The organism is Rathayibacter sp. AY1A5, from assembly GCF_002930875.1.
Classification (GTDB): Bacteria; Actinomycetota; Actinomycetes; order Actinomycetales; family Microbacteriaceae; genus Rathayibacter.
In genome coordinates, this window is sequence record NZ_PSTM01000006.1 from 56,198 (window position 1) to 110,775 (window position 54,578).

Genomic DNA, 54,578 nt, shown 5'->3' on the forward strand with positions numbered 1-54,578 from the left:
CGGTTCATGCTATCAGCCGCGGTGCGGTTCCTCCATGGACCGCGCCGACCCGGCGGGCCCTCCGCCCGTCAGCCCCGCGTCTCGTGCATCAGCAGCTCGACGCGCAGCCCGCCCCTCACCGTCACGATGCGGGCCGGCACGCGGGGCGACCTCCCCGCCTCCGAGAGCCTGGCGAGGGCGGCCTCGACCACGTTCTCGAGACCGCGCGGCACCTGGCCGACGAGCCCCGAGGGGCGCTGGGCCGCGAACAGGCGGACCGGCATCGGAGCGTCCACGCGCTCCTCCTCCGCGGTGCGGCGCGGGATCACGGCCGTGACCTCGTCCTCGCCGAGGGCGAGCACCCGCGCGATCTCGTCCTGGTGCGGCCGGGAGTCGGCGAGGCGGAGGAGGGTGTCACCGCGCCGCGACTTCGGGCGCAGCTCGTAGTCGTAGTCGTCGAGCTTGCCCGAGCCGCGGTCGTCGGAGGGGAGGGGGTTCGCGTCGCCGCGTCCGAACGGGAAGAGCTTCATGCCTCCATTGTCCAGCTCGCGGCCCCTCCCCCGCTCGCGTCAGGCGGTGCGCCGCATCCGGGCGATCGCCGCGAGCACCAGGACGAGCACGACGGCGACGAAGCCGAGCAGGACCGGGACGGCCGGCAGGAGCGCGAGCGCGGCACCGATCGCCAGGACCGGCACCGCGAGGCCGAGGTAGGCGGCGAGGAACACGGCCGCGAGCACCTCGCCGCGGGTCTCGTCGGTGGCGAGCGAGCCGGCGACTCCGAGCGCCAGGCGGAAGAGCAGGCCCACGCCCGCTCCCGCGAGCACCCCGCCGACGATGAAGGCGGACACCGAGACGATCACGGCGCCGGTCGCGACCAGCAGCAGCCCGGCCGTCAGCGCCACGGCCGCGAGGCGGAGCGCCGTCCGCGAGGACAGCCGGATCGAGACCAGCTGCGCGACGGCTCCGGCGGTGAAGACCCCGAAGGAGACCGCGCCCGCCTCGAGGTGGGAGGTCTCGCCGAAGCGCCCGGCGAGGAAGGTCGGCGCCAGCGAGGTGAAGAGGCCGAACACGGCGAACCCGGCGAACGCGCCGACCGCGGCCGAGAGGAAGACGCCGCGGGAGTCGGCCGGCACGGCCAGGCGCTGCGGACGGTAGGCCGGGAGGACCTCGCGCCGCTCGACCGTCTCGGGGACGAGCGCGACGCCGATCCCGAGGACGACCAGGAGGACGAGGAACACGGCGTACGGGACGACCAGGGGCTCGCGCACCGTCACGGCGAACACCCCGCCGACGAGCGGGCCCAGCGCCAGCCCGCCCATGTTGACGAGGGCGGAGACGGCGCGGGAGGTGCCGGGGCCCTCCTCCGGGCGGGCGACGGCGCGCAGCTCCGAGAGATGGGCGGTAGCCGTCGCGGTGAGCGCGCCGACGCCGAGCCCGGTCAGCAGGCGGGCGAGGATCAGCCCGGGCACGTCCGGCCAGAGCAGGAACACGGCGGCCGCCAGGACCTCGACGAGGACCGACGCGAGCAGGATCCGGCGGCGGCCGAGCCAGTCGCTGACGTGCCCGGCGAGGAAGAGGCTCGCCACGACTCCGACCGCGTACGCGGCGAAGACCACGGTGACGACGAAGGCCGGGAACCCGTCGCGCTGCTGGTAGATCGCGTAGAGCGGTGTCGGCACGGTCGAGAACGCCATCACCGTGAGGAAGGCGACGGCGATCACCCAGAAGCCGTGGCGGTGCGGGAGCTCGCGGCGGTGGACGGACGGGAGGGAGCGCTCGGTGGTGGTCACGGTGTCCACAGTGCTCCGCCCCATCATCCGTGTCCAACGGAGGATCTCGGTTGGATTGATCGTCCCTGCTGGATAATGGGCGGATGGACGACCGCCAGCTCGCCGCCTTCGTCGCCGTCGCCGAGGAGCTCAGCTTCACCCGGGCGGCCGCGCGCCTGTTCGTCGTGCAGTCGACCCTCTCGGCGAGCATCCGCTCGCTCGAGCAGGAGCTCGGCTCGCCGCTGTTCGCCCGCTCGACCCGGCGGGTGGCGCTCACTGCGGTCGGCGAGGCGCTCCTGCCCTCGGCCCGATCGGCGACCGACAGCCTCGACCGGATGCGCTCGCTCGCGGCCGACGACGCGGCGGGGCTCCGCGGGCGGGTGCGGGTGGGCACCTTCTCCGCCCTCGACCTCGTCGACCTGCCCGGCGCGCTCGGCGTCTTCCGCACTCGGCACCCGCTGGTGGACCTGCTCCTGCGCACCTCGACCACCGGCTCCACCGGTCTCGCCGAGGACCTGCGCCGCGGCCTGCTCGACGCCGCTCTGCTGGCACTGCCGGCGACGCAGCTGCGGGGCCTGGCGGTGACGCGGCTGGTGCGCAGCGACTACGTCCTGCTGGTGGAGAGCGCGCATCCGCTCGCCGCGGCGGGACCGCCCTCCCCGCAGGACCTCGACGGGCTCACCTTCGTGGACACGCCCGCCGGCTTCGGCAACAGGGTCGCCGTCGACCTCGCCTTCCGCAAGGCCGGGGCGTCGCGCCGGGTGGCCACCGAGGTCGCCGATCTGCCGGGGATCCCCCGCTTCGTGCAGGCGGGGCTGGGTCCGGCGATCGTGCCGCGCGCGGGCGTCGAGCCGCTGGAGGGCGTCACGGCCCTCGCGCTCGACTGGCCGGGGCTGGTCTGGGAGCTCTCGGTCTGCACGGCGCCGCGCCCCTCCGCCGCGGTGCAGGCGCTCACGGCCGTGCTGGCGGAGCGGTCGGCCTAGGCCTCAGCCCTCGCGCAGGGGGCCGCGGACGATCGAGTCGCCGGAGTGCTCCGGGTCGTCGTCGAACGGCTCCTGGGAGACGTCCACGAGCGGGTACTCGGCGAGGTCGACGTCGTCGGGGACGGCGAAGACGCCGTCGGTCCCGTCGAGCACGCCGAGGCCGACCAGCCCGGAGGCGTCGGCGGCGAGGAGCCAGACCTCCCGGTACGAGTCGTCCGCGCTCTGCGCATCGAGGTGCACGTGCAGGCGGCGGGTGCCGTCGGCGTCCTCCAGCTCGGCGGTTCCGCTCGCTCCCTGCCAGTCGGGGAGAGCGGCGAGATCAGCGCGCGCCACGACGGCGGCGGTGTCGTCGCTCCGCGAGGCCTGCCACCAGGCTCCGCCCGCGACCCCGATGACGAGCGCGCCGAGAGCGGCCAGCACGGCGCTCAGAGCGCGGGGCCGGCGGCGGCGGGCGGGACGGTGCCGTCCCGGGGGAAGGGCGAGCGGAGGCGGCACGGCAGCGGCCGACGACGGCAGGGCGCCGGGCCCGAGGTCGCCGAGGGCGAGCTCCTCGCGGATGCGGTCCCAGACGATCGCGGGCGGCGCCTCCAGCTCGACAGCACGGCTCGCACGGCCCAGGCCCGCGGCGTGGCCGAGCTCGACCAGCTGCCGGGCGCAGTCGGGGCAGTCGCGCAGGTGGGCCTGCTCGGCGTCGCTCGAGTGCTCGCCGAGGGCGAGCAGGGCGAGCTCGTCGGGATCGAGGTGGGTCATGTGCTGCTCACCTCCAGGCGGGAGCGGAGCCGGTCGAGGCTGCGGCGGATGTGGCTCTTGACGGTACCGAGCGGCAGGCCGGTGCGCTCGGCGATCTCGGTGTGGGTGAGGTCCTCGTAGAAGGCGAGGCCGATCACCCGCCGGGGGACGGGATCCAGGCGGGCCAGCTCGTCGGCGATCAGGATCCGCGCCTCGAGGTCGACGGGGGCCTCCCCCTCCTCGACCGGCGTGACGGCGACGAGGGCCTCGGTGAGCCTCCGCTCGCGCGCCCGCGCCTCGTGCGCGTCCGCGATCCTCCTCCGGGAGATCCCGACCAGCCAGGCTCCGAGAGCCGCCCGTCCGGGGTCGAAGCCCGAGCGCGAGGTCCAGGCCGAGACGAACACGCGCTGCACCACGTCCTCCGCGTCGCCGCGGTCGCCGAGCGAGCGCAGCGCCAGCGTGAAGACCAGCGGCGACCAGCGCGAGTACGCCTCGGCGAGCGCCGCCTCCTCACCTGCGGCGAAGCGGCGGCCGAGCCGGGCCACGAGAGCGCTGTCGGCCTCGGCGCCGTCGGCGGGCTCGATGGTCTCGATCAGGGGGTCCCTCCAGGGCTGCGGGGAGCGCTGCCGCCCGGGGGCGTGCGGCGCTGCGAGGCTCATCGTACGTCGCTGAGGCTCGGGCGGGCGGATCAGCCGGCCGGGACGGCCGTGACCACCACGTTGCTGAGGTAGTGGCGGGTGTCGTAGTCGAAGTCGCCGCCGCAGGTGATCAGGACCAGCCGCGGCGGTCCGTCGGCGGCGAACACGGCCGAGAGGTCGACCGTGGTCTTCTCCGTGGTCTCCACCGTCGAGACGGTGTACGCGCGCTCCGCGCCGTCCGCGCCGGTGAGGGTCACGGTCTGGCCCGGGACCGCCTCCTTCAGCTCGACGAACGGCCCGAGGCCGTAGGCGACGGAGTCGACGTGCGCGGCGATCACGACCGTGCCCTCCGGCTCGTCGAGGCCGGCGCCGAAGCGGTACCAGCCGGCGACCTGCGTGTCGGGCACGAGCTCCATCGTGCCGTCGTCCGCGACTCCGACCGGCTCGACGGCCATGTCGACGGGGAGCCCGTCGACGACGAGCCGCTCGGGAGCGAGCGCGGTGGGGGCGGGGGTCGCGCCGAGCCGGGCGTCCGCCACCGGGACGGACGGCACCGCTCCCGGCGGGGCCGCCGCGGGCGAGGAGGGGACCGTGGCCGGCACCGGCTGCTGGGGCGCCGAGGAGACGGCGGCGGGAGCGGGCTCCACCCGGGACTCCTGCGCCGCGCATCCGGCGAGACCGGCACCGGCCACGATCAGCCCGACCACGGCGAGGACGCGCAGAGGGAAGGGGCTCCGGCTCATGGCGTCCTCCTGGGTCGTGGTCGGGGGTGCCGGGACGGCCGCGCTCCAGCACGGCCGACCCGGCGGTCGGATCCTCGGGTCAGCGACGCGAGGCGGCGGTGCGGCGGCCGATCAGCACAGCGCCGGCAGCGGCGAGGGCGGCGAGCAGTGCTCCGCCCCACCAGCCCGCGGCGGCGTCGGGGCGGTTGTCCGCCGCGAGGCCGGCCTCACCGGCGGGGACGCCCGACGGCGAGGAGTGCAGTCCATCGATGGTCTGCGTCGCGAGAGCGAGGTTGCCCTTCTCCAGGCTGCCCCAGGCGTAGACGATCGTGTTCACGCCCTCCTGGACCTGCACGTCGGCCGGGCCGATGACCGGCGCGGTGGTCCCGGTCGCGGCGACCACGGTCGAGATCGTGGCCGGGGCGAGGTTCAGCACGCCCTCGTTCGGGTTCGTCACGTTCGTCAGGACGGGCGACCCTCCGGCGAGGATGTCCACGGCCGGAGCGGCGGCGATGTGGCGGACCGTGAGCCGGCCCTCGCCCGCGGCGGTCTTCGAGATGTCATTGGTGAAGAGGGTCGCGGTGGGGGTGTTGTCCGGCTTGAGGTGCGCCGCGACGGTGTAGCTCTTCCCCGCCTCGAGGCTGATGTCGATCGGGCCGATCACGGGGGCGCTGGCGTCCGCGGCGGTGGAGGCCGTGATGGCGACCTTGTAGGTGCCGGTGGGGAGGTCGAGCGGGCCGGCGAGCGAGCCGGGGGTGAAGTCGTCGAGCGTCAGCTTGCCGTCGACGTAGACGTCGACCGGGGTGTCGGGGACGGCGTGCAGGACCGAGAGGTCGGCCGAGTCGGCGTCGGCGGCGGCGGCGGGCGTGGCGGCGATGCCGACGACGGCCAGGGTTCCGATGCAGGCACCGGCGAGCAGGCTGCGGGAGAAGCGGGAGGTGGTCACGGTGTTCCTCTTTCACGATGGGACCCGCGTGGGGTCAGGGGTGGTCGAGAAGGGCCTTCACCACTACTTCCGGCCGAGGCGCCTCCTCGGATGCACCCGGTCTGAGATTCCTCGAAAGAATTCCTGCCGGACACTTCGCGAGCCCCTCGCAGCGCTGGCCCGAGCGCCCGCGCCGGGCTAGCCTCCGACCAGGAGGTGCGGAGGATGGGCAGGCGCGGCGTGGTCCTCCTCCTCGCCGCCGCGGCGCTCACCACGGCGGCGGTCGCGGGCGTGCAGGGCTCCCTCGCCCCCCGGGCGCCGGTCGCCGACCAGGCCGCCGCCGCCTCCGACGCCCCCGCCCAGTGCGACGACGCCCGGGAGCTGCTGGCCGCCTCGTCCGCCTTCGAGGGCGGAGCGGGCGTGCCGGCCGGCCACCTCGTGGCCTGCCTCGACGAGGACCACCGGCGCCTCACGATCCACAACCGCACCCCCGTCGTCTGGAGTCTCGGCGACTCCTCGGTGCGGGGCGTGACGAGCGGGACGGACGGAGTGACGGGGCTGCTGAGCCTGCACGCGTCGCAGTCCTCCTCCGGGCTGCTCCTCGCACCCGGATCGGCGGCCTCGGTCTCGGCCGGCGACGGAAGGATCCGACCGCGGCCCGACGAGCCCTCGACCCGGCTGCAGCTCGCGCTCACCGCGGTGGTCGCGGCTCAGGATCAGGCGATCGGCCCCTCCGCCGGTCCCGACAGCATCATCCGCGGCGCCGCGCTCACCTGCGCGGTCGTGGTCGCGGAGTCGGACACCGGCTGGCGGGTGACCTCGCCGCGGGCTCTCGCCGCGGCGGCCGAGGACCCGGTGTGCGCGCGCGACTGGGCCCGCGCCCAGCGCAGCGCGGCGGCCTGGCGGATCGCCCTGCCCGGGCTCGTCGACGCCGTGGAGGCTCCCGGCCGCCCCGAGGAGGACACGGCGCTCCAGCGGGCCGCGGCCGACTGGTTCTCGGCCTCGAGCGGCTACTCGTGGGGCGGAGTCGACCGCCCCGCTCCCCTGCCCTGACCGGCGCCGCGCGCCTCGTCCGCCCGGGAACGCGAACGGGCCGCCCTCCGCGAGGAGGACGGCCCGTTCGGCAAGAAGTTCGCGGTGTCATCGAGACCGCGCCCTGCTCCGGGAGGAGCTAGCGGCGCAGACCGAGACGCTCGATCAGCGAGCGGTAGCGGTTGATGTCCACATCCGACAGGTAGCCGAGGAGTCGACGACGCTGACCCACGAGCAGCAGCAGACCACGACGCGAGTGGTGGTCGTGCTTGTGCTCCTTGAGGTGCTCGGTGAGGTCCTTGATCCGCTTGGTCAGGACGGCCACCTGCACCTCGGGGGATCCGGTGTCACCGGGGTGGGTCGCGTACTCTTCGATGATCGCCTTCTTGACATCTGCTTCGAGTGCCATATATGGGATCCCCTCTCTCTCGTTGCGCGGTGCCCGGCGCCTGATGCGTGGGCTCTCTTGATCCGCGGCCGTCGAACGGCAACCGGACGACTCTACCAGAGGGAGGGCGGTATCAGGAGCCGGTGGCCCGGTTCCAGAGCACGACGAGCCACGGCGAGACCAGCAGCTGCCAGTAGACGAGCACGAGGACGTTGAGGACCACGCCGATCCAGCCGGCGATCGGCGGACGCTTCTCGCGACGCCGGGCGCGGAGGGTGGAGACGGCGAGCAGGATCCCGGCGAGCAGGACCGCGTGCACGAGCGCGGTGTAGAGCACGCCGACCAGCAGGTCGCTGACGGCCTGGTCGCCCGGGTAGGCGCCGAGCGAGATCAGGGCGTACCAGACGAAGAACGACAGCGGGACGGCGAGGACGGCCAGGAGGACCGAGACGATCCCGGCTCCGCAGCGGCGGAGGAACCCGCGGGCTCCCGAGGCCGTGGCACCGGTCCGAGCGGCTTCGGCGCGGACGCCGCCCGTGGAGCTGCGCCGACCGCCCGTGGCGGCCGCCGCGCGACGCGCGCCCGCCTCGGCGGCGGTGCGGATCGAGCGTCGCGAGGGGGCGGCTCCGGCTGCTCGCGGGGCAGGAGGACCCTGACGCCCGGGCGCGCCGTCGGATGACGTGCTCATGCCTCTCACCCTAGGGGATGACCCCTGAGCCCCCGGATCGGCGCGACGCGGCCCGCTGGGGCGGCGGAGTCAGCAGAATGGAGCGAGTGAGCCAGACCCCCCGCGCCCCCCGGCGCAGCCACGTCCTCGACGTCTCCCCCCTCCGCGAGTCCCCGGCCTTCGCCCGGCTCTGGGCCGGCAACGTGATCTCGGGCATCGGCGGCCAGATGACGATCGTCGCGGTCGGCCTGCACATCTACGAGCTCACCGGATCGACCCTCGCGGTCGCGCTGGTCGGCGTGGTGGCGCTGGTCCCGACCGTGATCGCCGGCCTCTACGGCGGGATGCTCGCCGACGCGTTCGACCGCCGCCTGGTGCTCCTGCTCGCCGCGGTCGTGGCCTGGGGCTCGACCGCGGGGATCGCGGCCCTCGCCTGGCTCGGCGCCGAGACCCCGCTCTCCCTCTACGCGCTCACCGCCGTGAACGCGGTGGCGACGACGGTGATCGTGACCACCCGGATGACGCTGGCTCCGCGGCTGCTCCGCACCGAGCTGGTCCCCGCCGCCGCCGCGCTGGGCGGCATCGCGAGCGGAGTCGAGGTGACCGTGGGGCCCGCCCTCGCCGGCGTGCTGGTCGCCTCCTCCGGCTTCGCGATCACGTACACGATCGACGTCGTGCTGTTCCTCGCCGCGTTCCTCGGCATCGCGGGGCTGCCGGCGCTCGTGCCCGAGGGCGAGCGGCAGCGGCCGGGGCTGGAGTCCCTCCACTACGGCCTGGGCTTCCTGAAGGGCGCCCCGAACATCCGGATGTCCTTCCTGGTCGACATCGTGGCCATGACCTTCGGACAGCCGCGCGTGGTCTTCCCGGCGGCCGCCGCCGTGCTGCTCGGCGGAGGCGCGGTGACGGTGGGCGCCCTCACGGCCGCGTTCGCGATCGGAGCGCTGATCAGCGGCGTCTTCTCGGGCCGGCTCACCGGGGTCCGCCGGCAGGGCCTCGCGATCGGCCGCTCGATCCAGGTGTACGGAGCGTTCGTGGTCGCGTTCGGCGCGGTCCTGCTCGGTGCCGCACTCGTGCAGCACGACGCGTCGGCGCCGAACGCGGTGCTCATCGCGCTGGCGGCGGTCGCCCTGGCCGGCGCGGGCGCCTCCGACAACGTCAGCTCGATCTTCCGGCAGACGATGCTGCAGACCGCGGTCCCCGACAACATGCGGGGTCGGCTCCAGGGCGTGTTCATCGTCGTGGTGACGGGCGGCCCGCGGGTCGGCGACCTCTACACGGGACTGCTCGCCTCGCTCGCGCTGCTCTGGCTGCCGCCGCTCGCGGGCGGGCTCGCGATCATCGCGATCCTCGCCGCGGTGCTGCGACTCCGACCGGGGTTCCGTGGGTACGACGCCCTGCACCCGACGGCCTGAGCGGAGGGGCGTCTCCCTCGAGCCGGACGGGACAGCGCGCCCGCCCGCTCGGCTCAGGCCGGCGGACGGGCGCGCCGGGGATCAGTCGCCGGAGGCCGCGTCGGCGCCGCCGCCGTCGGTCAGCCGGTCGTCCGAGACCAGTCCGCTGTCGTCGTCGCGGCCCTCGACCCGCACCGGGCGGTAGACGTGGAAGCCGTCGTCGTCGGGCTCCAGCTCCCAGACCACCTCGACCTCCTCGCCGTCGATGTCGGCCAGGCGGGTGAAGGAGCGCTGCGGGGAGCCGTCGATCATCTCGAGGCGGATGCTCTCCTGCTCCGCTCCGCTGTCGAGGATGGCGGTGTACGTCGATTCGGTGTCCATGCCTCGACGCTAGACACGCGCGGTGAGGCGTCGCCACCCCTTGCGGCGGCGCACGGTCCGCGTAGCGTCGGCACCATGACCGACACCGACATCACTCCCGCCGACTCCGACGACCGCGAGCAGATCACCGAGATGGTGAAGAGCGCCGGGATCGGGCTCCTCACCACCGTCAACGCCACCGGGCAGCTCGTCAGCCGTCCGCTCAAGGCCCAGGACATCGACTTCGACGGCGAGCTGTGGTTCTTCACGCAGGACCCGTCGCCCAAGGTCGACGACATCCGCGCGAACCCGAGCGTCAACGTCGCCTTCGAGTCGAAGAAGGGCTACCTGTCGGTGGCCGGCTCGGCGACTGTCGTGCACGACCCGGCGAAGGTGGACGAGCTGTGGTCCCCGGCCGTCGCCGGCTGGTTCCCCGACGGCAAGGACGACCCGACCGTCGCGCTGATCCGCGTCGAGGCCGAGACCGTCGAGCTGTGGGCGACCGACGAGCCGCGTCCGGTGGTGCTGTTCAAGGTCCTCAAGGCCGCCGTCACCGGCGGACAGCCCGACATCGGCGAGAACCGCACCGTCTCCTTCGAGTGATCCCTCCCCCCGAGGCGCCGCCGGGGCGCGGCGCCTCGCGGGGACAGGCGTCAGGCGCCGCCGAAGCGCTCGGTGCGGACGCGCTCGGGCGCGTGGCCCTGCTCGACCAGGGCGGTGGCGACGGCCTCGACGAACGAGGTCGGGCCGCACACGTAGACGGTCGGCTCGAGCGGGGCCGGCAGAGCCGCCTCGGCGAGCAGCTCCGGAGTGACGCGGCCGGCCGGACGCGCCGCTCCCGCCGGCGCCACCCGGGTGAAGACGTGGTCCACCGCGACTCCGCCCGTCGCGGCCGGCCGCTCGGCGAGCGCCGCCAGCTCCTCGCGGTAGTAGGCGAAGACGGGCGAGCGGACCGAGTAGAGCAGCTGCATCCGCGCCGCGCTCCCGGACCGGGCGTGCTCGCGCGCCATCGCCATCAGCGGCACCACGCCGCTCCCGCCCGCGATCAGCTGCACCGGCTCCGCCTGCTCGGGGCGCCAGACGAACCAGCCGCCGATCGGACCACGGATCTCGAGCCGGTCGCCCGCTTCGAGTCCGTCGACCAGGTACGGGGAGACCTCCCCGTCGTCCAGCCTCTCGACCGCGAGCTCGACCCGCTCCCCGTCGGCCGGGGCGCCGATCGAGTAGGAGCGGCTCGCCTGGTAGCCGTCGGGCGCGGTGAGGCGCACGTCGAGGTGCTGCCCCGCCAGGTGGCCCGGCCACCCGGGCACGCGGAGCACCAGGAGGCGCGACGTGGGCGTGAGCGGCGCGACCGACTCGGCCACCGCCTCCGTCCACATCACCAGTAGCGCTCCTCTTTCCAGGGGTCCCCGTGCATGTGGTAGCCGTTCTGCTCCCAGAAGCCTGGCTCGTCGCCGGGCATCAGGCGGAGGGTCCGCACCCACTTCGCGCTCTTCCAGAAGTAGAGGTGCGGCACCAGGAGCCGGGCGGGGCCGCCGTGCTCGGCCGCGAGGGGCTTCCCCTCGAACTCGGTGACGACCCAGGCCCTCCCGCCGCGGATCTCGGCGAGCGGGAGGTTCGTCGTGTAGCCGCCGAAGCTCTGCGCCATGACGAAGCCGGCATCCTTCTCCAGGCCCTCCAGCAGCGTGTCGACCGAGACGCCGCGCCAGCTGGTGCCGAGCTTCGACCACCGGGTCACGCAGTGGATGTCGGTGTGCACGTCCTCGTGCGGGAGCGCGTCGAACTCCTCCCGGTTCCAGCGGCGCACGCCCGCGGGGCCGCCGTCGATGGAGAAGGCCCACTCGTGGATGTTCGGGGTGGGCCCGATCGAGAGGACGGGGAAGCCGTTCTCGAGGTGCTGGCCCGGCGGGAGGTCCGGGTCCGCCTCCCTCTTGCCGAAGAAGCCCCGCGTGATGATGCCCATGTCCGCCCTCGTCGTCCTCGGGGCCTGGCCCCGGATCGCTGGAAACCGCTCGTCGCGCTCACGCTACCGCTCGGCGCTACCGCATGCGGGCCCGCCGGGCGAGCCCGGGACCGTGTCGGACGTCGGTGCCAGGATCGGGGCATGAGACGAACCGTCGTGCCGCCGTACCTCCTCGTCCGCATCGCCCGCCTCGACGATCCGGCCTTCGCCCGGGCCGCGCGGGCCGCGAGCCGCTCGCTCGAGCAGGACGTGCCGTTCCGGCGCGTCCGGCCCGGAGAGCCCGCGCCCGACCGCGGGGCGCCGACCGCCGCCGCGACGTCCTCGCCGCGCACCCGCGTGCAGTCGCTCCAGCGCACCATCGCGGACGCGCGGACCGAGGAGACCCTGCCCGGCACGGTCGTCCGCCGCGAGGGCGAGGCGGCCACGGGGGACGCGGCCGTCGACGAGGCGTACGACGGCCTCGGCGCGATGTCGGCCTTCCTGCAGGGTGCGTACGGCCGCGACTCGATCGACGACGCCTGGCTGCCGCTCGACGCGACCGTGCACTTCGGCGACGACTACGACAACGCCTTCTGGGACGGCTCGCGGATGGTCTTCGGCGACGGGGACGGCCAGGTGTTCCGCCGCTTCACCGTCTCGCAGAGCGTGATCGGCCACGAGCTCGCCCACGGCATCACCGAGTACACGGCGAACCTCGTCTACCGCGGCCAGTCCGGAGCGCTCAACGAGTCGGTCTCGGACGTGTTCGGAGCCCTGCTGGAGCAATACGGCGCAGGCGAGAGCGCCGACGAGGCGAGCTGGCTGATCGGCGAGGGGCTCTTCACCGACGAGGTGCAGGGCACGGCCCTGCGGTCGATGATCGCCCCCGGCACCGCCTACGACGACGACGTCCTCGGCTCCGACCCGCAGCCGGGCTCGATGGCCGACTACGTCGAGACCGACGACGACAACGGCGGAGTGCACATCAACTCGGGGATCCCCAACCGCGCGTTCGCCGTGGCGGCGACGACCCTCGGCGGGAAGGCGTGGGAGCGCGCAGGGCAGGTCTGGTACGACGTGCTGACCGGGGGCGTCCTCACCGCGACGGCCGACTTCGAGGCGTTCGCCGCTCTCACCGTGCAGGCCGCCGCCGAGCGCTACGGATCCGGCTCCGAGGTCGAGGCCGCCGTGCGCACCGGCTGGACGACGGTCGGCGTGACCCTGTCCGCCTGAGCCGGTCCGATCGAGGGCGGAGGCGGAGGCGGGTAGCATCGCGCGCATGGACGTCATCGTGTCGCGCAGCGGCGGATTCGCCGGCCTCCGCCGGGTGTGGCGGGTCGACGTCGAGCAGCAGCCCGACGAGGGCGCGTGGCGCGACCTGCTCGGCTCGCTCCCCTGGGACGCCGCCGACGGCGAGTCCCCCGGCCGGGCCGACCGCTTCGTCTACGAGATCCGCGTGCAGACGCACCACGTCCGCCTCGGCGAGACCGAGCTCGACGGAGCCTGGCGCGAGCTGGTCGACCGCGTGAAGAAGGCGCAGCCCCGTTAGGAGCTGCGCCTTCGTCGTGTGCTCGGAGCTACTTGGTGCCGAGCAGGTCGATCACGAAGATCAGGGTCTTGCCGGAGAGCGGGTGCCCTCCGCCGGCCGGGCCGTACGCCAGCGCGGGCGGGCAGATCAGCTTGCGGCGGCCGCCGACCTTCATCCCCGGGATGCCCTGCTGCCAGGCGCGGATGAGGTTGTTGAGGGGGAAGTTGATCGACTGGCCGCGGCTCCAGGAGGAGTCGAACTCCTCGCCGGTGTCGTACTCGACGCCGAGGTAGTGGACCTCGACGGTCGAGCCGGGCTGCGCCTCGGCGCCGTCGCCGACGACGATGTCCTCGACGACGAGGGTGTCGGGGGCCGGGCCCTCAGGGGCGTCGACCTCGGGCTTGGTCAGGTTCTCGCTGCTCATGCCTCGATCCTACGGCGCTCGGGAGCGGAGTCTGGGAGCGGGCTGCGAGCACTCACTCCACGAGCGTGAGGCGCTGCGTCGGCCGGGTCATCGCGACGTAGAGCGATGCGGCGCCGCGCTCGCCGGTCTGCGCGATGAGGCGAGGGCGGGCGATGATCACGGAGTCGAACTCGAGCCCCTTGGCGTCGTTCGTCGACAGCACGGCGATCGCGCGGTCGAGCCCGGTCGCTCCGCGGCCCACCTCCCGGCCGAACCGCTCCTCGAGGCGCTCGGCGATCGCGGCGAGGTCGTCGTCGGGCGCGATGACCGCGAGCGTCCCCTCCGCCTCGATCGCCCGGTCCTCGACGACGGCCACCAGCACGCGCTCCGAGAGGCTCGCGTCGCCGCGATCGCGGATCGTCCGCACCGGCCACTCGGTGGAGCGCACGGCCTCCCCCGGCGTGATCTCCAGCCCGTTCTCGCGCGCCGTCCGCTCGGCGAAGGCGACGATCTGCGCGGGCGTGCGGTAGTTGACCGTCAGCTCCTCCAGACGCCACGGCGCCGCCTCCACTCCCCGGCCCTGGCGGCCGAAGGTGTCGCGGAGCGCGGCGTCCCAGCTCGAGGCGGCGGAGGCGCCGGACGCCTGCGCGACGTCGCCCACGATCGTGAACGAGCGCATCGGGCAGCGGCGCAGCAGCACCCGCCACTGCATCGGCGAGAGCTCCTGCGCCTCGTCGACCACGACGTGCCCGTAGGTCCAGGTGCGGTCGGCCGCGGCCCGCTCGGCGGTGGTGCCGAGCACCGAGCGCTCGGCGAAGCCGGCCGCGAGGTCCTTGGCGTTGACGAGGCCGTCGACGCCCATGTTGCGGATGGCGGCCTCCGCGTTCTCGACGTCGCGCTTGCGCTGCTCCTTCTCGGCCTTCTTCGAGGCGTCGGCGTGGTCGTCGTAGGCGCCGAGCAGCTCCGCGGCCTCGTCGAGCAGCGGTACGTCGGAGACCGTGAACGGAGCGTCGCGGTCTCGGCGGAGGAGGGAGCGCTGCGCGGCGGTCCAGCGCGGCGTGAGGGTCGCGAACCAGTTCGGACGGGCGTAGAGGTCCTGCAGCAGCTTCTCGGGGGTCAGCGGGATCCACGCGGTGTTGAGAGCGACGCGGACGTCGTGGGCGGTCCGCACATCCTCGCGCAGCACCGCCTCGTCGGCCTCGTCGACCGTGCTGCCGTGGCTCCGCAGCTGATCGGCGAGCTGGCGGGTGAGCTGCGAGAGCAGCGTCTTGACGAAGGAGACGCGCGCCTCGTTGTGCGGCTTGCGGGTGTCGCGCGCCCGGGTGATCGCGCGCTCCACGTCCTGCGGCTCCAGACGGAGCTTCTCGCCGTTGACGTCGAGCACCTGGGTCTCGGCCGGGACGGTCTGGCGGGAGCGGACCGCGCGCTTGAGCAGCTCCGCCATCCGCGCCGAGCCCTTCACGCGGGCGACCGCGGGCACGTCCTCCTCGACGAGGTCGAGGCCCGGGTAGAGCTGGCCGAGCGTCGAGAGGACGACACCCGTCTCGCCGAGCGAGGGCAGCACCGCCTCGATGTAGCGGAGGAAGGAGCGTGAGGGGCCGACCACGAGCACGCCGGAGGAGGCGATGCGGTCGCGGTAGGAGTAGAGGAGGTAGGCGGCCCGGTGCAGGGCGACCGCGGTCTTGCCGGTGCCCGGCCCGCCCTGCACGACGAGCACGCCGCGCAGCTCGGACCGGATGATGCGGTCCTGCTCGCTCTGGATGGTCGCGACGATGTCGTGCATCCGGCCGGTGCGCTGCGCACCGAGGGCCGCCATGAGCGCGCCCTCGCCCTGCAGCACGGTGCCCTCGCGCAGCAGCTCCTCGTCGAAGACCTCGTCCTCGAAGCGGAGGACCTCGCGGCCCCGAGTGGTGAGGTGGCGCCGGGCGCGCGTCCCCATCGGCCGGGCGGCGGTGGCCTGGTAGAACGCGGCCGACTGCGGGGCGCGCCAGTCGAGCAACAGCGTGTCCTGCTCCTCGTCGCGCAGGCCGATCCGGCCGATGTAGCGGTGCTCGGCGTCGGCGTCCGCGAGCGTCAGCCGGCCGAAGGCGAGCCGGTCGTCGGCGCCGGTGAGCGAGCGGATGCGGTCCTCGTAGAGCCGCGCGTAGGCGTCGCGCTCGGAGCGGCTCTGGTGGTTGCCGCCGACGCTCTCGATGCGGACCGTGTCCAGAGCCTCGCGGGCCTGAGCGATCAGCTCGTCGAGGCGGGCGTAGAGCGCCGCCACGTAGTCGCGCTCCCGAGAGAGCTCGGTGGCCTGCACAGTGCTGCCGTCCGTCATCGTCCGCCTTCCGAGGGTCCGCCGCCGCGGGCCGGGAGGCGCGGGATGCGCTCCGGGGGCCGCGGGAAAACAGGCGGTCCAGTCTACCGAGCGATCCGAAGCGGGCCGTGCCGACAGCGGGATCCGGATGCCTCTTGCGCTCGGCGCCGCGGAGGAGCATCCTCTCTCTCACGAAGAGCTCGACGCCCCGTCCGAGCAGCCGGCCCTGCCGCTGCCGCAGGGCGTCGAGCTCTTTCTCGCGGGTGCCCGTCCTGCGTCCGGTCATCGACCGGGAAGAGAACCGGACGGCCCCGCGTTGCACGCCCCATGGCCACTCCGAGCAGCAGCGTCACCGCCCCCTCCCGCGCCTCGATCGACCTCACGGAGTCGGCACGCGCCGGCTGGGAGTCGTGGCTCGCCCGACGCGTCGAGCGCGTCACCGGACCCCGGGGCGATCTGGCCCTCGTCGAGACGCGCTGGCTCGAGCCCGGCGAGAGCGTCGACGACGAGCGGGCGCTGGCCGGCTACGGCCCCTCGGCGACCCTGACGCGGATGCGCCGCGAGAACCTCGACACCGGCGAGCCCGAGTACGGCTACCGCGTCTGGGACGCGGCCTCCGACGGCATCCGGTCCTTCGACGCCATCGAGACCTTCCCGTTCGACGCCGCCTGGGTGCTCGAGGCGTGGTTCGAGCCGGTCGCCGAGGACCGCACGGTCCCGTTCGAGCACCTGCGCGACAACGGCGCCACCCGCGAGCTCGTCGTGCCCGGCGACATCACCTTCTCGCTCGTGGACGACGGGCGCGCCCGCGAGTACACGGTCGCGGCGTTCGACGACGGCGGCACGCTCCTCGTCCCGTTCGGCGATCCGACCAACCGCAGCGACGACCCGGAGCTCGCGAGCTACCCCGTCGGCCGCTTCCTCGTCGTGCAGCGGATCGGCGGCGCGGCCGACGCGGGCACCCCCGGTCCGGTGCTCCTGGACTTCAACCGGGCGTACATCCCGCCGTGCGGCTTCTCGCCCCACTACAACTGCCCGCTGCCGCCCGCGCAGAACCGGCTCGGCGTGCCCGTGACGGCCGGCGAGCGCCGCGTGCGCAGCGCCTCCGCCTAGCGCGCCGGGGCTGAGCGGGGGCGGCCCCGGCTCAGCGGGTGAGCACCGCCCGGCGGGCGACGAGCTCGTCGAGCAGGACCTGCTCGTCGACCGCTCCGGTGCGTCCGCCGCGGCCGAGCAGGAGGTGCTGCCGGTGGTGCGCGAGCCGCGTCGCCGAGCGGAGGAAGTCCCGCATCGCCCGCGGCCGGTCCCCTCCCGCGCTCCGGGCCCAGCGAGCGGCGGTGCGGCGCCCCTCCGCGGTGCCGATCATCCGCACCTCGGCCGGCGAGAGCCAGCCGGCGACGGCGTAGTCGTCGAGCCGCTGGAGCGTCACGCGCCGCTCCTGCCGGCGCAGCAGCACCACCACGACCACGGCGACCGCGAACAGCGGCACCTGGACCACGCCGTAGAAGCCGAACCAGTCGGACACCAGGAACGACGAGCCGTTCCAGAGCGCGTGCAGGAACGCGGCGAGCGCCAGCCCGAGCAGGGCGATGGGCAGCCGCGCGACGGCGGGCCGGTTCGAGGCGAAGCCGAGGGCCGCGCCCGTGCAGGCGGTGAAGAGCACGTGCGCGAAGGGCGAGAGCACCCCGCGGAGGAAGAAGGTCACGGCGAGCGAGCCGAGACCGCCCTCCACCAGCGCGCTGCCGAAGTAGAGGATGTTCTCGACGAAGGCGAACCCGGAGGCGACGACGGCCGCGTAGACGATGCCGTCGACGGGCCCGTCGAAGGTCCGGCGCCAGATCAGCAGGACGAGGAGGACGCCGATCCCCTTGGCCGTCTCCTCGACCAGCGGCGCCTGGATCACGGCGCCGACGAAGTCGGATCCGCTCGGCTGCTGCCCGGACGCGTAGACGGCGATCTGCACGCCGAGGTCGACCAGGAGCGCGATCGCGACGGACCCGGCCGCGCCCCAGAGGAACGCGAACCACAGGCCCAGCGCTGGCTCCGGCTCCCACCGGTCGACCCAGCGGACGCCCAGCAGGACCACGGTCAGCGGGACGAGGGCGATGACCGCGCAGATCCCCGCGGCGCTGACGCCGAGTCCGAGAACCACGTAGGCGAGCACGAGCAGCAGCAGGATCCCGAGAAGCGCCACGCCGATCGAGCCGAGCACGGTCGGCACGACGGAGGGGCGGGCGGTGGCGGGCGGTGCGGGCGGCGGATAGGCGCTCATGGGGCCGACAGTAGGGCACGGGCGGGGTGCGCTGTCGGCGGTTGACACGCGCCGGGCGCGTGGAGGAGGGCCGGGGTGCGGACGCCCGTGTCCGATTCCCGCTCCTGCTCGACGTCGCCGCGTGCGAGGCTCGAGGCGTGCCCGACTCCGATCCGCTCTTCGAGGAGCGCTACCGCGCCGTCGCCTCCCGCGACTCCCGGTTCGACGGGCGGTTCCTGACCGGCGTGCACTCCACCGGCATCTACTGCCGTCCGAGCTGCCCCGCCATCACGCCGCGGCGCGCGAACGTGCGCTTCTACCCGACGGCCGCCGCCGCGCACGAGGCGGGGCTCCGCGCCTGCAAGCGCTGCCTGCCGGACGCCGTCCCCGGCTCCCCCGAGTGGAACCTGCGCGACGACACGGCGGCGCGCGCCATGCGGCTGATCACGGACGGAGTGGTCGACCGCGAGGGGGTCGAGGGGCTGGCCGCCCGACTCGGCTACGGCGCGCGCCACCTCGGCCGCATCCTGCGCGAGGAGCTGGGCGCGCCTCCGCTGGCGCTCGCGCGCGCCCAGCGCGCCCAGACCGCCCGGCTCCTGCTCACGAGCACCGACCTGCCCGTGTCCGACGTCGCCTTCGCCGCCGGCTTCACGAGCATCCGGCAGTTCAACGCGACCCTGGCGGAGGTGTACGAGCGGACCCCGACGGCCCTGCGCGCCTCGGCCCGCGGAACGCGCTCCGAGGCGAGCGTCCACGACGGCGCGACCACGCTGGAGCTCCGGCTGGCAGTGCGGGCTCCGTTCGATCCCGGGGTGCTCGACGTGCTCGGCGGCGCCGCGCTCCCGGGCATCGAGGTGGCGTCCCCCGGCGGCTACGCGCGCTCGCTCGTCCTGCCCGGGGGCGCGGCGCTGATCCGGCTGGCGGCGGACGGGGAGAGCGTCCGCTGCAGCGCGACGCTCGTCTCCGTCGCCGACGTCGGGCCGCTGGTCGCCCGGGTGAGGCGGCTGCTCGACCTGGACGCGGACGCCCGCGCCGTGGACGAGGCCCTCGCGGCCGATCCCGCACTCGCTCCGAGCGTCGCCGCCCGCCCCGGTGTCCGCGTGCCCGGCTCCGTCGACCCGGCCGAGACGCTGGTGCGCGCGCTGCTCGGCCGGCGGGAGGCCGCACGGCTGGTCGCGGCGCTCGGCGCGACGCTCCCGGAGTCCGTGGCGAGCGGATCGATCGCACGCGCCTTCCCCTCCCCCGCGGTGATCGCCGAGCACGCCGCCGACGTGCTCCGCGGATCCGCCGACGTGCTGGTGCGGACCTGCACGCTGCTCGCCGAGGGAGCCCTGCGGCTCGACGCCGACCGGGAGGAGCTCGCCGAGCAGCTGCTGGCGGTCCCCGGGATCGACGCGGCCACGGCGGCCGAGGTGGCACAGCGGACGACCGGAGATCCCGACGTCCTGCTCACAGGGGATCCCGTGCTCCGGCGGGGCGCGGCGGCGCGCGGCCTGCCCGCCGGCGAGCGCGGGCTGGCCGAGGCCGGGCGCCGCTGGGCGCCCTGGCGCAGCTACGCCGGGGCGCGCCTCGCGGCCGCGGTCACGCCTCCGGCGCGGGGTCGATGATCGGGAGCGCCGCGGTCATCGCCTCGATGCCCGAGAGTCGGGCCGGCGAGATGAGCCTCATGACCTCTTCGCGCGACATCAACCCCGCCTCGACCACCAGGTCGGCGATGTTGCGGCCGGTCGCGAGGGCGGCCTTCGCGAGGGCGGCGGACGCGGTGTAGCCGATGCTCGGCGTGAGCGCCGTCACGACCCCGACCGAGGAGGCGACCATGGCCTCGAGCCGGTCGACGTTCGCGGTGATGCCGTCGATGCAGTTCTCGCGAAGCGTCCTGCAGGCCTGCGTCATCCAGGTGATGCTCTGCAGCAGCGAGTGCGCGATCACCGGCTCGAAGGCGTTGAGCTGGAGCTGACCCGCCTCGGCCGCCATCGTGACCGTGACGTCGGCCCCGGCCACCGAGTAGGCGACCTGGTTGACCACCTCGGGGATGACCGGGTTCACCTTGCCGGGCATGATGCTGGATCCCGCCTGGCGCGGAGGCAGGTTGATCTCACCGAAGCCGGCCTGCGGGCCCGAGGAGAGGAGCCTCAGGTCGTTGCAGATCTTGGACAGCTTGATCGCGGAGCGCTTGAGCGCGCTCGAGAACGACATGAAGACGCCGGTGTCGCTCGTCGCCTCGACGAGGTCCTGCGCCATCTCGAGGTCGAGGTCGGTGATCTCGTTGAGGTGGCGGACCGCGGCCGCGCCGTAGCGCGGATCGGCGGTGATGCCGGTGCCGATCGCGGTGGCTCCGATGTTGACCTCGGCGAGCAGCCAGATGGTCTCGGAGAGACGGGCGTGGTCCTCGCCGAGGGTCGTCGCGAAGCCGTGGAACTCCTGGCCGAGCGTCATCGGCACCGCGTCCTGCAGCTGCGTGCGGCCGACCTTCAGGACGCTGCCGAACTCGACCGCCTTGCGGGAGAACGACTCGCGCAGCAGCGCCAGCTCGTCGAGCAGGCGGCGCAGCGACCAGGTCATCGCGATCTTGATCGCGGTCGGGTAGACGTCGTTGGTGGACTGGCTGCGGTTGACGTCGTCGAGCGGGTGCAGGTGGGCGTAGTCGCCCCGCTCGAAGCCGCCGATCTCGAGTGCGACGTTGGCGACGACCTCGTTCGCGTTCATGTTCGTCGAGGTGCCGGCGCCGCCCTGGATCACCCCGACCACGAACTGGTCGTGGAACTCGCCGTCGATGATGCGGCGGCACGCGGTCTCGATCAGCTCGGCCTTGGCGGGGGCGAGACTGCCGAGCTCGGTGTTCGCCCGGGCGGCCGCGAGCTTGACCGTGGCGAGGGACCGGACGAGATCGGGGTAGATCGAGATGGGGCGCTTCGAGATCGGGAAGTTGTCGAGGGCCCGCGCCGTGTGGATGCCCCAGTAGGCCTCGGCGGGGATCTCCATCGAGCCGAGGGAGTCGCTCTCGGTGCGCGTGGCGGGGGTCTCGGTGTCGTCCAGGGCTCTGCCTTCCGGGTCGCGGTCGGGGAGGGTGCTCGGTGCGAGGGTCACGTCCAGCTCCGTTGCTGTCGTCGTGCGGCCCCGGAGGGTGCAGGGGGCTCGCGAACTGCGCGGCCAGCCTATCGCCGGGGCGCGGGGCGGCGGCGGACGCGGGCGCGGAGCGTCCGGTCGACGGGCGCGGAACGACCGCGCCTCCCGCCGCCGGAGCGGACAGGAGGCGCGGGACGCGGGAAGCGGCGGATCAGCGGTAGTCGCTGCCCGACGCGAGGGCCGCGAGCGGAACGAGCACGACCACGACGAGCACGGCGATCGCGAACAGCAGGACGAGGCCGAGCATGACGGAGTTGAGCACGATGCCCCAGATCGAGAGCGTGCGGCCGGTCGGCTCCCTCCGCAGGCCCAGGATGCCGAAGACGAGGCCCGCGGCCGGAGCGATCACGGTCAGTCCGAAGAAGACCGAGGTGACGCCGAGGATCAGGCTGGTGAGCGAGAACGGGGTCGAGGGCGCCGGGGCGAGGGCCGCGGGCGGGACGGCGGGGGTGCCGTAGGGGGCGCGGGCCTGCTGCGAGGAGGCGGGCTCCTCGGCGGCGGGGCGCTCCCCGGCGGACGGCCGCTCCTCGGTGAGGACGGCGGTCGCGCCCAGGTCCACGGTCGGCTGCTCGTCGGCGGGGGTGGAGAGGCGGGCGGTGCGGTCGTCGGTGGTCACGGTGTGCTCCTTCTCGGGTGCCGGTCGCCCGGCGGGATGCGGTGCCGCCGGGCGGGCCGACGGTGCTGCCGGTGTGCTCCGGCGATGCCTCCACGCTACGGACGCGCCCGGACCCGCCCCATCCGGGGAACCCCCGGAACTCGGGGGCGATCCCCCGCCTCGACGCGGGGGCGGGTGCGAGACTGGTCCCGGCGCGAGGAGGCGGCGATGGATGACGACGAGCTGCGGCACCGCACCCGGGACCGCAAGGGCGCCCGTGCCGTCTGGTTCGCCGGGCTCTCGGCGCTCGCCGGCTTCGTGGTGATCTCCCCTGTGATCTCCCTCACGGCGACCGTGATGGTGTGGGGGTCGCGGCGGCGGATCGGCACCCTCAGCGACCGGAACGGCCTGGTCGCCGTCAACTGGCAGCTCACCTACCTCGCACTCCAGCTGATGCTGGTCCCGCTGCACCTCGCGCTGGTGTCGGTGCGCGACTCGCTCGGCGCCGACTGGCCGCTCGCGACGATCTCGGCGATCCTCGCGCTGGCCGTGCTCAACCTCGTGCTGTGCGTCGTCCTCGGGATCCGGTCCGGCCGGGGACGCACCGTGCGCCTCTGGATCGCCGTGCCCTTCGCCCGCTCCACCCGTCCGCCGCGCTGACCGTCGGGGCACCCCGGTCCGCACGGCTCCCCGCTCCCGGGACTCCGCCCGGCGTGTCCGCGGCCCGGTGCCCCCTCCACGTCGCGGCGGCGGGCAGGGTGGTGGAGTGATCGCCTTCCCTCCGCCCGTGTACGTCGTGGCCGACGACGGAGTGCGGCTGGCCACCTACTCCGTCGGCGAGGAGAGCGCCCCGACCGTCCTCGCCGTGCACGGCTTCGCCTCCCACGCCGTTCTCAACTGGGAGACGTCGGGCTGGCTGCGGACGCTGCACCGGGCCGGGTACCGCGTCGTGGCGCTCGACCAGCGCGGGCACGGCGCGAGCGAGAAGCCGCACCACTCCGACTCCTACAGCGTGGACGCCATGGTGGCCGACCTGGTGCGGGTGCTCGACTCCTACGACCTCGACGCGCCCCACGTCCTCGGCTACTCCCTCGGCGCCCGGATGAGCTGGGTGCTGGGGCTCGAGCACCCGGAGCGGCTCGCATCGCTGAGCCTCGGCGGGCTGACGGTGGGCGAGCCCCTCCGCTCCTTCGACGCGGAGGCGGCCCGGGCCCGCGTCGCCTCCGGCGGCGAGATCGACGACGGCTTCACCCGCGCCTTCATCGGCATGGCGGAGGGCGTGCAGGGCAACGACCTCGCGGCACTGGTGGCGGTGGCCGACGGCGTCCGCGGCGGGGCGCACCCGGAGCACGGGCGGCACCCCGGCCTGCCGACGCTGCTCGTGACCGGCGGCGCGGATCCGATCGCTCCCGGCGGAGAGCTGCTGGCGGCGGAGGCGGGGGCGCGGTTCGTGAGCGTCCCCGGCCGCGACCACACCAGCACCGTGCCCGCGCGGGGCTTCAAGGACGCGGTGCTGGCGTTCCTGGCGGAGCAGCGCTGAGCCGGCCCCTCGCCGGACGGGAGCACCACGAGCGCCGAGGCCCGCGGCGTAGCATCCCCCTCATGCAGGCGATCCGCATCGAGAACCCCGGCCCCGACTCCCGACTCGTGCTGGAGGAGGTGCAGACGCCCTCCCCCGGACCCGGCGAGGTCCTCGTCCGCGTGGCGGCCGCCGGCGTCAACCGCGCCGACCTCGGCCAGCGCGGCGGGGTCTACCCGCCGCCGCCCGGCGCCTCCGAGATCCTCGGCATGGAGGTGTCCGGCACGGTCGTCGCGCTCGGCGAGGACGCGACCGGGTTCTCGGAGGGCGACGAGGTCTGCGCGCTGCTCTCCGGCGGCGGCTACGCGGAGTACGTCGCGGTCGACGCGGGCCTGGTGCTGCCGGTGCCGGACGGCGTCGGCCTCGTCTCGGCCGCCGCCCTCCCGGAGACGACGTCCACCGTCTGGTCGAACCTCGTGATGGTGGCCGGGCTCGGATCCGGCGACACCGTCCTCCTCCACGGCGGCGGGAGCGGGATCGGGACCACGGGCATCCAGATCGCCGCCGCCCTCGGCGCCCGCGTCGCCGTCACGGCCGGCAGCCCCCGCAAGCTCGAGGCGTGCCGCGCGCTCGGGGCCGACGTCCTGATCGACTACCACGAGGAGGACTTCGTCGAGCGGATCCGCGAGGCGACCGGCGGGCGCGGCGTCGACGTGATCCTCGACCCCGTCGGCGGCGACTACCTGGCCCGAGACCTGGAGGCGCTGGCCGTGGGCGGGCGCGTGGTGTTCATCGGCAACCAGTCCGGTGCGCTGGGCTCGCTCGACCTCGGGGTGCTGTTGCGCAAGCGCGGGGCGGTGCACGCCACGACCCTCCGCGCCCGGCCCCTGGAGGAGCGGCGCGCGATCGTCGCGCAGGTGCGCGCGGAGGTCTGGCCGCTGGTCGCCGCCGGGACGGTGCGACCGGTGGTGGACGAGGTGGTCCCGCTCGCCGAGGCCGAGCGGGCGCACGACGTGATGCGCTCCTCCGGCCACATCGGCAAGCTGCTGCTCACCCCGTGACGCCCGACATCGGAGGAGGCCCCCGCCGCCCGCGGTGAGCGGGAGCGGGGGCCTCCTCCGGTGACGCCCCCCGGCGGGGCGTCAGACCGCGGAGCGCAGGAGTCCGAGCGAGCGGTTGATGCCGTCGACGTCGACCGCGGCCGGATCGAACGAGGCTCCGGCGGCGAGGCCGAGAGCCTCGAGCGCCTCCGCGTGGTCGGCCGAGGACGGGTCGGTCGCCGCCCGCACCGTGTCGGCCCAGGCCGCGGAGCCTCCCGGCACGTCGAGCGGAGCCGCGCCGCGCGCGCCCGTGCAGCGCGGCAGAGCCGACGACAGCGGCGCGATCGACTCCAGACGGATGACGTGGCGCCACTCGTCCTCGAGGTCGTAGACGTAGAAGAGCTCGTCCTGCTCCTGCTCGAGCACCTCGGCGAGCGCGACGCCCGCCTCGTCCACGAGGTCGGCGCCGAACTCCTCCGCGTCGGACGGCGAGCCGATCGGAGCCTGCTCCTCGTCGGGCACGCCGACGCTGAAGTAGTGCGGCTGCGCGTCGGTCCAGCCCAGCGAGAGCTGGAGCGCGAGGTGCAGATCGCGCAGCGACGACTCGGAGGAGAGCTCGAGGCGCCGCCAGACGACGGGCTTGGTCCCGAGCAGGGCGACGTGGAGCGCGTAGGCCGTCGCCGTGTCCTGGGTCGCCTCGTCGAGGATCTCGAGGCGGGTGGCCTCGCGCTCTCCGAGGAGGACGACCGTCGCGCGGACGACGGAGGCGAGGACGGGCGCCAGGCCCTCCGGCACCGCGTAGCCGAACTCGGGCGAGTGCAGCAGCAGCCCGAGCTCGGCGGTGTCGTCGAGCATCCGCTCGGCCGTGCCGACCATGCGCTCGCGCTCGTCGAGGGCCTCGTCGAGCGAGACTCCGGAGTCGGCTGCCAGCTCGTCGACCAGCTCGCCGACGACCAGGCCCGGGTGGATCTCGGCCTGGCAGGCGACCGCGATGCGGACCAGCACGGCGTCGGTGGTGGTGACCGCGCGCTCCTCCGGGGAGAAGGCGCCGTCCTCGGTGTCGGCGGCCGCCAGCGCGGTCTGGGCGCTGAGGATCCACTGCTCGAGGAAGCGGGCGACGTAGGCGATGCGCTCGGCGGCGGCCTCGTGCGCGTCGGAGCTGCGCCAGAGCACGGCGGCCTCGCCGAGACCTGCGGCGGATCCCTCCTGCTCGAGCACGGCCGAGCCGACCAGCGCATCCCACCAGGCCGAGACCGGGATGCGGACGGAGTCGTCGCTCGGGGTGGATCCCGCGGAGGAGATGCCCGCCTCGACCGCGATCTCGCGGGCGGCGCGCTCGGTGAGGGTCGCGCCGTCGTCGGCGGCGAGGTGCTCGACCACGACGTCGGCGGCGTGCACGAGAGCGGTGGCGCGCACGGCGGAGAGCTGCTCCTCGGCCGGGACCTCGTCGAGCTCGGCGAGGTCGTCGAGCACGGCCTCCACGAAGGAGCCGGCGAGGTCGAGGACCTCGTCGAGGACGGCCTGGCACTCGTCCAGCTCCTCGTCGGTGCCGGTCCAGAGGTCCTCGTCGGTGAGGAAGTCTAGGAAGTGCTCGACGACCTCGGCGACGGTGAAGAGGGTGTCGTCGAGGTCGGCCTCGCTCTCCTCCCCCGACAGGTCGGCCTCGATCTGGTCGAAGACGGCCTCGAGCAGCTCGGCGTCGGGCTGGGCGAAGGAGCCGCGCGGGCGCAGGTCGCGGGTCATCGCGAAGAGGTCGGTCAGCACCTCGACGGCCTCGTCGGCCTCGAGGTGCTCGTGCTGCATTCCCACCTCGGCGAGGTGCGAGCGGTACCAGCTGCGGAACCGCACCATCAGCGCGGTCTCGGCCGTGCGGCCGCCGCCCTGACCGCCGGACCCGCTCTGACCGCCTCCGGATCGTCCCTGGTTGCGCTTCTTGCCCATGATTCCTCCGCGACCGCTCCACTCACGACGAAGCGCTCCAGCCTACCCAGTGCGGGCGCGCGGCGGCACGCGCGGTCGCCCCCTGTTCACCCTGTGCGCACCGGGTCCGCTCCCTCTGATGCGGCCGATCGCCCGAGTCCCGGGATCAGCGCGCTGTGGGAGGCCTCGTCGCCCGGGCCCCTGCCACACGGGTCGCGATGATGAGAAATCTCGCAGCGATCGGGCGGCGAGGCTTGCGCTCGGACCCTCCGCTTCGGTGGAGTGTCCGGATGACCGACACGACGGACACCGCCGAGACCGCTCCCGGGAAGGCGTCGCTCAAGCGGGTGATCACCGGGCCGCTGCTGTTCGCCTTCATCGTGGGCGACACGCTCGGCGCCGGCATCTACACCCTGGTCGGCACGATGGCCGAGGACGTGGGCGGCGTGATCTGGCTGCCGCTGCTGATCGCGCTGGTCGTCGCCCTGCTCACCGCGGGCACGTACGCCGAGCTGATCACCAAGTACCCGCACGCCGGAGGGGCGGCGCGCTACGTGGACCGCGCGTTCGGGAAGCCGTACCTCTCGTTCCTGATCGGCTTCCTGATGATGGCCTCCGGCATCACGACGGCCGCCTCCCTGGCGAACGCGTTCGCGGGCGACTACCTCGGGGCTCTGCTGGACGTGCCGCCGATCCCGACCGCGATCGTCTTCATCGCGATCCTCACCCTGGTGAACCTGCGCGGTGTGAAGGAGTCGCTGACGGCGAACCTGGTCGCCTCGGTGATCGAGGTGAGCGGACTGGTCATCGTCATCGTCTGCGCCGCGGTCTTCTTCGGCTCCGGCGACGGCGACGCCTCCCGCGTGCTCGAGTTCAACCCCGACGTCGCTCCGCTGCAGGGGGCGTTCGCCGCCTCGATCGTCGCCTTCTTCTCGTTCCTCGGCTTCGAGGCCGCGGCGAACATGGCCGAGGAGGTGCGGAACCCCTCGAAGGTCTACCCGCGGGCCCTCTTCGGTGCGCTGATCACCGCCGCCGTGGTCTACCTCCTGATCGCGCTCGGCGCCGTGATCGTGCTGCCGAACGACGAGCTCGCGGCCTCCAGCGGCCCCCTGCTGGACGTGGTCGCGGCGAGCGGAGTGGCGGTGCCGCCGTGGCTGTTCGGCCTGATCGCGCTCGTCGCCATCGCGAACGGCGCTCTGCTGTTCATGGTGATGGCGTCGCGGGTCGGCTTCGGGCTCGCCACCTCCGGGCTGCTGCCGAGCGCCTTCGGGAAGGTGCTGCCGGGCCGCCGCACGCCGTGGGTGTCGATCGTGGTCGTCGGCGGAGTGACGATGCTGCTCAGCCTCATCGGCGACGTCGGCACTCTCGCCGAGACGACGGTGCTGCTGCTCCTGCTGGTGTTCATCGCGGCGAACGTCTCGGTGCTGGTGCTGAAGAAGGACCGCGTCGACCACGCCCACTACTCCGTGCCGCGCGTCGTGCCGGTGCTCGCGACCATCGCGAGCGTGGTGCTGCTGACGCAGCAGACGGGCGTGGTCTGGCTGGCGACAGCGGGCTACGTGGTCGTGGGGACGCTGCTGTTCCTCGCCACCCGCCTGGGGAAGCGGAAGCACGCGGAGCGGACCCCGGACTGAGCCGGGCCGGCGGCGATCCGTCGCGAACGGCCCGTCCGCGGATCCCGTGCGGGCCGTTCGCGACGGATCGAGCGCGGGAGGCGGGCGAGGAGTGGGATCGTGAGGGGATGACCGTCACGCTCGAGCCGATGCCCGCCGCCGCTCTCGCCACCTGGATGCGGGTGCAGCGCTCGGCGTACATCGAGGACCGGATGCGCGCCGGCGACGACGAGGCGGCCGCGACGCGCAACGCCGACGCCTCGTACGAGAAGTACTTCCCGGGCGGCTCCCCCGCCGCCGGGCACGACGTGCTCCTCGTCTCCGAGGACGGCCGCGCGGTCGGGTCGCTCTGGCTCGGCCCGCACCCGAGCGGACTCGAGGGCGTCGGGTACGTCTGGGACGTGCAGATCGACGCCGCCGAGCGCGGCCTCGGCCTCGGCCGGGCGGCGATGCTGCTCGCGGAGTCGCACGTCCGCTCCCGCGGCGGCTCCGCCCTCGCGCTGAACGTGTTCGGCTTCAACACCGCCGCGCGGGCTCTGTACGAGTCGCTCGGCTACGAGACGACCTCCCTGCAGATGCGCAAGCCGCTGGCCTGAGTGGGGGGCTGCTCGACTCCGGGCAGGGGCACGACCCGGTCGCGCAGAACGCCGCACGCCGTGCTCGAGGGCGGACGCCGACGGGCGCCCACCGACGAGCACGGCGGCGGCGGTGGTGGAACCGCCGGGGATCAGCGGGACCCTGCGGTCAGCTCGTGGAGGCCACGGCGGTCGGGTCGCCGGTGCCGGACGGACGCGGGGCGTCACCCGATCCGGTCGCCACCGACGCGCCGGTCGGAACGACGGAGCCGCCCGTGGCCATCCCGCGGCCGAAGGCCTGGCCCTGGAGGATCGCCCCGAGGTCGACGCCGGTCGCCGACTTGACGCTGTCGAACGTGGCGGCGAGGCCGGCCGCCTGCTCGCGGGCGATGTGGGTGCCGGCGGTGTCGCCGCCGATCAGCGTCACCGAGCCGACGTTCTGGTAGCCCTTGGCGAACTCGGCCATGAGCGAGGGCAGCTGCCCGATGAGCTCGCGACCCAGGATCGCCTCCTGGTTCTCGCGGAGCGCCTCCGCCTCGGCCGCGATGGCCGCCGCGCTCGCCTCGCCCTTCGCACGGATGGCCTCCGCCTCGGCGGTCGCGTTCGCGCGCAGCGCCTCGGCCTCGGCGCCCGCCTTGGCCCGCAGTGCGTGGGCCTCGGCCTCGGCGCGGGCGCTCACGGCGGCGGCCTCGGCGGCGGCGGACGCCTGGCGCGCCTCCGCCTGGCGCTGGACGGCGTACGCCTCGGCGTCGGAGACCTGCTGCGCGACCTGGCGGTCCGTCTCGGCCTTCTTCTCGCGTCCGTACGCGTCGGCGTCGGCCTCGGTCTGACGGCGGTACTTCTCGGCGTCCGCGACGCGCTTGACGTCGGCGTCGAGCTCGGCCTGCCGGTTCTCGGCGCGCTGCACGAGGACGGCCTGCTCGCGCTCGGCGCGGGCCAGGTTCTCGGCCTGCTCGGCCTCGGCGTTGGCGCGGCCGACCTCGGACTTCGCGGCGGCGGTGTTCTTGTCGTAGGCGGTCTGCTCGATCAGGTTCGCCTCGTCCGTGGCGAGCTGGCGGGCCTTGACCTCGCGGGCGGCGTTGATCCGCGCGACGTCGGCCTCGCGGCGGACGCGCTCGATCTCCTGCGCACCGAGCGCCTCGATGTAGCCGTTGCGGTCGGTGACGCCCTGGATCGCGAACGAGTCCAGGACGAGGCCCTGAGCGAGCAGGTCGCCCTTGATGCCCTCGGCGATCTCGTCGCCGAGCTTCTGGCGGTCCTGCATGACCTCCTCGACGCTGAGCTTCGCGACGACGCCGCGGAGGGCGCCCTCGAGCTGCTCGGTCGTGAAGACGTCGATCGACTGGTCCTGCGAGGCGAAGCGCTCGGCGGCGGCGCGGACCTGATCGGCCGTGGAGCCGATCTTGACCAGGGCGACGCCCGCGAGGTGGATGGTCACGCCGTTCTTCGTCTGCGCGACCGGCTCCATCTTGATCTGGCGGGAGCGCAGTGAGATGCGGTCCGACCGCTGGGTCAGCTTGTTCACGAACGCACCGCCGCCGGTGATGACGGTCATGTTCGAGGTGAGGCCGTCCTCGCCCTTCTGCTTCTTGCCGACGATCACGATCGCCTCGTCGGCCTGCGGCACCTGGTACCAGGCGCGGAAGAGGAAGAAGCCGATGAGGGCGATCAGCAGGACGGCGCCGACGGCGATCCCTGCGAGGACGATCCAGAGGAGATCCGGTTCCATGGGCGGGCGACCTTTCGTCCGACCCGCGCGACGCGGGCACCTGAGAGACGTACAGGTTCCATCGTGTCATGGCCGAACGACGGCCGCGTCGGCCTAGCGGGGGATACTGCGACGACGGCGATCGACGCCGTCAGCATCGAGGCGGGAGAACTCTTCGAGTGCTTCCAGTGGGGAGACGGAGATCGCGCATCGGCGGTGGACGAGCTGGCCGACGTGCTGACCTACTGCCTGCTGCTCGCCGACCGGCTCGGAGTCGATGCGGACGAGATCGTGCTGAGCAAGCTCGAGAAGACGCGGCAGAAGTACCCGGTGGACAAGTCCCGCGGCAGGAGCGACCGGTATGACCGGCTCTGAGCTCCACTCGCTCCCCTTCGACCTCGACAGCGTGCGGACCTGGGGCGAGGTCGATCCCCGGCATCGGAACTGGCCTGTCGTCTACGTGCTTCATGACGACAGCCGGGTCTACGTCGGCGTCGAGCAGTGCCTCCGCCACTAGGAGCGTTGACGAGCGAGACATAGCCTTTACCGTGTGGTTACCTCTAGTGTCGCAAGTGCGGTTCATTCCCCGCTGAACGGTGAGGTGCGTAGGTGATGCAAGAGATGCTCGCCGTTTCAGTCGGCCAGCTTGTGCGAATGGTCGATGATGGAGTCATTGGGCTGCCGAACTTCCAAAGGGATTTTGTTTGGCCTCCTTCTCAAGTCGCCGCATTGCTCGACAGTGTTGCGCGTCAGTGGCCAATTGGCACCTTGCTGTTGGTACCGCCGCTACCAGAACTACCGATGCGTCCGATTGCTGGCGCGCCGACCTTGCGTCCTCATGGTGTTCGGTATTTAGTTTTAGACGGACAGCAACGCCTGACTGCGCTTTATCAGGCAATATCTGGCGTCGGCGCATACGGCTTCGCACTGAACCAAGCTCGCGACACAGAAAAAGATCAACTCTTTGAATGGTCTCCGGCACCCTCAGGCAGCCAGACGAGCAGCCAGGACAAACTCAGGCGCTTACTTCACTACAACGTGCCCTGCGTGCTACTCGCTGAGCATAAAGGAGTGTCTGAGCTGGCGCAAATTTTTGAAGCAATTAATACCCCGGGGGTACCAATAGACGTCTTTGACCTTGCAAACGCTCGTGCTAGCTCCCTCGGTGAAGATTTGCGAAAAAGCTGGGAGGAACTGAGTCAGGGGCGGCCCATTCTCACTGATTTCGACGTAACGACGCTCGACATTCTTCGCCTGGTGGCGCTTGATCTTGCGAGGGAAGGCAGCAGTGTCGTACGAGGTTTGCGGGCGAGCGACCTTCTCGAAATTCGTCCCGAGGATATTGTGGACGCGTGGCCCCAAGCTATCAACAATTATGCCGACGCACTTACCCTTCTGGCCGCCACTGCAGGCGTGGTCGGCCCTGCTGATCTGCCATCAAAGCGCGCTGTACTCCTTGCCGCCTCCTCGCTTCCTCGCCTGGGTCCCGCCGCTACTCTCGACATCTACTGGAATTCGGTTCTCCGGCTCAACGGCCTTTCAGACAAGGACGTGATTGCTCTGGTTAGAAGCGGCGACACGATCAGGACGGGCGAAACGGCGCGCTTCGCGAACGCGCCATTTGAGCGTGAATCCCGCGGAGAGAATCTAGTGTTCGCACGAGCGCTTCGAGGGCTCGCGCGCATAAATGGAGTCCAAGATCCAATCGACGGGAACAAACTCGCTCAGCTCGAAATTCGAGAATTTGAATACGAGTCCGGGTACGGCATTATCGGGCCAGCCACGGTAAAAACTGAGCTTATGCGCGTCATTTATCTGAGCAGCTCAAGCGCCACTATTGTCAGAACGCGGTTACGCGCAGGTTCGGGCGTTCCAGACTTTGCGCTCGACCCGGCAGCGCTGGCCTCGCAGGGTTTCAGTCCTGGGGTGCGCTACGCGACGGAACGACGGGAGAAATTGCTCAGATGGTTAAGGGGTGTCGTCAGTGAGATCATCTAGCAGGAAGACAGAGCCACGTGGCAGGAATTCTCCGTGGGTCTGGTTCGGAATTTGTCTAGTTGGTGTTCTACTTCTTCTTGGCCTATCGCTCATAGCAGTTGTTTATCTGCACGATTGGTTGGCTATTTGGGGGCACCCTCTAGCGGAATTAGGTGTTGTCGGTGACATGTTCGGCGCCGCAAATTCGCTGTTTTCCGGAATGGCCTTTGCCGGACTTATCATTGTTCTTCTTTATGAAATGCGTGAACGAGAGCGCGACCTATCAGACCGAATGGAGACCCGCCGTCCCGTATTGACCATCAAGTTCGGAGATGGAGTGGGCGATGGGGAGGTCGCGCAAGCGACAATCAATCGGGCGGTACACGAAGCAGAACGCGGAGTTGATCTCCGGTTGGATTTTACAGTTCCCCTGCAGTCGCTTGCTGACGTGGCCCTCACCCCCGCTATCACGATCGAGATTCTCAGCAAGGGTTCGGTTATCTGGGATAAAAACCAAAACATCGGATTGCCAATCAATTCCGGCGCCATTCACAACATTTCTTTCGTGGCCCAATTTACCGGTCTAGTTGGCGCGGCGCTCCTAGCCGAGATGAACACGTCCACAGGCCCACGATTCCGGGCGAGAATGGATTACGACTCTGTATCGGGCGCACGCTGGCGCACAACCGTTGAAGCAGTCGTGCAAATAGCCCCCGAAGACGCTCAATTCGCTCGTAAAGTCCTCTCGGGGGAAGGCATTGTCGACAAATTGGCGCTCACGAAGATCGCCTCGTCGTTGAAAACGGACATTCTCGTCGATACCTCCACTTGGAAGCACAGTAGGGTCCCTGCGTAACTTTGAGGTCGCCACCAGTCCCCCGCTCCTTTGCTCGCGAGCATCTTCACGGCGTAGTGATCGTCGAGCCTGCTGGCCTGCCAAGCTAGCCTTCGGGCCCGTCAGGCCGCAGCTTCATTGGTATCACCTCCCGCCTGTTCGGCGAGGACTCGCCGCAGTACACCCAGCTCGATTGGATCCGGAAGCAGAGCCGGCACACGATCCTGTTGCTCGGCACCGGCCAGACCGTCCGCCCAGCCGACCTGCCGCTCGCGACGACCTCCGCGGTCCTCGCGGAAGCGCGCGCGGAGGGGCGCCTCTACCCGCTGCGCTCCCAGATGCTCATCTCGGCGGAGAAGGACTGCGTCGGCAACATCCGCTCCGTGCTGAGCGACTCCCCGCCTGTTTGGAGGACTTCGGAGAGTACGACCTCCGATATTTCGAAGACCTCGGCGCCCTTCGGCGCGAGTTTCGGCTGAGGGAGCAGGAGCACGGCCTCGCCCGGCTCGCCACAGGGTTCGCGTGGCCCTGGATCAGTCGGAAGTCCGACGCGGCGGACATCGTCATCGGCGAGGAGCGGCTGCGCTGGAACTCGACGACGAAGGACTGGATCAACTCCGCCGGCACAACGCACGAGGCGGGCTCGATACCCACCCTGCAGGGCTACGACCTCAACTACGCCGGCGTCATCATCGGGCCCGACCTCCGCTGGAACGAGCGGTCGCAACGCATCGCTTTCGACCGGTCGCACTACTTCGACAAGAAGGGGCGCGAGAACAACCCGAAGCTCGGGATCATCTACAGCCTGCTGGCTCACGTGTGAAACGTCTACACCGTCCTGCTCACGCGCGGGATCCGCGGGACGTACGTGTACGTCTGCGACGACGGGTTGCGGGAGCGGCTGGCACGCTTGCCCTGACCTGATCGCGGACGAGGAGCGGGTCGTTCGCAGCCGAGGCATTGCGCGGCGGACGAGAGAAACCGAACGACGGTTTCAGAGGAGCACCTCGCCGCGTTGCGGCGAGAAATCAGTGCTGGGGTACCTGGACTCGAACCAAGAACAACTGAACCAGAATCAGCCGTGTTGCCAATTACACCATACCCCAATGGTCATCCGGAGGTGATCCCGGGACCAGGCGGCGACCGGATCGAGACCCGAGCGCCGAGAGACGACAGTACCCTACGCGGGCATCCCGCTCAAATCGAGCCGCGGACGACGCTGCCCTCGGACTCCGGGGCGGCCTCGCCGAGGCGGGCGCGGACGAGGTCGCGGTTGATCGCGGAGGCGACCTGGGCGCCCGATCCGGCGGCGACGATCAGCTGCTGCGGGCCGGGAGGGGTGACCTCGCCGGCGGCGTAGAGGCCGGGGACGGACGTGCGGCCACCGGCGTCGACGCGGAGGAAGCCGTCGGCGTCGCGGTCGGGGCCGGCCGCGTCCAGGTAGTCCAGCGCGGGCGTCCAGACGGGGCGGACGAACGCGCCGGTGCGCGGCACGACGTCGCCGTCGACGAGGCGGACGCCGGTCATCTCGGCGCGCTCCCCGGCGAGGTCGGCGACCGGGCGCCGGTCGACCCGGATGCCGATGGAGGCGAGCAGCGACTCGTCGGCGTCGCTCACCGTCCCGACGCCGTTGGTGAAGACGATCAGGTCGGTCGACCACTGCGAGAGGAGCATGGCCCGCTCCGCGAGGTCGTCGGTCTCGCCGATCAGGGCGAGCGCCTCCCCCGCCTTCTCGTAGCCGTCGCACTCCATGCAGCTGTGCACGGCGGTGCCGTAGTAGGCGCGCAGGCTCGGGAGCGCGGGCGGCGTCTCGAGGAGCCCCGCGGCGACCACGACGGCGGTGGCGACGACGGAGCGGTCCGCGCTGCCGCGCACGCCGCGCGCGCCGACCACGAACTCGCCGCCGGAGCGCTCGACCGATGTGACGAGGGCGTTGTGCACCTCGGCGGCCTCGTAGCGCTCGAACTCCTCGCGGCCGAGGCGGCGCAGCTCGAGCGGCGAGATGCCGTCGCGGGTGAGGAACCCGTGCGAGTGCAGGGTCGCGGCGTTCCGCGGGCGGTTGCTGTCGAGCAGCAGCACGCTCCGGCGCGCCCGGACGAGGTTGAGCGCGGTGGAGAGCCCGGCGGGGCCCCCGCCGATCACGACGACGTCGTAGCGTCCGCCGACCGTCTCCGCCACGGTCAGGCCTGCCGGGAGGCGCCGAGGTGAGCGCCCAGGCGGTCGAGGCGGGCGATCGACTCCTGCTTGCCGAGGATCTCCATCGACTCGAACAGCGGCGGCGAGACGCGGCGTCCGGAGACCGCCGTGCGCAGCGGCCCGTAGGCGATGCGGGGCTTGAGGCCGAGGCCCTCGATCAGCGCGGAGGCGAGCGCCTCCTGGATCGAGGCCGTCAGCCACTCGGACGCGGGGACGAGCTCGAGGGCGCCGATCGAGGCGGCGAGCACCTCGCCGGCGTTCGCGGGCAGGCCCTTCAGCGCGTCCTCGTCGTACTCGAGCGCGTCGGACGCGGTGAAGAGGAACCCGAGCATGCCGGGGGCCTCCCCGAGCAGGCCGATCCGCTCCTGCACGAGGGGTGCGGCGGCGTCGAGCACGGCGCGCTGCTCGGCGGTCGGCTCGCCCGCGAGCACTCCGGCCGCCACGAGGTACGGGATCGTCCGCTCGGTGAAGTCGTCGACGGCCAGGAGGCGGATGTGGTCGCCGTTGATCGACTCGGCCTTCTTGAGGTCGAATCGGGCCGGATTGGGGTTCACGTCGGCGACGTCGAAGGCGGCGACCATCTCGTCGATCGAGAAGACGTCGCGGTCGTGCGTGAGCGACCAGCCGAGCAGGGCGAGGTAGTTGACCAGGCCCTCCGGGATGAAGCCGCGGTCGCGGTGGTGGAAGAGGTTCGAGGACGGGTCGCGCTTGGAGAGCTTCTTGCTGCCGTCGCCCATCACGTACGGGAGGTGCCCGAAGCGCGGGACGAAGGTCGTCACTCCGATGTCGATCAGCGCGTGGTACAGCGCGATCTGCCGGGCGGTCGAGGGCAGGATGTCCTCGCCGCGCAGCACGTGGGTGATCTGCATGATCGCGTCGTCGACCGGGTTCACCAGCGTGTAGAGCGGCTGGCCGTTGGGGCGCACCACGACGAAGTCGCTGAAGGAGCCGGCGGGGAACGTGATCGGGCCGCGGACCAGGTCGTCGAAGGACAGGTCGGCGTCCGGCACGCGCAGGCGCAGCGCCGGGGCGCGGCCCTCGGCGCGGAAGGCGGCGCGCTCCTCCTCGGTGAGATCGCGGTCGTGGTTGTCGTACCCGTGCTGCTTCGCGCGGCCGGCCGCCTCGTTGCGCGCGTCGATCTCCTCGGCCGTGGAGTAGCTCTCGTAGAGGTGCCCCGAGGCCGTCAGGCGCGCGATCACGTCGAGGTAGACATCGGTGCGCTCGGACTGCCGGTACGGGCCGTGCGGGCCGCCGACTCCGACGCCCTCGTCCCAGTCGAGCTTCAGCCAGCGCAGCGCGTCGAGGATCTGCTCCACGCTCTCCTCGCTGTCGCGGGCGGCGTCCGTGTCCTCGATGCGGAAGACGAACGTGCCGCCGGTGTGGCGCGCGTACGCCCAGTTGAACAGGGCGGTGCGGATGAGGCCGACGTGCGGGGTCCCGGTCGGCGAGGGGCAGAAGCGGACGCGGACGTCGCTCCCGGTCGCGGTCGTGAACGGGTGCGCGTCCGGCGCGCTTTCCAGGGGCGGGGTGAGCTCAGACATACGAGGCCGATCCTACCGGCGGGAGCCGGTGCGGCGCCCGGGATCGCGGGGGCCGTGGCGCCTCCGCCCCGGGCACGGTGCGCGCCTCGCGGCGACTGCTTCTACCGGACAGCACTGCTCCGAGTCAACGGACTCCCCGAGCGAGCAGGAGCAGTGGTGCGCTGACCTCGGGCCTCTCGTCGAGAGGGCCCGAGCGCCGCACCGCAGGCCGCGCCGGGCCTCCGCGCGAGCGTGCCCGGAAGGAGCACTGATGAGCACGATCGATCTCGACCCCCGCACCGACCGCCCGAGCGCCCTCACCGAGGCGGCACGGGAGGAGAAGGACGCCCGCACGCTCTCGCTCTTCCAGGCCGCGGTGAGCGCGGAGGCCGCCGAGGGCGCGCGCATCCGCGAGCGCATCGTGCTCGACCACCTGGGCCTGGCCGAGGCCATGGCCCGCCGGGTCTCCAGGAGCGGAGGCGACTGGGCGGATCTGCGCCAGGTCGCCTACGTGGGCCTCGTGAAGGCCGCCCGCCGCTTCACTCCCGAGCGCGGCGACAGCTTCGCCGCGTTCGCCGTCCCCACGATCACCGGCGAGCTCAAGCGCCACCTCCGCGACCTCGGCTGGATGATCCGGCCGCCGCGCGGCGTGCAGGAGCTGCACCGCCGCTCCGCCGTCGTCGCCGACGAGCTCGCGCAGGAGCTCGGCCGTCACCCCACCGACCAGGAGATCGCCCGCCGCCTCGGAGTGGACGCGACGGAGGTGGCCGACGCGCGCCTCGCGGGGCATCCGCTCTCCCTCGACGAGACCGTGGGCGAGGGCGGCGTCGGCCTGGGCGACACCCTCGGCGGCGAGGACGAGCGGCTGCTCGAGATCGACCGGCGGCACGGGCTCGCCGAGGCCCTCGCCGAGCTCGAGGAGGGCCAGCGCGAGCTCCTGCGCATGCGCTTCGTCGAGGAGCGGACCCAGCAGCAGATAGCCGACGCCCTGGGGACGACGCAGATGCAGGTCTCGCGCCTGCAGCGGCGGATCCTCGCGCAGCTCGCCGACCGGCTCGGCGCCCCCTCGCGCAGCCATCAGCCGCGCGCTCCCCGGGCCCGCGTGGCCACGGTCACTCCGGTCCGACCGGCGACGCGGCTGAAGTCCGCCTGAGGTGGGCCTCGGCACGCGACGGGAGCGACGAGAGGGCGGCGAGGACGTCGTCGACCTGGACCGCGAGCAGCGCCGGGTCCGGCTCGGCGGAGAAGACATCGCCGCGGCGGAGGGAGGCGTCGGTCAGCACGACGTGCGGACCCGAGGCCGGAGGACCCCAGGCCTCGGGAGGTGCCGGACCGAAGATCACGACCGAGGGGACGCCGTAGGCGGACGCGAGGTGCGCGGCCCCGGTGTCGACGGTCACCACGACCTCGGCGGCCGCGACGACCGCGGCGAACCCGCTGAGCGCGAGCTCCCCCGCCAGTACCTCGCCCGTGCCGGCGAGCTCGGCGACGCGGCGGGCGCGGTCGGCCTCGTTCGCGCCCCCGGTGTAGACGACGCGGTGCCCCTCGGCGGTGAGGGAGCGGGCCACCGCGGCGAAGCGCTCCTCCGGCCACTCGCGCGAGCCGTAGAAGGCCCCGATGTGCACGACGGCGGCTCCGGGGGCCGAGGCGGGCTCCTCCGGGACGGCGATCGCGACGTCCTCGGGGTCGGCGTCGAGACCGATCGAGTTCACCAGGCGGGCCCAGCGGGCACGCTCGAGCTCGCCGTCGATCCAGAGCGGCCGCGGGTCCTCCGGGCCCGTGCCCGGGTCCAGCGCCGGGACGCGGAACTCGAGAGTGCGCTCGGGCGCGATCTCGCGCAGCCGCAGCCGCGACTCCGGGCCGTTGCCGTGGAGGTTCACGCCGAGCTCGACCCGGCCGGCGGCCATCGGCAGCGGGTCGTCGAGTCCGCGGAGGGTGGGCACGAGCGCGTCCAGGCCCTCGACCAGGTCGACGATCGGCTCGAGCCAGGGCGTGGTCGCCATGATCAGCCGGTGGTCCGGGAAGCCGCGGCGCAGGGCCTTGAGCGCCGGGACGGCGACGAGCAGGTCGCCGAGCTTGAGGGCGCGCAGCGCGAGGATCTCCGGAGTCCCGTCCGGGGCGGTGAGAGCGCGCACGGCGCCTCCTTCCTGTCGGAGTCCCCGTACCCCGCTGCGCGCACCTCAGACGCGCCGCCCGCAGATGCGAGCGACGCGCCCGGAGGGACCGACTTCTCCGGAAGGGGGTTTACATCCCCGGTCGAGGGGTACGAGGAGAAGGTGAACGACTCCTCCTCCCGGAGCGCCGACGAGCGCGCGAGGGCCCCGCGCCTGCGGGGGATCCTCTTCGACCGCGATGCGACGCTCGTGGTCGACGTGCCCTACAACGGCGACCCGGCGCAGGTCTCCCCGATGCCCACCGCCCTCGCCGCGGTCGAGCGCGCGCGCGAGGCGGGGCTGGCCGTGGGCGTGGTCACCAACCAGTCCGGGATCGCCCGCGGGATCATCGACCGCGGCCAGGCCGACGCGGTGAACCGGCGCGTGGACGAGCTCTTCGGCGGCTTCGACGTGTGGATGCTCTGCCCGCACGGCCCGGAGGACGGCTGCTCCTGCCGGAAGCCCCGGCCCGGCATGGTGCTCGGCGCCGCCGAGCAGCTGGGACTGCCGGCCAGCTCGCTCGCCGTGATCGGCGACATCGGGGCCGACGTCGGCGCCGCCGCCGCGGCCGGCGCCCGTGGAGTGCTGGTTCCGACTCCGATCACCCGCGCCGAGGAGGTGGACGCCGCCCCGCTGCAGGCGGCGACGCTCCTCGAGGCGGTCGAGCTGCTGCTCGCGATGCAGCCCGACGAGGACGCCGAGTGAAGCGCCGCGTGCTCGTCGCCCGCCTGGACAGCGCGGGAGACGTCCTGCTGTGCGGACCCGCCGTCCGCGCGATCGCGGCCGACGCCGAGGTGCTGCTGCTGAGCGGTCCGCAGGGAGCGCCCGCGGCCGCGCTGCTGCCGGGTCCCTCCTCCGTCCGCACCTGGTGGTGCCCGTGGATCGGCGACGCCTCCCGCCCCGTCGACTCCGAGCTCGTCGACGAGCTGCGCGCGATCGTCGAGGAGTTCGCGCCGGACGAGGCCGTGATCCTCACCTCCTTCCACCAGTCGCCGCTGCCGCTGGCCCTGCTGCTCCGCCTCGCCGGTGTCGCCCGCATCACGGGCGCCTCGGTCGACTTCGCGGGCGCCCTGCTCGATGTGCGCCTCGTCCCGGGCGAGACCCTCGAGGAGGACCAGCCGGAGCCGGAGCGCGCGCTCGCGATCGCGGCGGCGGCCGGCTTCGCGCTGCCCGCCGGCGACGACGGACGGCTCCGCGTGCGCCGCGAGGGCGTGCTGCCCGCCGCTCTCGAGGGGATCGGCCCCTACGCCGTCGTGCACCCCGGGGCAGCCGTCCCCGCCCGCGCCTGGCCGGCGGCGAACGCGGCCCGCGCCGTCGAGCTGCTGGCGGACGCGGGCCTCGCCGTCGTCGTCACCGGCGGCCCGGGCGAGCGCTCCCTCACGGCCGAGGTCGCGGGCACCCGCGGCATCGACGTCGGCGGGGCCACCGACTTCGCCGACGCCGCCGAGGTGCTGGCCGGCGCCGACGTCGTGATCTGCGGCAACACCGGCCCCGCGCACCTCGCCGCCGCGGTCGGCACCCCCGTGGTGAGCCTCTTCGCGCCGGTCGTCCCGGCCGTGCGCTGGGCGCCCTACGGCGTCCCGGTCGCGCTGCTCGGCGACCAGGAGTCGCCCTGCGCCGGCTCGCGCGCCCGCGTGTGCCCCGTCCCCGGCCATCCGTGCCTCGCGGGGGTGAGCGCCGAGGAGGCGGTCGCCGCCGCCCTCCGACTCCGACCCACGACTTCCCCGAGAGAGGCCATCGCATGAGGATCCTGCTCTGGCACGTGCACGGCGGCTGGGCGGACGCCTTCGTCCGCGGCGCCCACACCTACCTGCTCCCCACGACTCCGGCCCGCGACGGCTGGGGCCTGGGCACCGGCGGCCGCGACTGGCCGAGCGCCGCCGAGATCGCCCCCGAGGAGCTGCACGACGCCGACGTCGACGCGGTCCTCCTCCAGCGTCCCGAGGAGCTCGCCGAGGCCGAGCGCCTGCTCGGGCGACGCCTCGGCCGCGACGTGCCCGCCGTCTACGTCGAGCACAACACCCCGCGTGGGAACGTGCCGGACAACCGCCACCCGCTCGCCGACCGCGACGACCTGCTGATCGTCCACGTCACCCACTTCAACGCCCTGATGTGGGACACCGGATCGACCCGGACCACGGTGATCGAGCACGGGATCCACGACCCGGGTCCCCTCTACACCGGCGAGCTGCCGCACTTCGGCGTGGTCGTCAACGAGCCCGTCCGCCGGGGCCGGGTCGCCGGGACCGACCTGCTCCCCCGCTTCGGCGCGGTCGCTCCGCTGGACGTCTTCGGGATGAAGACCGACCGGCTCGCCGAGCTGCCGGGCCTGGAGGACGTGACGGTCCTCGGCGACGTCCGCACGCAGGCGATGCACGCGGCCCTGGCCCGCCGCCGGGTCTACCTGCACCCGTTCCGCTGGACCTCCCTCGGCCTCGCGCTGCTGGAGGCGATGCACCTCGGGATGCCCGTCGTCGCGCTCGACGTGACGGAGGCGGGGCGCGCCGTCCCGCCCGAGGCCGGAGCGGTCTCGAACGACCTCGACGCCCTCGTCGCCTCGGCCCGGGCGCTCGTCGAGGACCCGGACCGCGCCGCCCGCGCCGGCGCCGTCGCCCGCGAGGCCGCGCTCGCGCGCTACGGCCTCGCCCGGTTCCACCGCGACTGGGACGAGGTCCTCGCCGACCTCCCCGGACGCCGGTCGCCGGAGCCCGCTCTGGAAGGGAGCACCCGATGAAGCAGCACCTCTCCGCCGCGCCCGCGCTGACGATCGCCATGGTCTCGGAGCACGCGAGCCCGCTGGCGACCCTCGGCGGCGTCGACGCCGGCGGCCAGAACGTCCACGTGGCGGCGCTCGCCGACGCGCTCGCACGCCGCGGCCACCGCGTCGTCGTCTACACCCGCCGCGACGACCCCTCCCTCCCCCGGCGCGTGCCCTTCACCTCGGGAGTCGAGGTCGTGCACATCGACGCCGGACCGCCGCGCCGGGTGTCCAAGGACGAGCTGCTCCCCTTCATGGGCGACTTCGCCGTCGACCTCGCCGAGGAGTGGCTGCAGGAGCGGCCGGACCTCGTGCACAGCCACTTCTGGATGTCCGGGGTCGCCGCGCTCGACGCCTCCGAGCGGGTGGAGCGCGCCACGGGTCGGCGCGTGCCCGTCCTCCACACCTTCCACGCGCTGGGCGTGGTCAAGCGCCGCCAGCAGGGCGCGCTCGACACCAGCCCCGAGGAGCGCGCCTGGCTCGAGCCCGGAGTGGGCCAGAAGGCCGACGGCGTCGTCGCCACCTGCTCGGACGAGGCCTTCGAGCTCAAGGGGCTCGGCGTGCCGACCTCGCGCATCTCGGTGGTGCCCTGCGGAGTCGACATCGACCGGTTCTCGGTCGAGGGCCCGGTCGCGCCCCGCAGCGAGCGCTCGCGGCTGATGACCATCGGACGCCTGGTGCCGCGCAAGGGCATGGGCATCGCGATCGAGGCGCTCGCGCACCTGGTCGCGGCCGGCCACGACGCCGAGCTCGTCGTCGTCGGGGGCTCCGGCTCCGGCGACGCGCTGACCGCGGACCCCGAGTACCAGCGGCTGCACGGCGTGGCCGAGAGCCTCGGCGTCGCGGACCGCGTCGACTTCGTCGGCCAGCTCTCGCAGACCGAGATGCCCGCGATGCTCCGCTCGGCCGACGTCGTGGTCTGCGCGCCCTGGTACGAGCCGTTCGGCATCACTCCGCTCGAGGCGATGGCCTGCGGCGTGCCGGTCGTCGCCTCCTCCGTGGGCGGCCTGATCGACACCGTGGTCGAGGACGTCACCGGGGTCCACGTGCCTCCGCGCGACCCGGTCGCACTGGCCGCCGCCCTCGGCTCGCTGCTGGAGGACCCCGACCGCGCCGGCGCCTACGGGGCCGCCGGCCGCGAGCGCGTCGAGTCCCGCTACTCCTGGGATCGCGTCGCCGCCGACACCGAGCGCGCCTACGTCACGACCCTCGCCGGCCTCGGCGACGAGTCGCTCCTCACCGGCGCCACGAGCGCACCCTCATCCCCCACCACCCGGAAGGCGGCTCCGCGACGATGACCATCGACACCGCGACCATCGACACCGTTCTGGACACCCCGGCCGACGCCGCCCGGCGCCTCGTCGACGACCACGTGGCGCGCGCGCTCGACGCGGTCGCGCAGCTGGAGCGCCACTCCGACAGGATCGCCGCCTGGGGCGTCGAGCTCGCCGACCGCCTGCACTCCGGCGCGCGCCTGCTCGCCGCGGGCAACGGCGGCTCCGCGGCCGAGGCGCAGCACCTCACCGCCGAGCTCGTCGGCCGCTTCGACGGCGACCGCGTCCCCTTCTCCGCCATCTCGCTGCACGCAGAAACGTCGAGCCTGACCGCGATCGGCAACGACTACGGCTTCGACCACGTGTTCTCGCGCCAGGTCACCGCGCACGCCCGGGCGGGGGACGTCGTGGTGCTGCTCTCCACCAGCGGACGCAGCGCGAACCTCCTCCACGCCGCGGAGGCCGCCCGTGCGGCAGGCGCCCGGTCGTGGGCGCTGACCGGCGAGGGGCCGAACCCGCTCACCGAGCTCTGCGACGAGGCGATCGCCCTCGAGGGCCACGGCTCCAATGTGCAGGAGGCGCAGCTGGTGCTCGTGCACGCGCTATGCCGGGCCTTCGAGCACCGGATCCGCGCGCGGACGGCGGCCGCCTCGTGAGCCGCCTGCGCCTCGTCGTCGTCGGCGACGTGATGCTCGACGTCGACCTCTCCGGACCCGCCGAGCGGCTGAGCCCGGACGCCCCCGTCCCCGTGGTCGACGTGTCGGCCCGCAGCGCCCGCGCCGGCGGTGCCGGGCTCGTCGCCCGGATGCTCGCCCGCGACGGGCACGAGGTGACGCTGGTGACCGCGCTCGCCGAGGACTCGGATCCGGACGTGGCGGAGCTGCGCGCCGAGCTGTCCGGCGTCCGCCTGGTCGCCGGGCCCTCGGGAGCGGCGACGCCGGTGAAGACCCGCGTCGCCGCCTCCGGCCAGGCCGTCGTGCGGATCGACCGCGGCTGCGAGACGCCGCCCGTCCCCGGCGTCACCGACGCGATGCTCGCCGCGCTCGCCGACGCCGACGCCGTGATCGTCGCCGACTACGGCCGCCGCCTGACCGAGGAGCCGTCGCTCCGCACGGCGCTCGACGCGCTCACCGTGCCGCTGGTGTGGGATCCGCACCCGCGCGGCTCGCAGCCGGTCGCCGCCACCTCCCTCGCCACCCCGAACCTGGCCGAGGCCACCGCCTTCTCGGGAGCCGTCGGCCGCGGAGTGACGCGCGCCGAGTCCGCCGGGACCACCCTCCTCGAGCGCTGGGGCTGCGGTGCGGTCACCGTGACGATGGGATCCTCCGGCGCCCTGCTGCGCTCCCGCGGCGCCGGCGTCCCGGTCGTCGCACCGGCCGTCGCCGTGCCGCCCACCGACCCGTGCGGCGCGGGCGACCGGTTCGCCGCCTCCGCCGCCGTCGCCCTCGCCGAGGGTGCGAGCACGTCGGAGGCGGTGCAGGCGGCGGTCGCCGCGGCCGGCGCCTACCTCCTCGCGGGAGGGGTCGCCTCCCTCTCCGCTCCCGCCGACCCCGCACCCCTCCACGGCGGCGGGGTGGACGCCCTGCGCGTCGCCGAGTCCGTCCGCGCGGCAGGAGGAACGGTGGTCGCGACGGGCGGCTGCTTCGACCTGCTCCACGCCGGCCACGCCCGCACCCTCTCCGCGGCACGCGCTCTCGGCGACTGCCTGATCGTCTGCCTCAACTCGGACGACTCCGTCCGGCGCCTCAAGGGCGCGGCGCGGCCGATCATCCCCGAGGACGACCGCGTCGACCTGCTGCTCGCGCTCGAGTGCGTCGACGCCGTGCTGGTCTTCGGCGAGGACACGCCGGACGAGGCGCTGCGCCGCATCCGCCCCGACGTCTGGGTGAAGGGCGGCGACTACTCCGCCGAGTCCCTCCCCGAGACGGCGACGGTGGCGGAGTGGGGCGGCCGGGTCCTGACCGTGCCGTACCACCCCGGCCGCTCGACCACCCATCTCGCCGCCGCGCTCGCGCGCGTCGGCTGACCCGCGGCCCACGAGGCCCGCAGACCACCCCCGGAAGGAAACCATGAGCACCACTCCCACCCCCGTCGGCCGCGTCCTGATCACCGGAGGAGCCTCCGGGCTCGGTGCGGCCGTCGCCGCCGCGGTCACCGCCGCCGGCGGCACCCCGATCGTGCTCGACCGCGACGTCTCGTCGGTGAAGGAGGGCGTCGCCGCCTACCAGGTCGACGTCGCGAAGACCCGCGAGGCCGAGAAGGCGGTCGTCGAGATCGCCCGCGAGCACGGCGGGCTCGACGCCGTCGTGACCGCGGCCGGCATCGACCGCTGCGGCCGCCTCGTCGACGTGGAGCCGGAGGAGTGGGAGCGGGTCATCTCCGTGAACCTCCTCGGCACCGCGGCCGTCGTCCGCGCGGCGCTGCCCTTCCTCACCGAGACCCACGGCCGCGTCGTCACCGTCGCCTCCTCGCTCGCGATCAAGGCCGTCTCGGACGCGACCGCGTACTGCGCCTCGAAGTTCGGCGTGCTCGGCTTCACCCGCGCGCTCGCGGCCGAGACCAAGGGCGAGATCGGCGTGACCACGCTGATCCCGTCGGGCATGAAGACGCGCTTCTTCGACGACCGCGACGAGCAGTACAAGCCGGGTCCGGACGCGCTGCTGAACGACCCGGAGAACGTGGCGAACGCCGTCATGTTCGTCCTCGGCCAGCCGCGCGGCTGCGAGGTCCGCGAGCTCGTCATCACGCACGAGGAGGAGCCGTCCTGGCCGTGATCCGCTGATCCGGGCGCGCCCCGGATCCCCCGCCGCGAGACGCCACCTCGGTCCGCACGCCCCGGCGCGTCGCGTACCGAGGCGGCGTCTCGCGGTTCAGCGGGTGGAGGCGAGCACCCCGCGGACGTCCTCGAGCACCGCCTCGACGCCCACGTCGCCGACGAACGTGACGTCGTGCTCGCAGCGCGGAGCGGTCCAGCCGACCTGCGTGGCGTCGCGCCCGCAGACCGGGCAGTGCGTGGTCCAGCTCAGCTGCACCCGGTGGCGCTGCCGCCCGAGGGCCGCGGCGTTGATCGCGTTGCCCACCCAGAAGATCCCGACCGTCGGAGCGCCGACCGCGGCGGCGAGATGGCGGGGTCCGGAGTCGTTGCCGAGTACGAGGTCGGCGAGCGAGAGCAGCGGAGCGAGGTCCGGGAGGTCCACGACGCCCGCCCAGGAGACCGCTCCCGGCGCCCCGGCGACGATCTCGTCGGCGGCGGGCACGTCCGAGGCGTCGCCCACCACCAGCACGCGCGCGCCGTCCGCCAGCAGCTCCGTCGCCACGGCGGCGAAGGAGGCGGCGGGCCAGCGCCGGCGGGGATCGGTCGCGCCGGGGTGGATCAGCACCAGCGGGCCGCCCGCGGGCAGCGCCGCGGCGAGGCGGTCCCGCCGCTCCGGATCCACGGCGAGCGCCGGCTCGAGGCGTGTCGCGGGCGCTCCTGCCAGCCCGACGATCTCGAGCGCCCGCAGCATCTCGTGCTGGTAGTAGACGTAGGGGATCGTGCGCTCGAGCTCCGCGGCGTCGTCGGTGCGCGACCCGACCGTGTGGCGCGCGCCGAGGCGCTGGAGGAACGGGTTGGAGTAGCGCCCGCCGCCGTGCAGCTGCACGGCCAGGTCGAAGCGGCGCGCGCGCATCCGCTCGGTGAAGTCCTCGACGACCCGGGGGTCCTCCCCCTCTCCGTCGCGGACGCCCTGCGCCACCGGCAGGATCTCGACGTCGGCGATCGGCGACTCGACGCCCGTCAGCAGGACCCGGTGCGCGGGCGTCCCGAGCAGGGTGATCTCGGCTCCCGGGTAGGCGGCCGCGAGGGCGTCGACGGCGGGCAGCGCGAACAGCAGGTCGCCGAGTCCGCCGCCGCGCAGGACGGCGATCCTCTCGACTCCGGCGAAGGGCTCTCGGAGGGGGGCGATGGCGACCACGACGGGTTCCTCTCAGGTGCGGAGGGCGCGCGTGCGCCGCTCCGGGGACGGTGCACTCCTCCACTTCCCCGCCGGGGCCGATCCGAAACCGGATCGGGGGCGAGCCCGTCGCCGATCCGGGGGCGGATTCCGGAGGCGGCGTGTCTAGGCGCGCACCACCCGGGTACCGGACGGATGCGTCCGCCACTCCGCGGGCGCCCCCGACCGAGAGGTGACCGTGACCATCGACATCACGACCCCCGCCACGACCGCCGCCGACGCCGTCCGCCGCGCGCGGACCGCGTTCCCCGCGTGGGCCGCCACCGCGCCCGCCGAGCGCGGCGCCCTGCTCCGTGCCGCCGCCCACCGCGTGGCCGAGCGCGAGCAGGAGCTCGCCGACCTCAACACGCAGGAGACGGGCAAGCCCGCCGGCGACGCCCTGGGCGGCGTCCGCGCCGGTGTCGACACGCTGCTCCAGTACGCCGAGCTCGGCCCGCTGCACCGCGGGAGGAGCCTGCGCGGAGGGGCCCTCAACGTCGATCTCGCCCTGCCGCACCCGCGCGGTGTCGTGCTCGCCCTCACTCCGTGGAACGACCCGGTCGCCGTCGCCGCGGGCCTCCTGGGCGCCGCGATCGTCTCCGGGGACGTCGTCGTGCACAAGCCGAGCGAGCGCAGCCCGGGCACGGGCGCCCTCTTCACGAGCATCCTCGCCGAGACGCTGCCCGAGGGCGTGCTGACCCTGGTCGAGGGCGACGGGGCGGTCGGCGACGAGCTGGCGCGCACCGAGGGCGTCGACGTCCTCGCCCACGTCGGCTCGACCGCCACCGGCCGCGCGGTCGCCCGGGTCGCCGCCGTCACCGGCGCGCACGTGATCCTCGAGAACGGAGGCAACGACGCGCTCGTCGTCGACCGCGACGTCGACCCGGTCTGGGCCGCCGAGCAGGCCGCGCTGGGCGCCTTCGCCAACGCCGGCCAGATCTGCACCTCCGTCGAGCGGATCTACGTGCACCGCGACATCGCCGGGGCGTTCACGGCGGCGCTGGTCGCCGAGGCCGACCGCTGGAGCGCGGGCCCGCTCCCCCGCCTCGTCGACGCCCGCATGCGCGACGCCGTCCACGAGCACGTCACGGAGGCGCTCGGCAGCGGCGCGCGCGCCCTCACCGGCGGCACTCCCGGGGACGGCACCTTCTACCCCGCGACCGTCCTGGCCGACTGCACCGAGTCGATGCTGGTGATGACGGAGGAGACCTTCGGGCCCGTCGCGCCGATCCGCGTCGTCGACTCCTTCGACGAGGGCCTGGACCTGGCCGCCGCGAGCCCCTACGGCCTGGCCGCCTCGATCCTCACCGCCGACATGGAGCACGCCCATCGGGCCGCGGCGACGCTGCCGGTCGGCACCGTCAAGGTCAACGGCGTCTTCGGAGGAGCGCCGGGCGGCAGCGCCCAGCCCCGCGGAGCATCCGGCTCCGGCTTCGGCTACGGCCCGGAGCTGCTCGACGAGATGACCACCACCACGGTCGTGCACTTCGGCCTGCCCGTTCTGCCGGGAGGCGCGCGATGAGCCTCGAGGGCTCGGCGCTCCAGCGGGCGAGCGCCCTCCTGGCGCACGTCCACGAGCGCCCGCCCGTCGTCGCCGTGATCGGGGACCTCATCCTCGACTCCTGGTGGCTCGGCGAGGCGGAGCGCGTCACGCGGGAGGCGCCCGCGCCGGTCCTGCGGCTCGAAGACGTCGTCGACGTCGCGGGCGGGGCCGCCAACACCGCCGCCAACCTGCACTCGCTGGGCGCCGTCGTCCGCACGGTCGGCGTGGCCGGACGCGACTCCGAGGGCGACCGGCTCGTGCGCGCCCTCGAGCGGGCCGGCCTGGACACCTCCCGGGTCGTCCGCATCGGCGCCGCGACGACGATCAAGACCCGCGTGGTCGGCGGCGACAGCGTGATGCTGCGCGTCGACTCCGGCCCGCACCGCCCGGCCGACGACGAGCTGGCCCTGCTCGCCGGTGCCGCCGCCGAGGCCGCCGCGGGCGCCGACGCCGTCCTGGTCTGCGACTACGGCTCGGGGATCCTCCACGAGGCCGTCGAGCGCCTGCTCGCCGTCGGGCGCCCCGGCCTCCTCGTGATCGACGCGCACGAGCTCGCCGACTGGGCCTTCGCCCGGCCGGACCTCGTCACCCCGAACGCCAAGGAGGCGGAGCGGCTGCTCGGCGGCTCCCTCGGCCGCGGGACGGAGCGGGCCGCCGCCGTGCGCGACGCGGCGGACGACCTGCGCGCCCGCTCGGGCGCCCGGCACGTCGTGGTCACCCTCGACCGGGACGGCTCCACCGCCCTCGACGCCGACGGCACGGTCAGCCGCACCTTCGCTCAGCCCGCGGAGGAGAAGCAGGCGTCCGGCGCCGGCGACACCTTCGCCGCGACCGCCACCCTCGCCCTCGCCGCCGGCCGCTCCCTGGCCACCGCCGTCGATCTGGCGCAGGCCGCCGCCGACGTGGTCGTGCAGCGCCCCGGCACCTCCGTCTGCTCGGGCGACGACCTGCTCGCCTCCCTCGCCGCTCCCGGCGCCGTCGTGCTCGGCGAGGACGCCCTCGTCGAGGTCCTCGCGGAGCAGGCGCGCCGCGGTCGCCGCGTGGTCTTCACCAACGGCTGCTTCGACGTCCTGCACCGCGGCCACACGGCGTATCTCCGCCAGGCCCGCGAGCTCGGCGACGTGCTCGTGGTCGCGGTGAACGACGACGACTCCGTCCGGCGGCTGAAGGGCGAGGGACGGCCGATCAACCCGGAGGGCGACCGCGCGGGCGTGATCGCCGAGCTGGGCTGCGTCGACTACGTGACGCTCTTCGGCGGAGACACCCCCATCCCGCTGCTCGAGCGCGTGCAGCCCGACGTCTACGTGAAGGGCGGGGACTACAACCCCGACATGCTCGCGGAGGCGGCCGTCGTGCGCTCCTACGGGGGTGTCGTCACCACGGTCGGCTACGTCTCGGAGCACTCCACGACCGAGATGGTCCAGCGCATCCGATCGGCCGCGCCGTGACCAGCCGCCGGTGGTCGGGGCGCTGGGGGGTCCCGGAGGCTCCCCGGCAGCCGCTGATCGACGTGCTGGTGCCGACGGTCGGCCGCCGTGCCGAGCTCGCCGCCACGCTCGCCGGACTCTCCGCCCAGGACGACCCGCCCTTCCGCGTGATCGTGAGCGACCAGTCCGACGACGCGGTCGCCGAGAGCGACCCGACGATCCTCGCGATGCTGCGCGTGCTGGAGGCGCAGGGCCGGGCTCCGGTGGTCCGCCGGCACCTGCCCCGGCGCGGGCTCGCGGAGCAGAGGCACTACCTCCTCTCCCTCGCCACCGCCCCGGCCGTCCTCTTCCTCGACGACGACGTGTGGCTCGAGCCGGGCACGCTCTCGCGGCTGCACGAGGCCCTCGAGCGCCTCGACTGCGGCTTCGTCGGCTCCGCGGTGCAGGGCCTGTCCTACCTCGAGGACGTGCGCCCTCACGAGACCGAGTCGTTCGAGACCTGGGAGGAGCGCGTGGAGCCCGAGCGGGTGCGGCGCGGAACCCCTGAGTTCGAGCGCTGGCCGCTGCACAACGCGGCGAATCTCACGCACGTCGCCGCCCGCCTCGACGTCCCGGAGGGCGCCTGGCGCGCGTACCGGGTCGCCTGGCTGGGCGCGTGCGTCCTCTACCGCCGCGACGCCCTCCTGGCCGTCGGCGGCTTCGACTTCTGGGAGCAGCTGCCCCCGGAGCACAGCGGTGAGGACGTCGCCGCGCAGTGGCGCGTCATGGAGCGCTTCGGCGGCGCGGGCCTCGTGCCCAGCGGCGCCGTGCACCTCGAGACGCCCACGACGGTCACCGACCGGCGCGTCGACGCCTTCGACCGGCTCTTCGCCGAAGAGCACTCGTAACACTCAGCAAGGCGACGAAAAGACAGCACGATGGACGCACCCAACCCGATCCAGATCCAGAAGTACCTCTCGGGCATCGACTACCCCGCCTCGAAGGACACGATCGTCGAGACCGCCGAGAAGGAGGGCGCGGACGGCGACGTCCTCGAGGCCCTCCGTGCGATCCCGGACGGCGACTACGAGAAGCCCACCGACGTGAGCTCGGCCGTCTCGAAGGTCTGACCACCCTCAGCGGGACGCCGCTCCGGTGCACGGCACGCCGTGCCTGCCGTACCGGAGCGGCGTCCCGCGACCGGCGATCGGCCGGCGCGGAGAGCCGGGGTCAGGCGGAGGCGTGCTCGCGCTCGCGCAGGACGCCGGACTCGAGCGCCTGGAACGACAGCACCTTGTAGCCCTCGGACTCGAAGAAGATCGTCGCCCGGTCGGCCTCCACGCTCATCACGGTGCCGGCGCCCCACTCGCGGTGCTCCACCGACTCGTCGACGCTCAGAGGGGCGTCCACGGGCGCCTCGACGGTCTCGCCGCTCGCCTCGTGCCGCTCGCAGCCGTCGCAGTTGCCGCACCATTCGGCCGACTCCACGCCGAAGTAGTCCAGCAGGACCCGGCGGCGGCACTGGCTGGTCTCCGCGTAGGCGCGCATCATCGACAGGCGCGACTCCGCGATCCGCTCGCGGGAGGCCAGAGCCTCCTTCACCGCGTGCACGGCCTCGTCGCCCGAGGCCTCGCGCGTCGCGCGCAGACCGGACCCGGTCTCCACCAGCCCCGCGTCCGCGAGATCGTTGACGATCCGGGCGATCGTGCGGGCCGGCTTCCCCAGCTCCTTCGCGAGAGCCGCGGTGTCGAGCCCCGGCTGCTCCGAGACGGCCGCCCAGATCACGCGCAGCGCGGCCTTGTCGACCGAGCGCTTGGCGAAGAAGCGGCGGAGACCCAGATCCTCGGCGCGGTAGTGCAGCGCGCCCGTGGCCGGCTCGCCGTCGCGGCCCGCGCGGCCGATCTCCTGGTAGTACGCGTCGAGCGACTCGGTGGTCGTCGCGTGCAGCACGAAGCGGACGTCGGCCCGGTCGATGCCCATCCCGAAGGCCGAGGTCGCGACGACGACGTCGAGCTCGCCGGCACGCCACTGCTCGTGCACGACCTTGCGCTCGGACACCTTGAGTCCGGCGTGGTACGCCGCGACCCGGCGCCCCTCCGCCGCGATGTCGGCCGCGTAGGCCTCCGTCTCCTTGCGGGTGGCGACGTAGACCAGGCCCGGAGCCGTCCAGCTGCGCGCCTCCTCGACCACGGCGGCGCGCTTCTCGTTCTCGCTCTCGTGGCGGTGCACCACCAGCCGGATCTCCGGACGGTCGACGCCGTGCACCTGGATCTCGGGGTCGGTCATCCGGAGGCGCTCGATGATCTCGTCGCGCACCGGCCCGGAGGCGGTGGCGGTCATCGCGAGCACCGGCGGGTCGCCGAGCTCGCCGCGCACATCGGCCAGGCGGAGGTAGTCGGGGCGGAAGTCGTGGCCCCAGGATGAGACGCAGTGCGCCTCGTCGACGACCAGGAGCGACACTCCCGCGGCCACCAGGCGCGCCACGTTCTCGGACTTGGCGAGCTGCTCGGGCGCCAGGAGCACGTAGAGCGGGCCGCCCTCGTCGATCCGGTCCCAGGCGCGGGCGACGGCCGCGGCGCCCTGGGAGGAGTTGATCGCGACGGCGGGCGGGGCCGCCGGAGCCGCCTCGATCGCGGCGAGCTGGTCGGCCTGCAGGGCGACGAGCGGGGAGACGACCAGGACGACGCCGCCGCGCTCGGCTCCGGCGATCTGGTAGACCGCGGACTTGCCGCCGCCCGTCGCCAGCACCAGCAGCGTGTCGCGCCCGGAGGCCGCCGACTCGATCGCCTCGCGCTGACCGGGGAGCAGCGACGACCAGCCGAAGTCCTCCCGGGCGATGCGGCTGACAGAGTCGGTGCGGGAGGAGTTCATAGCTCGACGCTACGACCAGACGGCCCCGGAGGCAGTCCGCTTGACAGCGCCGGGGAGCACGGTGAAGGCGCGTCGCCCGGCCTCGCGGCCCGCCTCTGCCCCCTCGTCCCCGCGCTGTCAACGTCCTGCGGAGGGGCCCGTCGCGTGCTGGGCTGGAGCCCCGACGAGAGGAGCCGACATGGCCGACCAGAACGTGAACGAGGACCTTCCCGGATCCGGCGGCGACGCCGTCCCGAACACCGGCGGCGCGCAGACGGTGCTGCCCGGCGAGGACGCGGCCGACGCCTCCGCCGCGGGGGCCGCTCCCGGGGGCACCGCGATCGACCGCGGTGTCACGGACGCCGTGACCGACGGCGACAGCGGAAGGGACACCGTCTCCGGCGACGCCAACCTGCCGGACGAGACCGAGGGCGCGGTCGGCAGCGACCCGGCGAGCGCCGACTGACGTCCCGCTCGGACGCGTCCGGCCCGCCGGATCCGAGGATCCTTGCGGGCCGGAGGCGCTCGTCCCTCCGCGGAGGAGGGCCCGGGCTCAGCGCCGGACGACCACCGGGTTGAACAGCGTGCCGATGCCCTCGACGTCCACCGCGACGGTGTCCCCGTTCGCGATCGGCCCGACGCCGGCGGGCGTCCCGGTGAGGATCACGTCCCCGGGGAGCAGCGTGAAGATGCGCGAGACGTAGGCCACGAGCTCGGGCACCCCGTGGATCATGTCGCCGGTGCTGCCCGACTGCTGCACGCGCCCGTTGACGCGCGTCTCGATCGCGCTCTCGTTCCAGACGAACTCGGTCTCGATGACCGGACCGAGCGGGCAGAAGGTGTCGTAGCCCTTCGCCCGCGCCCACTGGCCGTCGGAGCGCTGGAGGTCGCGCGCGGTGACGTCGTTGGCGATCGTGTACCCGAAGACCACGTCCTCGTAGTCCTCCGCGCGGACGTTGCGGGCCACGGCGCCGATCACGATCGCCAACTCGCCCTCGAACTCCACCTGCTGGCTGTCCTCGGGGAGGACGATCGCCTCGTCCGGGCCGATGACCGACGTGTTCGGCTTGAGGAACACCAGCGGCTCCGCCGGGGCGTCGCCGCCCATCTCGGCCGCGTGGTCGGCGTAGTTCTTCCCGATGCCGACGACCTTGGAGCGCGGGATCACCGGCGCGAGGAGCTTCGCCTCCGCGATCGGGATGCGCTCCCCCGTGGTGTCGAACCCGGCGAACATCGGGTCGCCGGCGAGCACGACCAGGTCGTCCTCGTCCACGATCCCGAAGTGGATCGCTCCCCCGTTGTCCCCGTCGCGCTGCGTGGCGAATCGTGCGATCTTCATGCGTCCAGCCTCGTCATCCATCCGTGCGTGTCCTCGCGGCGTCCGTACTGGATGCCGGTCAGCTCCTCGCGGAGCGACATCGTGAGCTCCCCGGCGGGCGCGCCCTCGCGGCCGACGGAGAAGCCCTCGCCCTTGAGCTCGGCGATCGGGGTGATCACGGCGGCGGTCCCGCAGGCGAACACCTCGACCACGTCGCCGGAGGCCACCCCGTCGCGCCACTCGTCGATGCTCACGCGGCGCCGCTCGACGCGGTGGCCGCGGTCCTCGGCGAGCTGCAGGACGCTGTCGCGCGTGATGCCCTCGAGGATGGAGTCCGATTCCGGGGTGACCAGCGTGCCGTCCTTCTTCACCAGCACCACGTTCATGCCGCCGAGCTCCTCGATCCACTGCGACTCCTGCGAGTCGAGGAAGAGGACCTGCGCGCAGCCGTGGCTGTAGGCCTCCTGCTGCGGAAGGAGGGAGGAGGCGTAGTTGCCACCCGTCTTCGCCGCTCCCGTGCCGCCCTTGCCCGCCCGGGCGTAGGAGGTGGAGAGCCAGATCGACACGGGGGCGACCCCGCCCGAGAAGTAGGCGCCGGCGGGGCTGGCGATCACGTAGTAGCCGACGTCCTCGGCCGCGCGCACGCCGAGGAACGCCTCCTGCGCGAACATGAACGGGCGC

56 protein-coding genes and 1 tRNA gene (1 of these 57 cut by a window edge) are annotated in these 54,578 nt (G+C 73.5%); 31 read left to right on the plus strand and 26 right to left on the minus strand.

The window, feature by feature from the left end; genetic code table 11:
- Positions 1–68: 68 nt before the first annotated feature.
- Positions 69–509, minus strand: a complete 441-nt coding sequence (locus C5B98_RS05580) for a hypothetical protein (RefSeq protein ID WP_104226292.1) — start codon at positions 507–509, stop codon at positions 69–71.
- A gap of 39 nt (positions 510–548) precedes the next feature.
- On the minus strand, positions 549–1,769 hold the full coding sequence (locus C5B98_RS05585; protein ID WP_258063441.1) for an MFS transporter: 1,221 nt from the start codon (positions 1,767–1,769) through the stop codon (positions 549–551).
- An 83-nt stretch (positions 1,770–1,852) separates the two neighbouring features.
- On the opposite strand from C5B98_RS05585, the gene C5B98_RS05590 reads away from it, so the two are divergent.
- Entirely contained in the window at positions 1,853–2,731 is an 879-nt protein-coding gene (locus C5B98_RS05590; protein WP_104327423.1) for a LysR family transcriptional regulator, read from the plus strand.
- A gap of 3 nt (positions 2,732–2,734) precedes the next feature.
- On the opposite strand, the gene C5B98_RS05595 is transcribed toward C5B98_RS05590, so the two are convergent.
- From C5B98_RS05595 to C5B98_RS05610, 4 genes are all read right to left on the minus strand, one after another.
- The gene (locus C5B98_RS05595) at positions 2,735–3,481 is read right to left on the minus strand and encodes an anti-sigma factor (RefSeq protein WP_104239041.1); all 747 of its coding nucleotides are present in this window, start codon (positions 3,479–3,481) and stop codon (positions 2,735–2,737) included.
- On the minus strand, positions 3,478–4,119 hold the full coding sequence (locus C5B98_RS05600) for an RNA polymerase sigma factor (RefSeq protein ID WP_104226288.1): 642 nt from the start codon (positions 4,117–4,119) through the stop codon (positions 3,478–3,480). The genes C5B98_RS05595 and C5B98_RS05600 overlap by 4 nt, the downstream gene beginning before the upstream one ends.
- Before the next feature lie 29 nt (positions 4,120–4,148).
- Positions 4,149–4,841, minus strand: coding sequence for a class F sortase (locus C5B98_RS05605; RefSeq protein ID WP_104327424.1), 693 nt, complete (start codon positions 4,839–4,841; stop codon positions 4,149–4,151).
- Between the two features lie 79 nt (positions 4,842–4,920).
- Positions 4,921–5,766: a DUF4397 domain-containing protein gene (locus C5B98_RS05610; protein ID WP_104224813.1), complete on the minus strand. Its 846-nt coding sequence runs from the start codon at positions 5,764–5,766 to the stop codon at positions 4,921–4,923.
- A 204-nt stretch (positions 5,767–5,970) separates the two neighbouring features.
- Here C5B98_RS05610 and C5B98_RS05615 point away from each other — a divergent pair, with 204 nt between their 5' ends.
- On the plus strand, positions 5,971–6,798 hold the full coding sequence (locus C5B98_RS05615; protein ID WP_104283796.1) for a hypothetical protein: 828 nt from the start codon (positions 5,971–5,973) through the stop codon (positions 6,796–6,798).
- Positions 6,799–6,916: 118 nt separating this feature from the next.
- On the opposite strand, the gene rpsO is transcribed toward C5B98_RS05615, so the two are convergent.
- The gene (gene rpsO, locus C5B98_RS05620; protein ID WP_068252328.1) at positions 6,917–7,186 is read right to left on the minus strand and encodes a 30S ribosomal protein S15; all 270 of its coding nucleotides are present in this window, start codon (positions 7,184–7,186) and stop codon (positions 6,917–6,919) included.
- A 112-nt stretch (positions 7,187–7,298) separates the two neighbouring features.
- Positions 7,299–7,853 (minus strand): hypothetical protein, encoded by a 555-nt coding sequence (locus C5B98_RS05625; protein WP_104327425.1) that lies wholly within the window; start codon positions 7,851–7,853, stop codon positions 7,299–7,301.
- Positions 7,854–7,939: 86 nt separating this feature from the next.
- On the opposite strand from C5B98_RS05625, the gene C5B98_RS05630 reads away from it, so the two are divergent.
- On the plus strand, positions 7,940–9,244 hold the full coding sequence (locus C5B98_RS05630; protein ID WP_258063442.1) for an MFS transporter: 1,305 nt from the start codon (positions 7,940–7,942) through the stop codon (positions 9,242–9,244).
- Between the two features lie 81 nt (positions 9,245–9,325).
- On the opposite strand, the gene C5B98_RS05635 is transcribed toward C5B98_RS05630, so the two are convergent.
- Positions 9,326–9,604, minus strand: a complete 279-nt coding sequence (locus C5B98_RS05635) for a hypothetical protein (RefSeq protein WP_104224817.1) — start codon at positions 9,602–9,604, stop codon at positions 9,326–9,328.
- 75 nt (positions 9,605–9,679) lie between these two features.
- Between C5B98_RS05635 and C5B98_RS05640 the strand changes: the two genes are divergently transcribed.
- Positions 9,680–10,186 (plus strand): pyridoxamine 5'-phosphate oxidase family protein, encoded by a 507-nt coding sequence (locus C5B98_RS05640; protein WP_104224818.1) that lies wholly within the window; start codon positions 9,680–9,682, stop codon positions 10,184–10,186.
- Between the two features lie 50 nt (positions 10,187–10,236).
- Here the strand turns inward: C5B98_RS05640 and C5B98_RS05645 are convergent, their stop codons facing one another.
- Positions 10,237–10,962 (minus strand): ferredoxin reductase, encoded by a 726-nt coding sequence (locus C5B98_RS05645; protein ID WP_104283799.1) that lies wholly within the window; start codon positions 10,960–10,962, stop codon positions 10,237–10,239.
- On the minus strand, positions 10,962–11,546 hold the full coding sequence (locus C5B98_RS05650) for a molybdopterin-dependent oxidoreductase (RefSeq protein WP_104327427.1): 585 nt from the start codon (positions 11,544–11,546) through the stop codon (positions 10,962–10,964). The genes C5B98_RS05645 and C5B98_RS05650 overlap by 1 nt, the downstream gene beginning before the upstream one ends.
- A 141-nt stretch (positions 11,547–11,687) precedes the next feature.
- On the opposite strand from C5B98_RS05650, the gene C5B98_RS05655 reads away from it, so the two are divergent.
- Both C5B98_RS05655 and C5B98_RS05660 read left to right on the plus strand, forming a co-directional pair.
- The gene (locus C5B98_RS05655; protein ID WP_104327428.1) at positions 11,688–12,758 is read left to right on the plus strand and encodes a M4 family metallopeptidase; all 1,071 of its coding nucleotides are present in this window, start codon (positions 11,688–11,690) and stop codon (positions 12,756–12,758) included.
- A 46-nt stretch (positions 12,759–12,804) separates the two neighbouring features.
- Positions 12,805–13,074: a protealysin inhibitor emfourin gene (locus C5B98_RS05660; RefSeq protein WP_104283800.1), complete on the plus strand. Its 270-nt coding sequence runs from the start codon at positions 12,805–12,807 to the stop codon at positions 13,072–13,074.
- Positions 13,075–13,102: 28 nt separating this feature from the next.
- Here C5B98_RS05660 and C5B98_RS05665 read toward each other — a convergent pair whose 3' ends face one another.
- A complete protein-coding gene (locus C5B98_RS05665; protein WP_104327429.1) occupies positions 13,103–13,477 on the minus strand; it encodes an FKBP-type peptidyl-prolyl cis-trans isomerase in 375 nt (124 codons plus the stop codon).
- 52 nt (positions 13,478–13,529) lie between these two features.
- Complete coding sequence (locus C5B98_RS05670) at positions 13,530–15,773, minus strand: UvrD-helicase domain-containing protein (RefSeq protein WP_104327430.1); 2,244 nt, start codon at positions 15,771–15,773, stop codon at positions 13,530–13,532.
- 306 nt (positions 15,774–16,079) lie between these two features.
- On the opposite strand from C5B98_RS05670, the gene C5B98_RS05675 reads away from it, so the two are divergent.
- A complete protein-coding gene (locus C5B98_RS05675) occupies positions 16,080–16,865 on the plus strand; it encodes a DUF1684 domain-containing protein (RefSeq protein WP_104224825.1) in 786 nt (261 codons plus the stop codon).
- A gap of 31 nt (positions 16,866–16,896) precedes the next feature.
- On the opposite strand, the gene C5B98_RS05680 is transcribed toward C5B98_RS05675, so the two are convergent.
- Entirely contained in the window at positions 16,897–18,021 is a 1,125-nt protein-coding gene (locus C5B98_RS05680; protein ID WP_104233243.1) for a PrsW family intramembrane metalloprotease, read from the minus strand.
- Between the two features lie 137 nt (positions 18,022–18,158).
- Between C5B98_RS05680 and C5B98_RS05685 the strand changes: the two genes are divergently transcribed.
- Positions 18,159–19,607, plus strand: a complete 1,449-nt coding sequence (locus C5B98_RS05685; protein ID WP_181065462.1) for a DNA-3-methyladenine glycosylase 2 family protein — start codon at positions 18,159–18,161, stop codon at positions 19,605–19,607.
- Here C5B98_RS05685 and C5B98_RS05690 read toward each other — a convergent pair.
- Together C5B98_RS05690 and C5B98_RS05695 are read right to left on the minus strand one after the other, a co-directional pair.
- Positions 19,582–21,036 (minus strand): aspartate ammonia-lyase, encoded by a 1,455-nt coding sequence (locus tag C5B98_RS05690; protein WP_258060401.1) that lies wholly within the window; start codon positions 21,034–21,036, stop codon positions 19,582–19,584. The genes C5B98_RS05685 and C5B98_RS05690 overlap by 26 nt on opposite strands.
- Before the next feature lie 241 nt (positions 21,037–21,277).
- The gene (locus C5B98_RS05695) at positions 21,278–21,742 is read right to left on the minus strand and encodes a DUF4190 domain-containing protein (protein ID WP_104250160.1); all 465 of its coding nucleotides are present in this window, start codon (positions 21,740–21,742) and stop codon (positions 21,278–21,280) included.
- Positions 21,743–21,949: 207 nt separating this feature from the next.
- Between C5B98_RS05695 and C5B98_RS05700 the strand changes: the two genes are divergently transcribed.
- The 3 genes from C5B98_RS05700 (at position 21,950) to C5B98_RS05710 (ending at position 24,301) form a co-directional block, all read left to right on the plus strand.
- Entirely contained in the window at positions 21,950–22,381 is a 432-nt protein-coding gene (locus C5B98_RS05700) for a DUF4870 domain-containing protein (protein ID WP_181065463.1), read from the plus strand.
- Positions 22,382–22,487: 106 nt separating this feature from the next.
- On the plus strand, positions 22,488–23,261 hold the full coding sequence (locus C5B98_RS05705) for an alpha/beta fold hydrolase (RefSeq protein ID WP_181027173.1): 774 nt from the start codon (positions 22,488–22,490) through the stop codon (positions 23,259–23,261).
- A gap of 62 nt (positions 23,262–23,323) precedes the next feature.
- Positions 23,324–24,301, plus strand: coding sequence for an NAD(P)H-quinone oxidoreductase (locus tag C5B98_RS05710; RefSeq protein WP_104327432.1), 978 nt, complete (start codon positions 23,324–23,326; stop codon positions 24,299–24,301).
- An 81-nt stretch (positions 24,302–24,382) separates the two neighbouring features.
- On the opposite strand, the gene C5B98_RS05715 is transcribed toward C5B98_RS05710, so the two are convergent.
- Entirely contained in the window at positions 24,383–26,221 is a 1,839-nt protein-coding gene (locus C5B98_RS05715; protein ID WP_104327433.1) for a plasmid pRiA4b ORF-3 family protein, read from the minus strand.
- Positions 26,222–26,490: 269 nt separating this feature from the next.
- On the opposite strand from C5B98_RS05715, the gene C5B98_RS05720 reads away from it, so the two are divergent.
- Both C5B98_RS05720 and C5B98_RS05725 read left to right on the plus strand, forming a co-directional pair.
- A complete protein-coding gene (locus tag C5B98_RS05720; protein ID WP_104226270.1) occupies positions 26,491–27,834 on the plus strand; it encodes an APC family permease in 1,344 nt (447 codons plus the stop codon).
- Between the two features lie 107 nt (positions 27,835–27,941).
- Entirely contained in the window at positions 27,942–28,409 is a 468-nt protein-coding gene (locus tag C5B98_RS05725; RefSeq protein WP_104327434.1) for an N-acetyltransferase, read from the plus strand.
- A 148-nt stretch (positions 28,410–28,557) separates the two neighbouring features.
- Here the strand turns inward: C5B98_RS05725 and C5B98_RS05730 are convergent, their stop codons facing one another.
- Positions 28,558–30,117, minus strand: a complete 1,560-nt coding sequence (locus C5B98_RS05730) for an SPFH domain-containing protein (protein ID WP_104327435.1) — start codon at positions 30,115–30,117, stop codon at positions 28,558–28,560.
- A 120-nt stretch (positions 30,118–30,237) separates the two neighbouring features.
- Here C5B98_RS05730 and C5B98_RS05735 point away from each other — a divergent pair, with 120 nt between their 5' ends.
- The 5 genes from C5B98_RS05735 to C5B98_RS17215 all read left to right on the plus strand — a co-directional run bounded on the left by C5B98_RS05735 (position 30,238) and on the right by C5B98_RS17215 (position 33,731).
- Positions 30,238–30,471 (plus strand): MazG-like family protein, encoded by a 234-nt coding sequence (locus C5B98_RS05735; RefSeq protein ID WP_258063452.1) that lies wholly within the window; start codon positions 30,238–30,240, stop codon positions 30,469–30,471.
- Positions 30,458–30,613: a hypothetical protein gene (locus C5B98_RS16855; RefSeq protein ID WP_181065464.1), complete on the plus strand. Its 156-nt coding sequence runs from the start codon at positions 30,458–30,460 to the stop codon at positions 30,611–30,613. The genes C5B98_RS05735 and C5B98_RS16855 overlap by 14 nt, the downstream gene beginning before the upstream one ends.
- Before the next feature lie 95 nt (positions 30,614–30,708).
- Positions 30,709–32,094 (plus strand): DUF262 domain-containing protein, encoded by a 1,386-nt coding sequence (locus tag C5B98_RS05740; RefSeq protein ID WP_104327437.1) that lies wholly within the window; start codon positions 30,709–30,711, stop codon positions 32,092–32,094.
- A gap of 166 nt (positions 32,095–32,260) precedes the next feature.
- On the plus strand, positions 32,261–32,929 hold the full coding sequence (locus C5B98_RS16590) for a hypothetical protein (RefSeq protein WP_146076894.1): 669 nt from the start codon (positions 32,261–32,263) through the stop codon (positions 32,927–32,929).
- Positions 32,930–33,314: 385 nt separating this feature from the next.
- Positions 33,315–33,731: a DUF2075 domain-containing protein gene (locus C5B98_RS17215; RefSeq protein ID WP_258063443.1), complete on the plus strand. Its 417-nt coding sequence runs from the start codon at positions 33,315–33,317 to the stop codon at positions 33,729–33,731.
- A 211-nt stretch (positions 33,732–33,942) separates the two neighbouring features.
- Here C5B98_RS17215 and C5B98_RS05750 read toward each other — a convergent pair.
- The 3 genes from C5B98_RS05750 to gltX all read right to left on the minus strand — a co-directional run bounded on the left by C5B98_RS05750 (position 33,943) and on the right by gltX (position 36,645).
- A tRNA-Gln gene (locus tag C5B98_RS05750) sits at positions 33,943–34,014 on the minus strand.
- Between the two features lie 91 nt (positions 34,015–34,105).
- Entirely contained in the window at positions 34,106–35,086 is a 981-nt protein-coding gene (locus C5B98_RS05755; RefSeq protein ID WP_104276156.1) for an NAD(P)/FAD-dependent oxidoreductase, read from the minus strand.
- Positions 35,087–35,088: 2 nt separating this feature from the next.
- Positions 35,089–36,645 carry a glutamate--tRNA ligase gene (gene gltX / locus C5B98_RS05760; protein WP_104327438.1) on the minus strand — a complete coding sequence of 519 codons (1,557 nt, stop codon included), beginning with the start codon at positions 36,643–36,645 and terminating at the stop codon, positions 35,089–35,091.
- 250 nt (positions 36,646–36,895) lie between these two features.
- Between gltX and C5B98_RS05765 the strand changes: the two genes are divergently transcribed.
- A complete protein-coding gene (locus C5B98_RS05765) occupies positions 36,896–37,777 on the plus strand; it encodes a sigma-70 family RNA polymerase sigma factor (RefSeq protein WP_104226266.1) in 882 nt (293 codons plus the stop codon).
- Here the strand turns inward: C5B98_RS05765 and C5B98_RS05770 are convergent.
- On the minus strand, positions 37,737–38,759 hold the full coding sequence (locus C5B98_RS05770; protein ID WP_104250152.1) for a glycosyltransferase family 9 protein: 1,023 nt from the start codon (positions 38,757–38,759) through the stop codon (positions 37,737–37,739). The genes C5B98_RS05765 and C5B98_RS05770 overlap by 41 nt on opposite strands.
- Positions 38,760–38,900: 141 nt before the next feature.
- Here C5B98_RS05770 and C5B98_RS05775 point away from each other — a divergent pair, with 141 nt between their 5' ends.
- The 7 genes from C5B98_RS05775 to C5B98_RS05805 are packed head-to-tail and all read left to right on the plus strand — an operon-like array spanning position 38,901 to position 45,583.
- Positions 38,901–39,482 carry an HAD-IIIA family hydrolase gene (locus C5B98_RS05775; protein WP_104327439.1) on the plus strand — a complete coding sequence of 194 codons (582 nt, stop codon included), beginning with the start codon at positions 38,901–38,903 and terminating at the stop codon, positions 39,480–39,482.
- Entirely contained in the window at positions 39,479–40,522 is a 1,044-nt protein-coding gene (locus tag C5B98_RS05780; RefSeq protein WP_104327440.1) for a glycosyltransferase family 9 protein, read from the plus strand. Before C5B98_RS05775 ends, C5B98_RS05780 begins: the two co-directional genes overlap by 4 nt.
- Positions 40,519–41,511, plus strand: a complete 993-nt coding sequence (locus C5B98_RS05785; RefSeq protein WP_104327441.1) for a glycosyltransferase — start codon at positions 40,519–40,521, stop codon at positions 41,509–41,511. The genes C5B98_RS05780 and C5B98_RS05785 overlap by 4 nt, the downstream gene beginning before the upstream one ends.
- A 26-nt stretch (positions 41,512–41,537) precedes the next feature.
- Entirely contained in the window at positions 41,538–42,833 is a 1,296-nt protein-coding gene (locus C5B98_RS05790; protein WP_104327475.1) for a glycosyltransferase, read from the plus strand.
- Positions 42,830–43,465: an SIS domain-containing protein gene (locus tag C5B98_RS05795; RefSeq protein ID WP_104223523.1), complete on the plus strand. Its 636-nt coding sequence runs from the start codon at positions 42,830–42,832 to the stop codon at positions 43,463–43,465. The genes C5B98_RS05790 and C5B98_RS05795 overlap by 4 nt, the downstream gene beginning before the upstream one ends.
- Positions 43,466–43,470: 5 nt before the next feature.
- Complete coding sequence (locus C5B98_RS05800) at positions 43,471–44,835, plus strand: PfkB family carbohydrate kinase (RefSeq protein WP_104327476.1); 1,365 nt, start codon at positions 43,471–43,473, stop codon at positions 44,833–44,835.
- 43 nt (positions 44,836–44,878) lie between these two features.
- On the plus strand, positions 44,879–45,583 hold the full coding sequence (locus C5B98_RS05805) for an SDR family oxidoreductase (protein WP_104223524.1): 705 nt from the start codon (positions 44,879–44,881) through the stop codon (positions 45,581–45,583).
- Between the two features lie 96 nt (positions 45,584–45,679).
- On the opposite strand, the gene C5B98_RS05810 is transcribed toward C5B98_RS05805, so the two are convergent.
- Positions 45,680–46,762 (minus strand): glycosyltransferase family 9 protein, encoded by a 1,083-nt coding sequence (locus tag C5B98_RS05810; RefSeq protein ID WP_104223525.1) that lies wholly within the window; start codon positions 46,760–46,762, stop codon positions 45,680–45,682.
- 217 nt (positions 46,763–46,979) lie between these two features.
- On the opposite strand from C5B98_RS05810, the gene C5B98_RS05815 reads away from it, so the two are divergent.
- Genes C5B98_RS05815 through C5B98_RS05830 form a run of 4 tightly spaced genes read left to right on the plus strand, consistent with a single transcriptional unit; the run spans position 46,980 to position 50,859 of the window.
- Positions 46,980–48,302 carry an aldehyde dehydrogenase gene (locus C5B98_RS05815; protein WP_258063444.1) on the plus strand — a complete coding sequence of 441 codons (1,323 nt, stop codon included), beginning with the start codon at positions 46,980–46,982 and terminating at the stop codon, positions 48,300–48,302.
- Positions 48,299–49,771, plus strand: a complete 1,473-nt coding sequence (gene rfaE2, locus C5B98_RS05820; RefSeq protein ID WP_104327443.1) for a D-glycero-beta-D-manno-heptose 1-phosphate adenylyltransferase — start codon at positions 48,299–48,301, stop codon at positions 49,769–49,771. The genes C5B98_RS05815 and rfaE2 overlap by 4 nt, the downstream gene beginning before the upstream one ends.
- Positions 49,768–50,637, plus strand: coding sequence for a glycosyltransferase family A protein (locus C5B98_RS05825; RefSeq protein ID WP_219814429.1), 870 nt, complete (start codon positions 49,768–49,770; stop codon positions 50,635–50,637). The genes rfaE2 and C5B98_RS05825 overlap by 4 nt, the downstream gene beginning before the upstream one ends.
- A 30-nt stretch (positions 50,638–50,667) precedes the next feature.
- Positions 50,668–50,859: a DUF2795 domain-containing protein gene (locus tag C5B98_RS05830; protein ID WP_104223528.1), complete on the plus strand. Its 192-nt coding sequence runs from the start codon at positions 50,668–50,670 to the stop codon at positions 50,857–50,859.
- Positions 50,860–50,959: 100 nt separating this feature from the next.
- Here the strand turns inward: C5B98_RS05830 and C5B98_RS05835 are convergent, their stop codons facing one another.
- A complete protein-coding gene (locus C5B98_RS05835; protein ID WP_104327444.1) occupies positions 50,960–52,600 on the minus strand; it encodes a RecQ family ATP-dependent DNA helicase in 1,641 nt (546 codons plus the stop codon).
- Between the two features lie 178 nt (positions 52,601–52,778).
- Between C5B98_RS05835 and C5B98_RS05840 the strand changes: the two genes are divergently transcribed.
- Entirely contained in the window at positions 52,779–53,045 is a 267-nt protein-coding gene (locus C5B98_RS05840) for a hypothetical protein (RefSeq protein WP_104327445.1), read from the plus strand.
- Positions 53,046–53,132: 87 nt separating this feature from the next.
- Here the strand turns inward: C5B98_RS05840 and C5B98_RS05845 are convergent, their stop codons facing one another.
- A complete protein-coding gene (locus tag C5B98_RS05845) occupies positions 53,133–53,918 on the minus strand; it encodes a fumarylacetoacetate hydrolase family protein (protein ID WP_104233223.1) in 786 nt (261 codons plus the stop codon).
- Positions 53,915–54,578, minus strand: the 3' portion of a protein-coding gene (locus C5B98_RS05850) for a branched-chain amino acid aminotransferase (protein ID WP_104226252.1). The gene runs 443 nt beyond the window's last position; 664 of the gene's 1,107 nt are visible here — the last part of the coding sequence; its start codon lies beyond the right edge, outside the window; its stop codon occupies positions 53,915–53,917. The genes C5B98_RS05845 and C5B98_RS05850 overlap by 4 nt, the downstream gene beginning before the upstream one ends.

Excerpts from the sequence above, each read along its gene's own strand:
- C5B98_RS05580 (WP_104226292.1), bottom strand. The coding sequence starts at position 509 with ATGAAGCTCTTCCCGTTCGGACGCGGCGACGCGAACCCCCTCCCCTCC.
- C5B98_RS05590 (WP_104327423.1), top strand. The coding sequence starts at position 1,853 with ATGGACGACCGCCAGCTCGCCGCCTTCGTCGCCGTCGCCGAGGAGCTC.
- C5B98_RS05595 (WP_104239041.1), bottom strand. The coding sequence starts at position 3,481 with ATGACCCACCTCGATCCCGACGAGCTCGCCCTGCTCGCCCTCGGCGAG.
- C5B98_RS05600 (WP_104226288.1), bottom strand. The coding sequence starts at position 4,119 with ATGAGCCTCGCAGCGCCGCACGCCCCCGGGCGGCAGCGCTCCCCGCAG.
- C5B98_RS05605 (WP_104327424.1), bottom strand. The coding sequence starts at position 4,841 with ATGAGCCGGAGCCCCTTCCCTCTGCGCGTCCTCGCCGTGGTCGGGCTG.
- C5B98_RS05615 (WP_104283796.1), top strand. The coding sequence starts at position 5,971 with ATGGGCAGGCGCGGCGTGGTCCTCCTCCTCGCCGCCGCGGCGCTCACC.
- rpsO (WP_068252328.1), bottom strand. The coding sequence starts at position 7,186 with ATGGCACTCGAAGCAGATGTCAAGAAGGCGATCATCGAAGAGTACGCG.
- C5B98_RS05625 (WP_104327425.1), bottom strand. The coding sequence starts at position 7,853 with ATGAGCACGTCATCCGACGGCGCGCCCGGGCGTCAGGGTCCTCCTGCC.
- C5B98_RS05635 (WP_104224817.1), bottom strand. The coding sequence starts at position 9,604 with ATGGACACCGAATCGACGTACACCGCCATCCTCGACAGCGGAGCGGAG.
- C5B98_RS05640 (WP_104224818.1), top strand. The coding sequence starts at position 9,680 with ATGACCGACACCGACATCACTCCCGCCGACTCCGACGACCGCGAGCAG.
- C5B98_RS05645 (WP_104283799.1), bottom strand. The coding sequence starts at position 10,962 with ATGTGGACGGAGGCGGTGGCCGAGTCGGTCGCGCCGCTCACGCCCACG.
- C5B98_RS05650 (WP_104327427.1), bottom strand. The coding sequence starts at position 11,546 with ATGGGCATCATCACGCGGGGCTTCTTCGGCAAGAGGGAGGCGGACCCG.
- C5B98_RS05655 (WP_104327428.1), top strand. The coding sequence starts at position 11,688 with ATGAGACGAACCGTCGTGCCGCCGTACCTCCTCGTCCGCATCGCCCGC.
- C5B98_RS05660 (WP_104283800.1), top strand. The coding sequence starts at position 12,805 with ATGGACGTCATCGTGTCGCGCAGCGGCGGATTCGCCGGCCTCCGCCGG.
- C5B98_RS05665 (WP_104327429.1), bottom strand. The coding sequence starts at position 13,477 with ATGAGCAGCGAGAACCTGACCAAGCCCGAGGTCGACGCCCCTGAGGGC.
- C5B98_RS05670 (WP_104327430.1), bottom strand. The coding sequence starts at position 15,773 with ATGACGGACGGCAGCACTGTGCAGGCCACCGAGCTCTCTCGGGAGCGC.
- C5B98_RS05675 (WP_104224825.1), top strand. The coding sequence starts at position 16,080 with ATGGCCACTCCGAGCAGCAGCGTCACCGCCCCCTCCCGCGCCTCGATC.
- C5B98_RS05680 (WP_104233243.1), bottom strand. The coding sequence starts at position 18,021 with ATGAGCGCCTATCCGCCGCCCGCACCGCCCGCCACCGCCCGCCCCTCC.
- C5B98_RS05700 (WP_181065463.1), top strand. The coding sequence starts at position 21,950 with ATGGATGACGACGAGCTGCGGCACCGCACCCGGGACCGCAAGGGCGCC.
- C5B98_RS05710 (WP_104327432.1), top strand. The coding sequence starts at position 23,324 with ATGCAGGCGATCCGCATCGAGAACCCCGGCCCCGACTCCCGACTCGTG.
- C5B98_RS05715 (WP_104327433.1), bottom strand. The coding sequence starts at position 26,221 with ATGGGCAAGAAGCGCAACCAGGGACGATCCGGAGGCGGTCAGAGCGGG.
- C5B98_RS05720 (WP_104226270.1), top strand. The coding sequence starts at position 26,491 with ATGACCGACACGACGGACACCGCCGAGACCGCTCCCGGGAAGGCGTCG.
- C5B98_RS05725 (WP_104327434.1), top strand. The coding sequence starts at position 27,942 with ATGACCGTCACGCTCGAGCCGATGCCCGCCGCCGCTCTCGCCACCTGG.
- C5B98_RS05730 (WP_104327435.1), bottom strand. The coding sequence starts at position 30,117 with ATGGAACCGGATCTCCTCTGGATCGTCCTCGCAGGGATCGCCGTCGGC.
- C5B98_RS16855 (WP_181065464.1), top strand. The coding sequence starts at position 30,458 with ATGACCGGCTCTGAGCTCCACTCGCTCCCCTTCGACCTCGACAGCGTG.
- C5B98_RS05740 (WP_104327437.1), top strand. The coding sequence starts at position 30,709 with ATGCAAGAGATGCTCGCCGTTTCAGTCGGCCAGCTTGTGCGAATGGTC.
- C5B98_RS16590 (WP_146076894.1), top strand. The coding sequence starts at position 32,261 with ATGTTCGGCGCCGCAAATTCGCTGTTTTCCGGAATGGCCTTTGCCGGA.
- gltX (WP_104327438.1), bottom strand. The coding sequence starts at position 36,645 with ATGTCTGAGCTCACCCCGCCCCTGGAAAGCGCGCCGGACGCGCACCCG.
- C5B98_RS05765 (WP_104226266.1), top strand. The coding sequence starts at position 36,896 with ATGAGCACGATCGATCTCGACCCCCGCACCGACCGCCCGAGCGCCCTC.
- C5B98_RS05785 (WP_104327441.1), top strand. The coding sequence starts at position 40,519 with ATGAGGATCCTGCTCTGGCACGTGCACGGCGGCTGGGCGGACGCCTTC.
- C5B98_RS05795 (WP_104223523.1), top strand. The coding sequence starts at position 42,830 with ATGACCATCGACACCGCGACCATCGACACCGTTCTGGACACCCCGGCC.
- C5B98_RS05805 (WP_104223524.1), top strand. The coding sequence starts at position 44,879 with ATGAGCACCACTCCCACCCCCGTCGGCCGCGTCCTGATCACCGGAGGA.
- rfaE2 (WP_104327443.1), top strand. The coding sequence starts at position 48,299 with ATGAGCCTCGAGGGCTCGGCGCTCCAGCGGGCGAGCGCCCTCCTGGCG.
- C5B98_RS05830 (WP_104223528.1), top strand. The coding sequence starts at position 50,668 with ATGGACGCACCCAACCCGATCCAGATCCAGAAGTACCTCTCGGGCATC.
- C5B98_RS05835 (WP_104327444.1), bottom strand. The coding sequence starts at position 52,600 with ATGAACTCCTCCCGCACCGACTCTGTCAGCCGCATCGCCCGGGAGGAC.
- C5B98_RS05840 (WP_104327445.1), top strand. The coding sequence starts at position 52,779 with ATGGCCGACCAGAACGTGAACGAGGACCTTCCCGGATCCGGCGGCGAC.
- C5B98_RS05845 (WP_104233223.1), bottom strand. The coding sequence starts at position 53,918 with ATGAAGATCGCACGATTCGCCACGCAGCGCGACGGGGACAACGGGGGA.